Annotated in this window: 59 protein-coding genes (1 of these 59 running past the window's edge); 7 read left to right on the top strand and 52 right to left on the bottom strand. The window is 58.3% G+C overall.

The features are described 5' to 3' along the window. Positions 1 to 539 carry the 5' portion of a hypothetical protein gene (locus tag I2B62_RS01625; RefSeq protein ID WP_195267233.1) on the bottom strand. Its footprint begins 109 nt before the window's first position, so the window shows 539 of its 648 coding nt (coding positions 1-539); it begins with the start codon at positions 537 to 539; the stop codon falls past the left edge of the window. 248 nt (positions 540 to 787) lie between these two features. Here I2B62_RS01625 and I2B62_RS01620 point away from each other — a divergent pair, with 248 nt between their 5' ends. Together I2B62_RS01620 and I2B62_RS01615 are read left to right on the top strand one after the other, a co-directional pair. After that, on the top strand, positions 788 to 1171 hold the full coding sequence (locus I2B62_RS01620) for a DUF4258 domain-containing protein (protein ID WP_243259384.1): 384 nt from the start codon (positions 788 to 790) through the stop codon (positions 1169 to 1171). A gap of 2 nt (positions 1172 to 1173) precedes the next feature. Next, positions 1174 to 1407 carry a type II toxin-antitoxin system MqsA family antitoxin gene (locus I2B62_RS01615; RefSeq protein WP_195267232.1) on the top strand — a complete coding sequence of 78 codons (234 nt, stop codon included), beginning with the start codon at positions 1174 to 1176 and terminating at the stop codon, positions 1405 to 1407. 54 nt (positions 1408 to 1461) lie between these two features. On the opposite strand, the gene I2B62_RS01610 is transcribed toward I2B62_RS01615, so the two are convergent. The 33 genes from I2B62_RS01610 to I2B62_RS01450 form a co-directional block, all read right to left on the bottom strand. Further along, complete coding sequence (locus tag I2B62_RS01610; protein ID WP_195267231.1) at positions 1462 to 5736, bottom strand: PAS domain-containing protein; 4275 nt, start codon at positions 5734 to 5736, stop codon at positions 1462 to 1464. Between the two features lie 87 nt (positions 5737 to 5823). Beyond that, positions 5824 to 6771 carry a D-alanyl-D-alanine carboxypeptidase family protein gene (locus I2B62_RS01605; protein WP_195267230.1) on the bottom strand — a complete coding sequence of 316 codons (948 nt, stop codon included), beginning with the start codon at positions 6769 to 6771 and terminating at the stop codon, positions 5824 to 5826. 88 nt (positions 6772 to 6859) lie between these two features. After that, positions 6860 to 7981: a HAMP domain-containing sensor histidine kinase gene (locus I2B62_RS01600; RefSeq protein WP_195267229.1), complete on the bottom strand. Its 1122-nt coding sequence runs from the start codon at positions 7979 to 7981 to the stop codon at positions 6860 to 6862. Continuing rightward, positions 7974 to 8663: a VanR-ABDEGLN family response regulator transcription factor gene (vanR, locus tag I2B62_RS01595; protein ID WP_195267228.1), complete on the bottom strand. Its 690-nt coding sequence runs from the start codon at positions 8661 to 8663 to the stop codon at positions 7974 to 7976. The genes I2B62_RS01600 and vanR overlap by 8 nt, the downstream gene beginning before the upstream one ends. 122 nt (positions 8664 to 8785) lie before the next feature. Continuing rightward, positions 8786 to 9793 (bottom strand): C45 family peptidase, encoded by a 1008-nt coding sequence (locus I2B62_RS01590; protein WP_195267227.1) that lies wholly within the window; start codon positions 9791 to 9793, stop codon positions 8786 to 8788. Between the two features lie 159 nt (positions 9794 to 9952). Next, positions 9953 to 10747: an EFR1 family ferrodoxin gene (locus tag I2B62_RS01585; RefSeq protein WP_195267226.1), complete on the bottom strand. Its 795-nt coding sequence runs from the start codon at positions 10745 to 10747 to the stop codon at positions 9953 to 9955. A 64-nt stretch (positions 10748 to 10811) separates the two neighbouring features. Beyond that, positions 10812 to 11501 carry a DUF3781 domain-containing protein gene (locus I2B62_RS20760; protein ID WP_347707783.1) on the bottom strand — a complete coding sequence of 230 codons (690 nt, stop codon included), beginning with the start codon at positions 11499 to 11501 and terminating at the stop codon, positions 10812 to 10814. Further along, positions 11494 to 11985 carry a GNAT family N-acetyltransferase gene (locus I2B62_RS01575; protein WP_195267225.1) on the bottom strand — a complete coding sequence of 164 codons (492 nt, stop codon included), beginning with the start codon at positions 11983 to 11985 and terminating at the stop codon, positions 11494 to 11496. Before I2B62_RS01575 ends, I2B62_RS20760 begins: the two co-directional genes overlap by 8 nt. A gap of 157 nt (positions 11986 to 12142) precedes the next feature. Next, positions 12143 to 13009 (bottom strand): MerR family transcriptional regulator, encoded by an 867-nt coding sequence (locus tag I2B62_RS01570; protein WP_195267224.1) that lies wholly within the window; start codon positions 13007 to 13009, stop codon positions 12143 to 12145. A gap of 112 nt (positions 13010 to 13121) precedes the next feature. Continuing rightward, positions 13122 to 13856 carry an alpha/beta hydrolase gene (locus I2B62_RS01565; protein ID WP_195267223.1) on the bottom strand — a complete coding sequence of 245 codons (735 nt, stop codon included), beginning with the start codon at positions 13854 to 13856 and terminating at the stop codon, positions 13122 to 13124. Next, entirely contained in the window at positions 13838 to 14467 is a 630-nt protein-coding gene (locus I2B62_RS01560; RefSeq protein WP_195267222.1) for a DUF6434 domain-containing protein, read from the bottom strand. Before I2B62_RS01560 ends, I2B62_RS01565 begins: the two co-directional genes overlap by 19 nt. Beyond that, entirely contained in the window at positions 14460 to 14612 is a 153-nt protein-coding gene (locus tag I2B62_RS01555; RefSeq protein ID WP_195267221.1) for a hypothetical protein, read from the bottom strand. The genes I2B62_RS01560 and I2B62_RS01555 overlap by 8 nt, the downstream gene beginning before the upstream one ends. Further along, positions 14599 to 15714 (bottom strand): ethanolamine utilization protein EutH, encoded by a 1116-nt coding sequence (eutH, locus tag I2B62_RS01550; RefSeq protein WP_195267220.1) that lies wholly within the window; start codon positions 15712 to 15714, stop codon positions 14599 to 14601. The genes I2B62_RS01555 and eutH overlap by 14 nt, the downstream gene beginning before the upstream one ends. A gap of 108 nt (positions 15715 to 15822) precedes the next feature. Beyond that, on the bottom strand, positions 15823 to 15975 hold the full coding sequence (locus I2B62_RS01545; RefSeq protein ID WP_195267219.1) for a hypothetical protein: 153 nt from the start codon (positions 15973 to 15975) through the stop codon (positions 15823 to 15825). Continuing rightward, positions 15962 to 16531, bottom strand: coding sequence for a D-Ala-D-Ala carboxypeptidase family metallohydrolase (locus I2B62_RS01540; RefSeq protein ID WP_195267218.1), 570 nt, complete (start codon positions 16529 to 16531; stop codon positions 15962 to 15964). The genes I2B62_RS01545 and I2B62_RS01540 overlap by 14 nt, the downstream gene beginning before the upstream one ends. Before the next feature lie 374 nt (positions 16532 to 16905). Next, a complete protein-coding gene (locus tag I2B62_RS01535; RefSeq protein WP_195267217.1) occupies positions 16906 to 17139 on the bottom strand; it encodes a DUF2922 domain-containing protein in 234 nt (77 codons plus the stop codon). A gap of 44 nt (positions 17140 to 17183) precedes the next feature. Continuing rightward, entirely contained in the window at positions 17184 to 17417 is a 234-nt protein-coding gene (locus I2B62_RS01530; RefSeq protein WP_195267216.1) for a hypothetical protein, read from the bottom strand. Positions 17418 to 17457: 40 nt separating this feature from the next. Then, positions 17458 to 17721 (bottom strand): helix-turn-helix domain-containing protein, encoded by a 264-nt coding sequence (locus tag I2B62_RS01525; RefSeq protein ID WP_195267215.1) that lies wholly within the window; start codon positions 17719 to 17721, stop codon positions 17458 to 17460. Continuing rightward, complete coding sequence (locus I2B62_RS01520; RefSeq protein WP_195267214.1) at positions 17703 to 17924, bottom strand: hypothetical protein; 222 nt, start codon at positions 17922 to 17924, stop codon at positions 17703 to 17705. The genes I2B62_RS01525 and I2B62_RS01520 overlap by 19 nt, the downstream gene beginning before the upstream one ends. Next, a complete protein-coding gene (locus I2B62_RS01515; RefSeq protein ID WP_195267213.1) occupies positions 17912 to 18571 on the bottom strand; it encodes a hypothetical protein in 660 nt (219 codons plus the stop codon). Before I2B62_RS01515 ends, I2B62_RS01520 begins: the two co-directional genes overlap by 13 nt. Beyond that, a complete protein-coding gene (locus I2B62_RS01510; RefSeq protein ID WP_195267212.1) occupies positions 18555 to 19355 on the bottom strand; it encodes a phage regulatory protein/antirepressor Ant in 801 nt (266 codons plus the stop codon). Before I2B62_RS01510 ends, I2B62_RS01515 begins: the two co-directional genes overlap by 17 nt. Positions 19356 to 19451: 96 nt before the next feature. Further along, a complete protein-coding gene (locus I2B62_RS01505) occupies positions 19452 to 20018 on the bottom strand; it encodes a DUF6431 domain-containing protein (RefSeq protein WP_195267211.1) in 567 nt (188 codons plus the stop codon). A 125-nt stretch (positions 20019 to 20143) separates the two neighbouring features. Further along, positions 20144 to 20668 carry a hypothetical protein gene (locus tag I2B62_RS01500; RefSeq protein WP_195267210.1) on the bottom strand — a complete coding sequence of 175 codons (525 nt, stop codon included), beginning with the start codon at positions 20666 to 20668 and terminating at the stop codon, positions 20144 to 20146. Continuing rightward, a complete protein-coding gene (locus I2B62_RS01495) occupies positions 20658 to 21230 on the bottom strand; it encodes a hypothetical protein (RefSeq protein ID WP_195267209.1) in 573 nt (190 codons plus the stop codon). Before I2B62_RS01495 ends, I2B62_RS01500 begins: the two co-directional genes overlap by 11 nt. A 22-nt stretch (positions 21231 to 21252) precedes the next feature. After that, positions 21253 to 21837, bottom strand: a complete 585-nt coding sequence (locus tag I2B62_RS01490) for a hypothetical protein (protein WP_195267208.1) — start codon at positions 21835 to 21837, stop codon at positions 21253 to 21255. Between the two features lie 110 nt (positions 21838 to 21947). After that, on the bottom strand, positions 21948 to 22511 hold the full coding sequence (locus I2B62_RS01485) for a hypothetical protein (protein WP_195267207.1): 564 nt from the start codon (positions 22509 to 22511) through the stop codon (positions 21948 to 21950). A 13-nt stretch (positions 22512 to 22524) separates the two neighbouring features. Then, a complete protein-coding gene (locus I2B62_RS01480) occupies positions 22525 to 23148 on the bottom strand; it encodes a hypothetical protein (RefSeq protein WP_195267206.1) in 624 nt (207 codons plus the stop codon). A 2-nt stretch (positions 23149 to 23150) separates the two neighbouring features. Next, positions 23151 to 23450 (bottom strand): hypothetical protein, encoded by a 300-nt coding sequence (locus I2B62_RS01475; protein ID WP_195267205.1) that lies wholly within the window; start codon positions 23448 to 23450, stop codon positions 23151 to 23153. Then, positions 23450 to 23956 carry a hypothetical protein gene (locus tag I2B62_RS01470; protein WP_195267204.1) on the bottom strand — a complete coding sequence of 169 codons (507 nt, stop codon included), beginning with the start codon at positions 23954 to 23956 and terminating at the stop codon, positions 23450 to 23452. Before I2B62_RS01470 ends, I2B62_RS01475 begins: the two co-directional genes overlap by 1 nt. Before the next feature lie 35 nt (positions 23957 to 23991). Further along, a complete protein-coding gene (locus I2B62_RS01465; RefSeq protein ID WP_195267203.1) occupies positions 23992 to 24462 on the bottom strand; it encodes a hypothetical protein in 471 nt (156 codons plus the stop codon). Between the two features lie 167 nt (positions 24463 to 24629). Next, the gene (locus I2B62_RS01460) at positions 24630 to 25319 is read right to left on the bottom strand and encodes a response regulator transcription factor (protein ID WP_195267202.1); all 690 of its coding nucleotides are present in this window, start codon (positions 25317 to 25319) and stop codon (positions 24630 to 24632) included. Position 25320: 1 nt separating this feature from the next. Then, positions 25321 to 26676, bottom strand: coding sequence for a HAMP domain-containing sensor histidine kinase (locus I2B62_RS01455; RefSeq protein WP_195267201.1), 1356 nt, complete (start codon positions 26674 to 26676; stop codon positions 25321 to 25323). Positions 26677 to 26737: 61 nt separating this feature from the next. Next, positions 26738 to 29020, bottom strand: coding sequence for an ATP-binding protein (locus tag I2B62_RS01450; protein ID WP_195267200.1), 2283 nt, complete (start codon positions 29018 to 29020; stop codon positions 26738 to 26740). A gap of 215 nt (positions 29021 to 29235) precedes the next feature. Between I2B62_RS01450 and I2B62_RS01445 the strand changes: the two genes are divergently transcribed. Then, positions 29236 to 30714, top strand: a complete 1479-nt coding sequence (locus I2B62_RS01445) for a GntR family transcriptional regulator (RefSeq protein ID WP_195267199.1) — start codon at positions 29236 to 29238, stop codon at positions 30712 to 30714. A gap of 38 nt (positions 30715 to 30752) precedes the next feature. Here the strand turns inward: I2B62_RS01445 and I2B62_RS01440 are convergent, their stop codons facing one another. From I2B62_RS01440 to larC, 4 genes are all read right to left on the bottom strand, one after another. Next, on the bottom strand, positions 30753 to 31172 hold the full coding sequence (locus I2B62_RS01440; protein WP_195267198.1) for an SRPBCC family protein: 420 nt from the start codon (positions 31170 to 31172) through the stop codon (positions 30753 to 30755). A gap of 22 nt (positions 31173 to 31194) precedes the next feature. Then, on the bottom strand, positions 31195 to 31941 hold the full coding sequence (locus I2B62_RS01435; protein WP_195267197.1) for a GNAT family N-acetyltransferase: 747 nt from the start codon (positions 31939 to 31941) through the stop codon (positions 31195 to 31197). Positions 31942 to 32112: 171 nt separating this feature from the next. Further along, positions 32113 to 33894, bottom strand: a complete 1782-nt coding sequence (locus tag I2B62_RS01430; RefSeq protein WP_195267196.1) for a hypothetical protein — start codon at positions 33892 to 33894, stop codon at positions 32113 to 32115. A gap of 26 nt (positions 33895 to 33920) precedes the next feature. Continuing rightward, positions 33921 to 34421, bottom strand: coding sequence for a nickel insertion protein (gene larC, locus I2B62_RS01425; RefSeq protein ID WP_243259383.1), 501 nt, complete (start codon positions 34419 to 34421; stop codon positions 33921 to 33923). Between the two features lie 246 nt (positions 34422 to 34667). Between larC and I2B62_RS01420 the strand changes: the two genes are divergently transcribed. Beyond that, entirely contained in the window at positions 34668 to 34859 is a 192-nt protein-coding gene (locus I2B62_RS01420) for a hypothetical protein (RefSeq protein ID WP_195267194.1), read from the top strand. 400 nt (positions 34860 to 35259) lie between these two features. On the opposite strand, the gene rsgA is transcribed toward I2B62_RS01420, so the two are convergent. The 5 genes from rsgA to I2B62_RS01395 form a co-directional block, all read right to left on the bottom strand. After that, positions 35260 to 36345: a ribosome small subunit-dependent GTPase A gene (rsgA, locus tag I2B62_RS01415; RefSeq protein ID WP_195267193.1), complete on the bottom strand. Its 1086-nt coding sequence runs from the start codon at positions 36343 to 36345 to the stop codon at positions 35260 to 35262. 234 nt (positions 36346 to 36579) lie between these two features. Beyond that, positions 36580 to 37332, bottom strand: coding sequence for an EFR1 family ferrodoxin (locus I2B62_RS01410; protein WP_195267192.1), 753 nt, complete (start codon positions 37330 to 37332; stop codon positions 36580 to 36582). A gap of 30 nt (positions 37333 to 37362) precedes the next feature. After that, positions 37363 to 37722, bottom strand: coding sequence for a metalloregulator ArsR/SmtB family transcription factor (locus I2B62_RS01405; protein WP_195267191.1), 360 nt, complete (start codon positions 37720 to 37722; stop codon positions 37363 to 37365). An 11-nt stretch (positions 37723 to 37733) separates the two neighbouring features. Further along, positions 37734 to 38513: a nitroreductase family protein gene (locus I2B62_RS01400; RefSeq protein ID WP_347707782.1), complete on the bottom strand. Its 780-nt coding sequence runs from the start codon at positions 38511 to 38513 to the stop codon at positions 37734 to 37736. A 124-nt stretch (positions 38514 to 38637) separates the two neighbouring features. After that, positions 38638 to 39165: a PadR family transcriptional regulator gene (locus I2B62_RS01395; protein ID WP_195267190.1), complete on the bottom strand. Its 528-nt coding sequence runs from the start codon at positions 39163 to 39165 to the stop codon at positions 38638 to 38640. A gap of 123 nt (positions 39166 to 39288) precedes the next feature. Here I2B62_RS01395 and I2B62_RS01390 point away from each other — a divergent pair, with 123 nt between their 5' ends. Beyond that, a complete protein-coding gene (locus I2B62_RS01390; RefSeq protein ID WP_195267189.1) occupies positions 39289 to 40650 on the top strand; it encodes an MATE family efflux transporter in 1362 nt (453 codons plus the stop codon). 44 nt (positions 40651 to 40694) lie between these two features. Here I2B62_RS01390 and I2B62_RS01385 read toward each other — a convergent pair whose 3' ends face one another. Genes I2B62_RS01385 through glp form a run of 5 tightly spaced genes read right to left on the bottom strand, consistent with a single transcriptional unit; the run spans position 40695 to position 45763 of the window. Continuing rightward, positions 40695 to 41135: an MOSC domain-containing protein gene (locus tag I2B62_RS01385; protein WP_347707781.1), complete on the bottom strand. Its 441-nt coding sequence runs from the start codon at positions 41133 to 41135 to the stop codon at positions 40695 to 40697. Further along, positions 41132 to 41626 (bottom strand): cyclic pyranopterin monophosphate synthase MoaC, encoded by a 495-nt coding sequence (gene moaC / locus I2B62_RS01380; RefSeq protein ID WP_195267936.1) that lies wholly within the window; start codon positions 41624 to 41626, stop codon positions 41132 to 41134. Before moaC ends, I2B62_RS01385 begins: the two co-directional genes overlap by 4 nt. A 7-nt stretch (positions 41627 to 41633) precedes the next feature. Further along, the gene (gene moaA / locus I2B62_RS01375; protein WP_195267188.1) at positions 41634 to 42590 is read right to left on the bottom strand and encodes a GTP 3',8-cyclase MoaA; all 957 of its coding nucleotides are present in this window, start codon (positions 42588 to 42590) and stop codon (positions 41634 to 41636) included. Next, entirely contained in the window at positions 42587 to 44521 is a 1935-nt protein-coding gene (locus I2B62_RS01370) for a molybdopterin biosynthesis protein (RefSeq protein ID WP_195267187.1), read from the bottom strand. Before I2B62_RS01370 ends, moaA begins: the two co-directional genes overlap by 4 nt. An 18-nt stretch (positions 44522 to 44539) precedes the next feature. After that, on the bottom strand, positions 44540 to 45763 hold the full coding sequence (gene glp / locus I2B62_RS01365; protein WP_195267186.1) for a gephyrin-like molybdotransferase Glp: 1224 nt from the start codon (positions 45761 to 45763) through the stop codon (positions 44540 to 44542). Between the two features lie 272 nt (positions 45764 to 46035). Here glp and I2B62_RS01360 point away from each other — a divergent pair, with 272 nt between their 5' ends. Further along, positions 46036 to 47760, top strand: coding sequence for an amidohydrolase (locus tag I2B62_RS01360; RefSeq protein ID WP_195267185.1), 1725 nt, complete (start codon positions 46036 to 46038; stop codon positions 47758 to 47760). Between the two features lie 53 nt (positions 47761 to 47813). On the opposite strand, the gene I2B62_RS01355 is transcribed toward I2B62_RS01360, so the two are convergent. The 4 genes from I2B62_RS01355 to I2B62_RS01340 form a co-directional block, all read right to left on the bottom strand. Further along, entirely contained in the window at positions 47814 to 48605 is a 792-nt protein-coding gene (locus tag I2B62_RS01355; RefSeq protein WP_195267184.1) for a histidinol-phosphatase HisJ family protein, read from the bottom strand. Between the two features lie 13 nt (positions 48606 to 48618). Then, the gene (locus tag I2B62_RS01350; RefSeq protein WP_195267183.1) at positions 48619 to 50292 is read right to left on the bottom strand and encodes a type II toxin-antitoxin system RnlA family toxin; all 1674 of its coding nucleotides are present in this window, start codon (positions 50290 to 50292) and stop codon (positions 48619 to 48621) included. 184 nt (positions 50293 to 50476) lie between these two features. Next, complete coding sequence (locus I2B62_RS01345) at positions 50477 to 51985, bottom strand: FGGY-family carbohydrate kinase (RefSeq protein ID WP_195267182.1); 1509 nt, start codon at positions 51983 to 51985, stop codon at positions 50477 to 50479. Positions 51986 to 52357: 372 nt separating this feature from the next. Then, positions 52358 to 53326 carry a sugar-binding domain-containing protein gene (locus I2B62_RS01340; protein ID WP_195267181.1) on the bottom strand — a complete coding sequence of 323 codons (969 nt, stop codon included), beginning with the start codon at positions 53324 to 53326 and terminating at the stop codon, positions 52358 to 52360. Positions 53327 to 53573: 247 nt separating this feature from the next. Here I2B62_RS01340 and I2B62_RS01335 point away from each other — a divergent pair, with 247 nt between their 5' ends. Continuing rightward, entirely contained in the window at positions 53574 to 54614 is a 1041-nt protein-coding gene (locus tag I2B62_RS01335) for a glycerol-3-phosphate dehydrogenase (RefSeq protein WP_195267180.1), read from the top strand. The last annotated feature ends 323 nt before the right edge of the window (positions 54615 to 54937 follow it).

The following is a 54937-nucleotide window of genomic DNA, read 5'->3' as shown; positions in this document are numbered from 1 at the left end:
ATCATGCGCAGGTACTCGGTCAAAAAATTGGTGACCGTGCTCACACCGTTCTGCACCGCGCCGTTTTCCCGGAACTCACGGATGAATTTGTGGTTGGTCAGATGTTCGCTGTCCTTGTCCTCCACCTCGTTGTTCCTGCGCTCGATGTTGCAGATTTTCTGAAAAAACTGGTCGAAATGCTCGTTCAAATCCTCGGACTTGGTGCGGGAGCTTACCTTGAGCACCGCGTATTTCTGCCCGTTGTCATTGACAAACTCATAGCTGTACCGCACCTTTGGCCGGTACTTGTATTTCAGACTTTTGCCAAACTGGATGCTGGAGTTTTTGTTGATCTGGCTCACCGACAGGGTGTCGCTGAGGTTTTGATCCAGCTGCTCCAGTATTTTCTGCACCTGCTGTTCAGGTGTTTCCAGACCGATCTTCTCAGCCAATATGTCATTGATGAGCTGAGAGCGGTTGGTATTATTCTCATATGCCAGTTGATCGATCTTTTCAACGATCTCATCAAAAAGCATCAGACTATATACACTTTTTTTCATAGTTTCCACCTCGTCTATGCATTAATAATACACCCTAAGCAATATTTTGTCAAATGATTTATGTAAAACATATGACGTTTTATTGTATTTCTTAATCCGTTTTAAGGATTAAAAGGTTTCATTAATAAATATTACCCAAAAAATCGAAAAACGGACGAAAATTCATGGAATCTTGAAAAAGCTTAGAAACGTTCAGAAGAATGGGCGCCCCGGGATTTTTGAGGTTTATTAATTGAAGGAAACGTGATATGATAGGGATAGAAAATACGCACACATCAGAACATACAATAAAAAATACACATGGGATGTATAAAATGGAACTAACAATTAAAACGCTGAGAAAGCTTTGTAGCAATGATACTATTTTCATGACAAGACATGTTATTCAACGGTGTTATGAACGCGGCATTACGAAAAAAGATATCGTGTATGCTATCCATCATGGTGAAATCATTAAACAGTACGCTGACGATAAACCTTACCCCAGCTGTCTGGTTCTTGGATGTTGTCAAAATGAAAAATGGCTGCATGTTGTCGTCAGCTCTAATGGCGAAGGTCTTTTTTTCATCACCGCATATTATCCGAATCCTGAAGAATGGGAAGATGATCTTAAAACGCGAAAGGAGAAATAAGCATGAAGTGTTTTACCTGCGGCGGAACCATGGAACCCGCACAGACCACCTTTTTTTCACAATTAAAAAACTGCATCCTGATTGTAAAAAACGTCCCCTGCTCAAAATGCCGCCAATGCGGTGAGGAATACTTCGATGGCAATACGGTTGACCGCCTGGAGGCGTTAATGCAAACTGCAGAAAATCTGGCAAGTGAACTGTTGATTATCGAATACAACACTAACGCAGCAGCCTAAAAAGACCGGCACAAAAATGTGCCGGTCTTTCTTTTTAGCTCCACGCTTCACTTTTTACATCTTCAGGGCCTGACACAGCATGGCCTTCAGCACGTCCATGTCCACGGGCTTGGCGACGTGGGCGTTCATGCCTGCGTCCAGGGCGGACTGGATGTCCTCGGCAAAGGCGTTGGCGGTCATGGCGACAATGGGGATACTGCCGGCGTCGGGCCTTGGCAGGCCGCGGATAGCCCGGGTGGCCTCGAAGCCGTTCATCTCCGGCATCTGAATATCCATCAGAATCGCGTCGAAGGTGCCGGGCGCTTCATTTTTAAAGGCCTGCACCGCCTCCAGGCCATTGACGCTGATCCGGGAATCCGCGCCCAGCATTTTCAGCAGCTCGCTGAGGATCTCGGAGTTGATCTCATTGTCCTCGGCGATCAGGAAGCAGCGCCCCGCGAACAGGCTTTTATCTCCAGGGCCGGAGCCAGGAGCCTTTGGCTGCCCGGTGCTGGCTTCCGCCCGCTGGGCGGCTGCAAATTCCAGCTCTACCCGGAAAATAGTGCCGGTCCGCTCCTGGCTCTCGGCGGTGATCTCACCACCCATCAGGTCCACCAGCCCCTTGGTGATGCTGAGGCCCAGCCCGGTTCCCTCGATCCGCGTCACATTGCGGCCCCGGGTAAAGGGCTCAAAGACGTGCACGAGGAAATCCTCGGACATGCCCACGCCGGTATCGCCAACGCTGAAGCGGTAACGGACCGCGTCGGGCCGCTTGACCGGCGGAATTTCCTCCACCAGCAGCTGAACCCTGCCGCCCTCGGGCGTAAACTTGATGGCATTGCTGAGCAGATTGATCAGGATCTGGTTGATGCGCAGCGGGTCGCCGTAAAAGCAGGCGTGGTCGATATGCTGCATCTGGGTGCTGAAGGACAGGCCATTGTCCGCCGCCTGGGGCGCGATCATGGCGCTGAGCTGGCTCAGCAGGTCGGCGACCGCGATGGCGGAGTGGTTGAGGGTGATCTGTGACTGCTCGATCTTGCTCATGTCCAGAATATCGTTGATGAGGCTGAGCAGGTGTCGCGAGGCCACGGCGATTTTATCCAGGCAGTCCCTCACCCGTGCCCGGTCGTCCAGATTGGCGGCGGCCAGGGTGGTCATGCCCATGACCGCGTTCATGGGGGTGCGGATGTCATGGCTCATGGAGGACAGGAAGTCGCTCTTGGCCTGGTTGGCCTTTTCGGCCAGGGACAGCGCCTTTTCCAGCGCTGCCTTTGTCCGGCGCTCGGAGGCCAGCATATCGGTGACGTCTGCCCGCACCATACACACGGTTTTCTGGTTGCTGTCCCCCCACAGCACGTTGATCTGCTTGTACCGCAGGGTGCCGTTATGCGGGTAGGGCAGCACAAAATCATAGCCCTCGGGCTTTTTCTTCAGATGGCTGAGCATGGTTTCCAGCCGGAACTGCTCCTGGGCGGAATCCGGCCCTTCACCCGGCTCGTAAAACGCCGCAAGGCGTCCGGAGGATTCGGCGTAATTCTCCGCCACGTAGGCCGGCAGGTTTTCGAGCACGGTCTGGCGCGTGTACATGGTGGCCCGGCCGCTGTCGATGTCGATAAAGCCGATCATCTCAAAGGTATAGGCGATCACGTTCAGCAGGCCCTGCTGCTCTCTGATGGAATCGGTAATGTCGGTTCTGGCCAGGCAGACGCGGCCCAGGCGCATATCCAGGGCGGACACGGTCATGTTCTTAAAAAGCAGCTCGCCCTTTTCGCCGGTGACTGAATAGGAAAAGCTGTAGTCTTCCTTCTCCTTAAGCCGCTCCGGCAGTGACCGGACATCCAGCATTCGCGCGACCTGGTCCTTGTCCTTGGGCACGACCCGGTCTTTCAGCAGGCTGTCGATCCACTCCGAGTAGACGCCCTCCTGTGCCGGCACATCCTGGTAGCTGTCGCCCCGGGAGATGATCCGGTAACGGTTCTGGGTGAGGTCCACCTCGGCGACGAGGTCGTAGCTGGCCACGGCCAGCTTGCCCATCATGCGCTCGGAGATAGTCTGTCCTGTGATATCGGTCACGGTTAAAATGCCGGTCACATCCCCGGTATCCGGCGTTTCCACCAGGTTTACCTTGAACTTGACATAACGGCCCTGGGCTTCTTTTGGCAGCTTGATATAGCTTTTGAGCACCACCTCGGTCTCGTTCCGCTCAAAGGCGGCCAGCGAGGGGCCGTTGAGGTAGGCGTTCAGAAAGGCCTGCCGCTCCGCCGGGTCCACCACCAGCTGGGAAATACCGGTAAAAAAGGTCTCCCGGACGTTTCCGAAGGTCCCCAGCAGATCGGAGCCGGTGTGGTCGATGATTTCAATGATCTGGTTCTGGGTCACGTTGCAGTGGCCGATGATCAGGGCGTCGGGGTCGGGCCTGCGGTAATGCTGCATGATGAGGTCGTTGTACTGCCTGCGCAGCTGCTCCTGCTCCTCGCGCTCCCGGGTGATATCGTGGTAGCCCGCGTAAAGGCGTTTTTCGCCGCCGCTGCCCTGGATGAGCGACAGGGTGCTCTTGACCCACAGATAGCTGCCGTCGCCCTTTTTCAGGCGGTAGATCATCTCGCAGGCGTTTTCATCGTTCTGGATGTACTCGGCCATGCGCGCGCTGACTTTCGGGCGGTCGTCGGGATACACGGTGGCCAGGGCGTCCTCTCCGCAGAGCCGCCAGACCTGGTCCAGCGGCATGCCGGACAGCTCGGCAAAGCCGTCGGATATATATTCCGGGGTCATCCGGCCATCCTCGGCGCAGCGGATCACCGCCACTCCGCCGGGCAGGTTCCGGACCACGGTTTGGAAGTATTCCTCCATGCGCTGCTTTTCCTGCTGGGCCCGGGTCTCCTCGCTCACGTCCTGCACATATTTGACATAGGCGGTGATGCCGTTCCAGTCCGTCTCCTTAAAGCGGGTGCTGTAAAAGCGCCCCGGCTCGCCCACGTCCATGCTGTGGCTTTTGCCGTCGGGGGCGTGGGTTTTGAGGGTACAGAAGGCGCAGGGCGCATCGTTCCCGTACAGGGCCTTATAGCATTTCTGGCCCGCGCACCGCCGCTCCTCCTTAAAGAGCGCGCCGGACTCATTCACGTAGAGCAGGTCATAATTGGACTTGTCGATGACATAGACGCCGTCGGCGATCTCGTTGGCAATGCTCTGGAAAAGCCGGGTTTCGTCCGATATGCCGGTAAATACCGCATAAAATTCGGTCTGCTCTGCCAGAGGGCCCATCCGCTGGCCGCTTAAATGGATCCAGACCAGGCTGCCGTCCTTGTGGCGCATGCGGTAGGAAACATCCAGAACGCCGCCGCTCTGGACTGCGGCCCGGACGGCCCCGCGCACCCGTTTCTGGTCGGACGCGTAGATAATGTCAAAGACGTCGCGGCGCACCATCTTTTTGTATTCCTCACGGCTGTGGCCCGAAAGGGCCATGATGCCGTCGGAGTAGTAGATGGGGATAAAACGGTCGCCCTCCACCCGGTAGCTGGCCACACCGCCGGGAATGGCGTTGACAATGTGCTCCAGCTTTTCGTTGGCAGCGGTCAGCTCCTTTTCCAGGCGCACCGACTCGCTGACATCGCTGTAAACGCCGTACAAGAGCCTGGTGCCGTCCTCCCGCTCCTTGACTGAGCCGTCCAGGCGAATCCAGCGGTACTCGCCCAGGTCGTCATTAAACAGGCGGTAGACATGGTGCATCGTCCCGTTACACAGAATGGCCGCCTGGATTTTTTCCCGCAGAGCGCCCGCGTCCTCGGGGTGAACACCCAGAAAATCGGTGGACTGCTCAATATCCTTTTTGTGCGCTTCGGAATAGCCCATGATCGCATAAAAGGCCGGATTATGGAACACCGGCGAAATGCGGACGCCGTCAAACTGGTAAACGCACAGGCCGCAGGGAATGCTCGCAAAGGTTTCCTGCAGCTCGTCCCGGAGCGATCGGGAGCGCTCCTCCTCCCGCTCCCGGTCGGTGATGTCCACGATGTACTCGATCTGGGCGGCCCGTCCGGCCCAGTCGATGATTTTGCCGCTGAGCTCATAGACCCGCCCGCTTTGCGGATGCTTAAACTTCCTTACCAGAAGGGTCTCCCGGCTCATCTTCTCCGCGCTGCAGAAGGGACACGGACGGTCCTGGCCCGCGGCCTGATAGCAGGTCAGCCCCGGCTCGATCAGCCGCTCAGAAAAATGCGCTCTCGCCAGTCGGTTTGCGTAGAGCAGCTCCCAGTTGTCCAGCGCGCTGACATAAATGGCAACCGGCGCATTATCCAGCACGGACGCTGTCTGGTCCGCCCCCAGCGTGGACAAATAATCTTCCATCATCATAATTCCTCCTGCCCGGGGCTTCATGCAAGCGCCGGGGACTCACCTCACGAGTCTGCTGTAATGGATTAATTTTACCACAGAAACCGCTCAAACGCAATCGGCCAGCCCATAAAGACGCAGCGCGTCCTCCAGGTGGCGGGGCGCGGTTTCATGACTGCCTGGCGCGCCGGCAGTAACCGCGATGAATTCCTGCCCGTCCTTTTCGGCCAGGGAGGCCAGACACAGGCCCGCTTCCTCGGTGTAGCCGGTTTTGCCGCCGAGCAGGGTCACGCCCTCGGGGCAGTCCGCGGCGGCCATCAGGCCGTTCATGGTGCTGCTGAGGTACAGGCCCTCCGGGTGCTGGCTGGTGGGCCCGGTCTGGTAGCAGAAGGTGGTGAACAGCTCCCGGAAGTCCGGGTTCTCCAGGCCCTGCCGCAGCAGCAGCGCCATGTCGGACACGGTGCTGTAATGGCCCGGGTCGTGCAGGCCTGTGGCGTTAGTGAAATGGGTGTGCCCCATGCCCAGGGCCGCGGCCTTCTCGTTCATCAGTTCTGCGAAATTCTCCTCCGATCCGGCGATGGCGCAGGCCAGGCCCAGGGCCGCCTCGGCGCCCGAGGGCAGCATGCAGCCGTAGAGCAGGTCCCGCAGGGTGAGCTGCTCACCGGGTAAAAAGCCGGCCATGGAGGCCCCGGAGGTCCTCAGTTCATCAAAGACCTGTCCGGACAGGGTCACTGTGTGGTCCAGATCCTCAAACTGCTCGAGGATCACCAGAACAGTCATGAGCTTGGTCAGGGAGGCGGGGTAGATTCTTTCTCCGCTGTTCTTCTCATAAAGCACGCGGCCGTTCTCCAGCCGCATCAGCACCGCGTTCTGGCTGTACAGGCTCCCGCTGCCCATGGCGCTCACCGGGTGGGCTCGCCCGCCGGGGCCAAAGGCCTTAAAGGCAAACACGGCCATATAAAGGCTGAGACCGGCAATGACCGCCAACAGCGCAGGACGCCCCCGGGCCTTTTTCTTTCTTCTTCGCCTGATGATATTTCTTCGGTTGTCATACATAAAAAACAGCTCCTTTCTGTTGATTCCATTAAACCACAGAAAGAAGCCGCGTTTTTTAACCTTTGTTTAGTTTCCCATTAAGTTTTTCTTAACCCCGGAGCGGCAGTGTCACCGTGAAGGTGGTCAGGCCGTCGACGCTCTCGGCCCTTATGTCACCGCCGTGGGCCCCCACGATCTCCCGGGCGATGGCAAGCCCCAGACCGGCCCCGCCCGAAGCCGTGGAGCGGGCTGTGTCGAGGCGGTAGAATTTCTCGAAAATACTCTCCAGCTTGTGGGGCGGAATGGTGCGCCCCCTGTTCTTAAAGGTGACAACCGCGGTGTCCCCCACCTCCTTTGCCTCAATGGCAATGACCGTATCCGGATCGCTGTAAGCCACCGCGTTTTTGAGCACGTTGTTGAACACCCGGGCCAGCTTGTCCGCGTCGCCCTCCAGGTCGATGCTGCCATCTGTCTTAAGCTCGGCCCGCTTGTTCTGGGCTGTGAAAAGGGGGTAGAACTCATCCACCAGCTGCATGAGCATATAGGAGAGGTGGATCCGCTCCTTTTCCAGCACCACGGTCTGCAGGTTAAAGCGCGTGATGTCAAAAAACTCGTTGATGAGCTGCTCCAGGCGGCAGGCCTTGTCCAGGGTGATCCTGGTGTATTTTGCCCGCTGCTCAAGGGGCATGTCGGGCGCCTCCTCCAGAATATTCAGATAGCCGATGACCGAGGTCAGCGGGGTTTTGATGTCGTGGGCCAGGTAGACCACCAGGTCGTTTTTGCGCTGCTCGGCCTCCCTGGCGTCGCGGGTCCGTTTTTCCAGAGACTGGCGCACCTGGTTCAGCTTTTTCGCCATGACATCCAGCTCCTCGGGCAGCTCGATGTCCGTGTCCCGCTCCTCTGCCAGCGCGTCGATCCCGCGGCTGATCTCCTCAAAATACCGGGTGAAACGGGTCATGCCCCAGTAAAAAATCACGCAGAGCAGCAGCACGTAGCCTGCGGCCATCCACAGGGTCTTGTTGCTCTGGAAAATACCCCGGTAGAGCATCTCAGCCCGTTCCCCGCTGGTGAACTGGGCGAAAAGATAGACCACGTAGTCGGCAAAGCGGTCCTGGAGCACCCCGTCCACAAACAGGGCCATGAGCACCCAGCCCGCCAGCAGGGCGATGAGGGCGGTCAGCACCACCTGGACCAGTATTTTCCGCTTCAGCCTTTTGAAGGAATTATCCAATTTTATACCCCACGCCCCATACGGTTTTTATGTACCGGGGGTTTTCGGCCGAGTCGTGCATTTTCTCCCGGAGGTGGCGGATATGCACCATGACCGTGTTGTTGCCTGTAAAGTATTTCTCCCCCCACACCTCCTTAAACAGCTCCTCGGAGCTGATGACACGCCCCTTGTTTTTGCAGAGGGTCCACAGGATGGCGAACTCAATGGGCGTGAGCTCCACAGGCTTCTCGTCCAGGGTGCACACATGGGTCTCCCGGTTGAGCACCAGCCCCCGGTAGGCGGCCAGAGCCTCGTCCTCCTGCTGCCCGCCGCTGTAGCGCTGGCAGCGCCGCAGCTGGGCCTTGACCCGGGCCACCAGCTCCAGGGGCCGGAAGGGCTTGGTCACATAATCGTCCGCGCCGATGGCAAGACCGGTGATCTTGTCGATCTCCTCCTCCTTGGCGGTGAGCATGATGATGGGAAAGGTGTACTTTTCCCGGAGCCTGCGGCACAGGGTAAAGCCGTCCATATCCGGCATCATCACGTCCAGCACCGCCAGCTCCGGCGGATTTTCAAGCGCCGAGGCCAGGGCCTCCCGGGCGCTGTAAAACTTGCGCACACAGTAGCCCTCGTTGCCCAGGTAAAGCTCCACCAAATCCGCAATTTCTTTTTCATCGTCTACGACTAATACTTCTGTCTGCATTTTTTCTTTCCTTTTTAAGTGATAGGGTTGCTCTTTTATTTTATCTGAACGCTGGCGGAATGTCCTTTGCTTTTCCTTAGGAACCCCTTAAGATTTTCTTAAAATTGAAGCCGCCTCCCGCCTTAAAAGCTGAACCGCCGGTCCTCCCGGAATTTTTTTCTGCCCGGGTTGCCCTCGGTCCGGTAGATGGCCGCCCGCTTCAGATCATAGACCACGGACCACACTGTGTCCTTTCCGGTTTTCCGGTCGTACTGGCAGATAAACCCGTCGCGGCCGGACAGCAGCGCCATGGCACCTGCCAGATCCATTCTCGCGGCCTTTTTGTCCAGGGCCCGGGTGAGCGTCTGGTACCGGGGCTCCGCCTCCCAGTTATCCAGGCTGGTGTCGCAAAAGCCCGACATGGCCCGGCTGTGAAAAAGGTTGGTGGCGCACACATAGGGCCTTTCGGCCATGGGGCGCAGCACCTCCATACGGTCGCAGTTGACCTCCAGCACCGAGATGTCCCCGCTGCGGTCGGCCACGGTAAAGGTCTGGGCCGAGCTGACAGGCAGCTCCCGGAGCGCCCCGATCACCTCACTGGTGCTCTGGCATTTCTCCAGAAAATACCGCAGCAGCACGCCCGCGTTCAGCCCCGGCCGGATGGCGTGGGGATAAACAGCCGTGAGCCCCACAGCCAGGCCCTGATCGTTGACACCGTCCTCCATTTGTATGAAGGCCGTGGAATTGCCCGTAAAGTCAAAGGCTCCGCCCCCGAAGCGGTAGATGGCGTTGGTGTTGGATTTTTCCAGCGCGACCAGAAAATCGCTGTTTCGGCCAAAGAGAACCTGATCGCCGCTGGCCACGGCAAAGCAGGAGCAGTGGCAGGCCGGAGGCATGGCGTACATACTGAATAAAAAAGCGTGCAGCGGCGCCACAGCGCAGCCCTGGCCGTCGGCCAGCCCCTGAATCTCCTCCAGAAGCTCTGGAAAATACTGGCGGCAGATCGGGACGCAGGCCGCCGCAAAGCGCAGGCGCTCCTGGGTGATGGGAAAGTCGATGGTGTCTAAAAGGACGCGGCCGTGCTTTCTGAGCATGGCCCCCCAGCGAAACCCCATGTCATAATGGTTTCCTTTGAATCGGTTGTGATACATGTTTTTGCTCTCCTGTTCTATTTTAGTCTGGAGAGCTACCGGTAACTCTGGTTTAATGGTAATGGAATAAAAATTTATTGTCAACAGGTTTATTTATAAAGATTTTTATCATGTATCCAAGGGCTGCCGCGGCCGTTTGTCCGGGTGGTTTTCGCGTCCTCAGAGCCCTCCGCCTCGGTTGTCTGAGGCGGTATCCCGGTATTTTTCAAGATAACCCTGCTCGACCACCCTTTTCCCCAGCAGGGTGATGGCCTGGGCCGGGCACCGGCTGATGCAGCGGTAGCACATCGTGCAGGTATCCGCCGCGACAGCCCCCCGGCTGTCCAGCCGCAGGTTTCCCGTGGGGCACAGCCCAACGCATTTTCCGCAGCCGGCGCACTTATCCCCGTCGATTTTCAGCCTGTCCGAATACTTTTTCGTTTTGTTGTAAAAATACAGCCGCTGGCCAAGCAGCCCCGCCAGATGGTAAAACGGCCCTAATCCCTCCTGGGGCGGGTTTCCCTTTTTATATGCCTGAACCGCCCTTTTTATTTTCAGCTCAGCTTCCGCGATCAGCCTGCGGTTGGCCTGTAAGGATCTTTTCAGTGCCTTTTCATCACAGATGCTGTCCGGCATCTTAAGGTGCAGGCCGCCGGTCACAACAGCGCCGTGCTTTCGCAGCAGGCGGGCCAAAACACCTGCGCCGTCCCCGCTGAACAAACCCATTGTGGCCAGCACAAACACTTTTTTACCCCGCCAGAGCCCTTGATTCCGGGCCACGAAATCGCTCAGGATTTTAGGGATATTGCTGAACTGCACCGGGTAACCGATCACGAGGACAGCCTGCTCCCGGATTTTATCCGCCACGCTTTCCGCCTCAATCGAAAAAGCCGGCGCGTCCCCGCCGTATGCCTCCAGAAACTGCTCGACACAATGCTTAGAGTTTCCGGTTCCGCTAAAATAAATGCCTGTCATAATTCCTCCTGGTCCTTCTTTTCCTGAGAATACACGGGCGTCCGCCGCCCGGCTGTTCACGGCGCTACACTGGCTTTATCAGCTGGTTTTCATAAAGGGCCTCAAAGGTGTTGGCTGCGCCGCCGTGCTCCACGATTTTGCCGCCGGCCACCCGGTCGATATCCACGCCGGTGATGGACAGCCTTTTGTGGCTCGGCTTCATCCCAAGCCACTCGCCCTCGTGGGTTCCCTCCATGACAAACTCGGAGATCACATAGTCCCCGTCCTCGTACTGCCGGATGATGCGCATCGTGTAATCCGGGTAGGTTTTGCGGATATCGGCGAGGTGCCCGCGCATGCCCTCCAGACCCAGCGGGAGGATAGTCCCGCCTGCCTTCAGGGTGCAGTCCTCAGCGATATAATCCGAAAGCTGCCCGAGCTGGTTTTGCGAGACGACCGTCTCGTAGAAGTATTTTACAATCGCCTTTTTATCCCTGCTTTCCGCTTTCCTGCCCCTGCGCCGCCCGGGCTCCGCCTTCTTTATGGGGTGGGCGGTGATGAGCGTGTAGCTGCGGGCGTTGACGGTGATTTCGCAGCCCGAGGTCCGGACATACCAGTTTTTACCCCTGTGGGCCATCTCGGCATCCGGATCCAGGATGGCGGCCCTGCACCAGGCCACCACGTCCCCGGTCTCGATGGACAGGTTCCTCCTTATGCGCGCTGCGCCCAGCTCGGTGGTGTGCAGCCTGTCAATATTGGTGATCAAATCATTCATGCCTTTGCCCTCCCAGTGTCTTTACCATCTTGTATTCGTCCCCGTTTTCGGCCACAGCCCTGAAGCCCAGGCGCTCGTACAGCTTCAGCGCCCGGTTGGCTTTCTGGACCGACAGGGAGACCTGCGCGAAGCCTCTTTCCTCCAGGGCCGACAGCATGGCCCGCATCAGGCCGGTGCCGATTCCCAGGCCCCGGTAGGCTTTAAAAAGCGCGATGGCCAGAGAGGGCGTGTCATCGTCGATGTGTCCGTAATCCTCCATAATCCGGGCCCAGACCGCGCCGGCAATCCGCCCGTCCACCTCGGCCACCAGGCCAAGATCTGCCGCCTGCCGGCCAAAATCACGCACGTAGACCTGCAGCTCCGGCGTGTCCACCACCGCTCTCGGCGGGGCCCCGGCCCCCGGCGGGATGAAGACCGCCTCGTATAAAAAATCCTTCAGCCTTGGGATTTCCGCCTCCCGGATTTCCCGTATGATTATATTCATGGTACGTTCGCTCCTTACTCAACATTTTAGCACAATCCGCCCGCCCCGTCCATTGATCCCGGGCCGCTGCCGGCCTTTAATGAAAAAGAGCACGGCGCAATTTTGCGCTGTGCTCACAGGGTGGTGCACCCTGGCTTTACTTAAAGGGGTTTTCCTGTCATTCTTTACCAAAATAACACTGAAACGCCCGCCCCACAAACGCGGACGTCCCGTCGCCCTTCTGCCCGTCGATAGCTTTGATGAGGGCGTCGTTGTGGAGGTACCCGTCGATCATCATGTCCCAGTAGTGCTCACCCCTGTCGATGTTCAGGTTCACCGACTCGCCCAGGGTGATGAGCTGACCGACAATGGCCTGCACCCCGGGTGACGCCGGGTCCTTTTCCCTGCTGCTGTACAGGGCCTCCATGAGGGCCGCGTTTTTTTCGACGGTGCCGTCCTGCTTCATGGCCTCTATTTTTTCCATGTTCTCGGAAAAATGGCGGAGGCTGTCCTTCATGGCCGCGGTATATTTTTCCACGCTGCCGTACTGCCGGACCGCCAGCCCGGCGGCATGGGCCTCGTCCGCTTTCACCTTTTTCATGAGCTGCTCAAAGGCCTCCAGACTGCCCCAGTGCTCGATCACCAGCGCGCTATTCCCGGTCTTAAAATCCTCCAGGGCCTGCAGGTACTCGCTCAGGTCAAAGGCCTCAAAGTCCGGGCAGGCTTGACCCTTTTCCAGGCTGTCTAAAAGCGCGAGCAGCCGGTCCAGCCGGTTCCGCTTGACCTGCAGCAGCTCTCGCTGCTTTTTGAAGGCCCGGTTTCTGTCAAAGCCCGGATCCTCCATGATTTTCCGGATCTCCTTTAAGGGGAAATCCAGCTCCTTAAAAAACAGAATCTGCTGCAGGGTTTTTAAGGCCTCATCGTCATAGAGCCGGTAGCCCGCCCCGGTGACCTCGGTGGGCTTAAGCACGCCGATTTCATCATAATACTGCAACGTCCTCACGCTGACGCCGGTCAGCGCCGCCACTTGTTTTACCGTTCTCATTAAAATCAACTCCTGTCTCATGATGGTAAAGAGCCCGCCGCAGATGAACCGGCCGTTATTCCCTTTGCGCGTTCCCTTTAAGGCTATCTTACACTATCACGCGGCGTGAGGGTCAAGGGGCTGCCGGCCGTTTTTTATCCCGGCCCAGCCCGGTCTGCTTGAGCCAGGTGTCAAAGGCCCGCAGCTGCTCTGGCGTATGGAAGTAATGCTCGCCGTCCGGCACGACCGTGAGGCCGCTGGAAAAACGGGCGGCAAAGGCTTCGACGGTGCCGCGCTCACAGGTGCCGTCTTTTTCGCCGTACAGGATCTCGGTGGGTATGGGCCACACGCTGACCGGGTGCTGCCGCGCCTCGGTATAGTCGTCCCAGTACAGGGTCTGGCCGATGGGCGTGGCCACGGCCTGCTCCCGCCGGAGCTGCTCCCCGGTCACGCCGGACCAGGCCATCATGTTCTCGATCATACGCTGCATGTCCACCAGCGGCGACAGAAACCAGGCCCGCTCCAGGGGCTCACCGGAATAGGCCATAAGGCTGTAATAGACGCCGAGGCTGTTGGCGAACAGGCTGACGAACCGCCACTGGCTCCGGGCCCAGGCCATGACCGTGGCCAGCTCGGCCACACATTCCCGCGGCCGGCAGGGGGTGTCCTCATGGCGCCGATCCCCGTGCCCGGGCAGATCAAAGCTCAAAACCTGATACCCGGCGGCCACGGCGTTTTCGGCCAGTATGCGGATGGGCTCGTCGGCTTTGTGGGACTGGCTGCCGTGGACGGCGATGATGCCCCGGTCCTCCGGCCTGCCCCAGAGCATGGCGGGGATGCTTTCGATTTTCAGGTGTTCTGCCCGCATGCTGGGTGCTCCTCTCTGTTTTCGGCCTCCTGCCCGCCTGACAGGGCGTCGAGGTCGGCCCGCTCGTAGCGGTTGTGGCCGGGGCGGCTTTTTTTATGCTTCCAGCAGGCAATGGCCTGCTCCAGGGTTTTGCCCGCGTTGTCCGCGAAAAAATCCCGGATATAGGTGTTGTACTCAAACTGCCGGTCAATGGTGGTTTTTCCCTTTTTCTTTTCCGCCTGAAGCGTTTTGTAGGCAGCGATGGCCTCCCGGTAGGTTTTGCCCGTGTTGGCTTTCAGCCATTTCTGAAAAGCCACGTTAAAGGAAAAGCTTTTGCCGAGCTTTTCCTTAAAAAAGGTCCGGTGCTTCTCGGAGCAGACAAAATCCGGCTCGATGCTCATCTCCTCGGTGATCTCGCCCATCTGGGGCTTTTTGCGGCGGCTTCTGGCCAGAGGGGCCGCCACGCTGCCCGTGTCCAGAAAGCCGGCGATGCGCTCGGTCAGCTCCAGCTTTCCGCCGGAGACAGGCAGGCCGTTCTGCCTGCAAAAGGCCACAAGCTCCTCCTTCAGGTAATAATAGCGGCGAAAAACCGCGCTGTCCAGGTTTTTATCCAGATTCGGGCGCTCACGCATACCGCACCTCCAGCGCTTCCCGAACCTCGTCAAAGGATTTGACCGGGGGCTGGCCGCTCTGGGGCACAGGGCTGCCGGCGCGGGCATAGCCCAGGCGCCTGAAGTCCTGCACGGCGGGATGTATGCTTAGCTTATTTTGATTCATATTTTCCTCCTTTTGGGCTGAGCCCTTTTCTGGCAACGAAAATCGCCAGGGCCACAGCCAGTACCCCCGCGGTAAGCTTTCCGCAGATCAGCGGCATCACCATTGCCTTGTCAACGCCTGCCGTAAAGCCCAGATGATCGCCTAAAACAAAAGCGCCACTGACCATAAAGGCAAAATTCGCGGTCTTTCCCACTGGGTCCATCTCGTGGATATAGCCCAGCATGGGGATGCTGTTCGCAAGACTGGCCACCAGACCGCCGGCGGCTTTCTCATTGATCCCCAGCCTCCTTCCCACCATGCCCAGCGGCCGGCTGAACACCTTCAGAATAATGGTGACCATCGGGTACGCCCCGGCAAGGACAATGACAATCGAGCCGACAATACCTATTCCCTCAGAGACAGGGGCCATTCCCGGGATGAGGACAAGGCCTGTCAGCGCCTCGACAACAGCGGCAATGATTCCAAGGGTCCCGAGCGCGATCATCAGCCTTCCGAAAACCCCAAAACCCCGGATCATCCTGCCCGGGATAAAGACTAACCCCACAGCGATCAGGGCTGCCACAATGATAATGGGGACGAGGTTGTGCAAAATCATCGGCACCTCAAAGCCCGCTGCCAGTCCGCCGGCAAGGCAGCCAAAGGGAATGGTGATAATCCCGCAGAGCACCCCGGTGGCGAGCCAGTGGTGATCCGCCTGATCCACCATCGAGAGGGACACCGGGATCGAGAACGCGATGGTGGTGCCCATCATACTGCTGAGCAGAATCCCTGAGAACTGTCCGGCCTCTCTGGTCAGCGCCATCTCCTGGGCGATGGGATAGCCGCCCATGCTGCCTGCCAGCAGCGTGGGCGCAAACATGGACGGATCGGCGCCCAGCCCGGTGTAAACCGGCACCACCACTGGCGCGAGCAGCTTTGCCAGAACAGGCGCCAGGCAGTAAAACCCGACCATGCCCAGGGCCAGCGGCGCAAAAGAATGAAAACCCTCCTCAAACTGCGCGCCGAGCTTTAGTTTGTTGCCAAAAATACGGTCGACTCCCCCAATCGCCATAAAAACCACCATCACATCAATGATGATCTGGTTGACACTCGTATGATCCATCGCTTTCTCCCCCACGCTTTAACGCCCTAGAATACACAACGCCGTCCCCATTTTCCAGACGGCCGCTCTCCCACGCTTTTCACAGCGCGCAAAAATCTTGTTTTCCCTTTATTTTAGCACAGTCCGGCGGTTTCGTCCATTTCGCAAAAAAGACCGGCGCGTTTTTACGCCGGTCTTGTCACCATCGTCGGTGCGGTCGGTCTGGAGCACGCCTGCCGCGTGGCCGCTTCGGTTTTTTTCAGGCTGATCAGATTTCCACATGGATATAGCCGCTCCCGTAATAGGGCAGGATGTTCATGCCCAGGGCCTCTGCCATCTGGGCCAGATCGCCCACGGCCACGCCGGGGCAGTACAGGTCCGCCGCGTCGCCCCGCAGATGAAAGGACCAGTCCACCCCGCCCACCTCGGCGTTGCGCGCGACGCACCGCACGCCCGAGGTGATGATGACCGGCCCCCCGCAGGCACAGCGCAGGGCCTCGATTTTATCCAGCAGCGCGGGGTTCATCTCACAGGGCCAGCCATCGCAGCTGCCATTACAGTCGCAGCGGTATTCGTCCCTGGCGAAATGGGCCGTAGCCATGACGGGCTCCTGCGGGCTGTCCGTTTCCGGTGGGCTCTGCCCCTCGGCGGGCAGCTCCCCGGCGCCGGGTTCTGGCGCGCCGGGGTTTTCCGGCGTCACCGCCTCCCAGCCGCCTTTATCCGGCGGGCCCTTGCTTTCCACGCCGCGCATAAGGACAAGCTGCCCGGCGAAAAAATAACAGCCGACGCCCACACAGCAGGCCAGAATCAACAGCACCGTATATTTTCTGATTTTCATAAAGCACCTCCTTTCGGTTATTGTTAATGCCAAAAAACTCAAGAGACGAAGCCTTTTACCTAAGGAAGAAAAAAGTGTCCTGCGGGCACTGTCCTTACACTTGTAACTTTACTCACTAAAGCTGGCATTCTATCTCTCTAATGTCCGGCTGTTCTGCTGAATCATCACGATTTTTGGTCGTTTATACAGCGCCTGGACCTTTTTTTCTTATCTGGATAAAAGGCGCAGCCTCGGGCTTGGCCGGTTTCCTGACACCCTGAAGCGTCTGCGGCCACATCCCATCACCTCCGGCAAAAGCCGCCTCTTTCTTCCGCTTCAGCGCTTACTGCCAGGCTTTATCGAAATTATAAAGGGAGCTTTCGCTCCCTTTTAGCCTAATCTTCCAGTTCTTCCTTACGCACGGTTTTATCAATGAATTCGTAGCCCGCGAGCCTGGTGTAGCTGAAGCCGTCGGGCTTAAAGATGTTCTGGGCAATGACGATGCCGGCCGCGGCCAGGATCTGCTCCTTGGTGACATCGGGTAAATAGTCTGGCAGGCTGATGGTGTCGGTATCGCCGTTCTCCATCATAAACTCCAGATCCAGTGTCTTGGTGTTGACGGTTTCCATGGGGGTTCCTCCTTTCTTTTACTGGGTTATTTATCGCTTCCGCGTCAGGCGGTCTCGACGTTATCGTAGTACATGACGTTGGTGACGTCCTGGACAATGGGTTCTATGAGGGTGCCGAGGGCTTTGGCGGTTTTGACCACCGCCTCGGTGGTGGCGACGGTCTCGTCTAGGTTGAGGCCGCCAAGGGTTTTGAGCTTTTTCTTGCTTTTTCCCTCGACTTCGCCGTAGTTTAAGCTCAGCTTAAGCTCGTGCTTGGTTTTGATGCGTTCATAGGCCATGGGGTGTACCTCCTTTCGATTTCCTGACTTTAGTTTACCATCACAGGTGCTCCCGGTATATGGACAGTGTAAAGTGACCACTCTGGTCCGATTGGTCAGCCGGGGCCGGGGGCGGCTCTCCCAGAAAAGCGGTCAGCTGCGCCCTGCTGTAGGCGCTCACGGGCTGGCCCCGCTCTGCCCGGAACACGGTCTTGTGGCTGAGGCCGGCCGCGTCGGCCAGGCCCTGCTGGGTGAGCCCTCTGGCGCGTCGGCTTTCCCGCAGCCATCGGCCAAAGGCAGCGTCCATCACGTTTCCGCCACCCACTGCTGGCGCAGCACCAGGCCCGGGTGGTTATCCTCAGTCTCGTCCAGGGCTTCGGCGAAGCGGGCCTCGGCCTCCTCCAGGGTGTGGGCCCGGATGCTCAGGCGCAGGGTTCCCTCGGCCAGGCACTCGTAAACCGTGTAGCCCGGATCCTCGTAAAAACGCTCGTTGTACAGGTCGGTGTAGCGGTCTTTTAATAGGCCCATGCTTTTTCCTCCTCGGCTTTTTTATCCCGCAGGGCCATGCCGGCCCAGAAGCGCTGGACCGGATCGGGATATTCGGCCTCGAGCTGCTGCTTTTCTTCCTCGGTGAGCTGGGGCGGAATGTTGAAGCCGTTGGGGTTGGCCGCCTCATCCCCCGGTAATGCTTTTATATTTATATATTTATTATTTATATCAAAATCAGAAGAAAAGCGGTTTGGTTCCCGGGGTGGTTCCAAAATAAACCGGGCCGGATTTCCCGGGGTTTCCCCACGGGGTTTCCAGACCGTGCAGGCTCCGGAAGAAGCCGTGGAAGCCAGGTGAACCTGGGCCAACTCGGTGTCAAAGGGCACCAGGGCGTAACGGGCGGGCTGTCCGCCGGAAGCCTTCTGGTATTCCACCCTGGAATTCCGGATCAGCTCCTGCCGCAGGTCCCAGAGGCGTTTCGAGGACATTCCGTCCATGAAGCCGCACAGGTCCCGGCTGTCTACCTCGAACCACACGGGCCAGCACCAGCTGCCGTCCTCGTCCTGTACGGCGGCGGCGTTGTTGCAGGTAAAGAGGTACACCCAGAGGCCCAGATATTCCAAGACCTTGTGGCGGCGGCAGCGCAGCCAGGCCATAAAGCTTAAAAACTCAGTCACGAAGTTCATGCTGGCCACGCTCCAATACCGGGTAAATGCTGTTTTCGGCCAGCAGCTCGTACAGAAACCGCTTGCCCTTCTGGGTCCACTGCAGGCTCTCCACCACCATGACGCTGCCGTCCTTTTTGCGGATGGTATCGGACCGGGTGGCGGCAAAGCCTTCGTCCTGCCAGGGCTCGTACAGGTACCACCGGCTGCCTTTTTTGTACTGGACGCCCAGGCTGCAGAGCAGACGGTTCATAAACTCGGCGGTCATGCCGTAGTCCTTGGCAATGCCGCTGATGGGCACCAGGGCCCTGCTGGCGAGCACGGTTTTGGCGTAGTCGGCCTCGCGCTTCAGCCCGGCGACGATACGCTCGGCCTCCAGCAGCGCGGCGGCCAGCAGGGTCTGGTCTGCCGGCAGGTGGGCTGGCGGACAGCGCAGGGCCTGCTCCATGCGGTTAAAGGCCTGAATGTACTTAAGCTTCCAGCTCAGGGCGCGCGGGCCTGTAAAGCCCATGACCAGAAGGGCGAAGCCGTCCCGGGTGATGAGGTACTCCTTGCGGCACCGGCCGCCCGCGTCCAGGTAGGAGGACTCGGTAAAGAGACCGGCGCAATTTTGCGCTCTGGTCTCACGCAGCAGCACCGTGATCCGCCGCAGCACGCTTTTGTGCTCTCTCAAAAAGTCTCCGGCTACCTGCCGGCTGCTGACCACGGGGCGGTTCTCCCAGAGGGTCACGGGGATTTCGGGGCCGCTGTCCGGGCTTTGGACCGCAGGGGCCTGAGGGCTTTTTAATTCTGTGTTGGTGTTCATGTTATTCTCCTTATAATAAATTTGTATCATCCTTTTGTGATGATGCCTTTATTTTATTGCAGCCAGGAGCCTTTGTCCTCTCAAAGTCGATGCAAATCATCTTTTTTGATTGAGCAGCTGCTGGATTAGCCGGCCCAGCCAGCCGGGCTGGCTGCCGTAGGCCTCGCGCAGGCAGTCCAGCGCTTTGCCGGGCAGGGCCTCCAGAGCCTCCTGCGCCTCCTGAACCAGACAGAAATCCGGCGGGTCCTCCCCGCCGCACACTTGCTCCAGCCATTTTGGGGCCGCCTCGGTGAGCCACTGGTACAGGCGGCTCTGGGTGTTGGGCGGGCAGGGCATGTCGGCGCTGCCCTGGGCCACGGCCTCGTGGGCCTTGGCGCTGTAGCGGCGGTAGGGCAGAACCGCGTTGGGCAGGTTGCGCACCGGGTGGTCGTGGTAGTAGCAGTCCTTGTTGTCGCAGACCACCCGCCGCGGGGTCAGGCGCATGGGCTCCCCCGCGGCGCCGGTCATGCTGCGGCCAAAGGTATCCCGGTGGCTCATGGGCGCGCCGCAGCACGGGCAGCTTGGCATGCCGTGGTACTCAATTCTGTAGCGCTGGGGCACACTCAGGTCCAGCTCACTGTTTTCCTGTTCATCCAGGGTCAGGGTTGCGTTTGATAAAATCATGTTCTCCTCCTCTTGATACTGTGTTATTTTTTTGACAAATAAAAAAAGAACTGAGACTTGCTGGTCTTCAGTTCTTTTCTCCGGGTGACACCCACTGTCCCGGCTTGGTATGCTGTTGTCGCCCCTCAGGGCGTATTTTCGATCCAGACATGGTACTGGATCACGCCCTTGTACTGCCCGGCCACAGCGTCTGCAAAGGCGTAGGGCGCGAAGCCCAGGCTTACGGGCACGGGCTGCCCGAGGGCCATGACGGTCTGGCTCTGCCGGGCGCTGCCGGGGCTGCCGATAAAGGGCGCGGCCCGCAGGGTGCTGCCGGCCCGCACGGTGCTGGCAAGGGTCATCTCCTGGGGCAGGCCCAGGGCCAGCTGGTGGCCGTCCAGCAGATGCACCTCGGTGAGCTGCACGTCACCCACGGCGTACTCACGGCCGCCGGAAGCGGGCGCGATGGTCAGCGCCCCGGGGATCACCACCACAAAGTGTTCGTCGATGTGCATGTCCACGGCCACGCTGCCCTCGGCCTTCATGGTGGAGGGGTCGGGCGTGACCACCTGGGCGGCAGCAGCGGGCCCGGCGGCCAGCAGCAGGCAGAGGGACAGCAGCAGTGTGTTCAGTTTTGTTTTCATGGCTTTGCTCCTGCGTTTAATCCACATATTCCAGCCCAATCTCGAATTGGACGACGCCCTGGTACAGACCTGCCGTTGGAGGCTTTCCGAGCTTGAGATAGCCAGCCTGCTGCCCTCCGTTTTTCAGCTCCGCAAAAGTGCTGTTTGGATACACCTGTTCATCCCCCGACCCTGTTATCTTCTTAAAGACATAATACTCGACAGACTCATCGGTTGTTGCTCCAGATAACACCTTAGTCAATTTGAAATTTGGATCGCCAGACTCGCCATTGATTTTGAAACGGACCTGGTAGTGCTCATTGACATACGCCTGTTTTGACGCATCATTGTTGTACGGTGTCATCCCTGTGACTTCAACATTCAGGTCCACCATTACATTCTCGTCCGCAATACTGGGGCTCCCAAAATCCAGTTTATCAGGGATGCGGATTTTATATTCCGGCAGAACAAAGTGGGCCAATACGCTGGTATTAGAAGCGGGTGTGGGCGCCGGTGACGGCGCTGGGTCTGGCGTCCCGGCTGACACCGGGGCGGCGGACAGGAGCAGCAGGCCCAGGCACAGCAGGGCTGCGGTTATTTTCTTTTTCATCTTATAATGCCTCCTCGTGTGTTCACGGTCCGTTTTGGGTAATTTCCGATGTAAAGAGCAGGATGCCCTTGTACTGGTCCATCGATTGGCCCCTTGCAGGCTCGTATGTCTTGAGCTTTATATCCCGTTGAATGTCTTTTGACAAGTCTTTTGTCCCGACCTGGGCAATGACGTCCCCGGACTGTACTTTACCCCCAGTGGCATCGCAGACCCAGTAGCTGAGCGAGGACTTTCCATCCGGGCTTTTCAGTTCAAATTTACCGTCAGGCTGCGGATGACCTTCTTTATCGCCGGGAGCGACGCTCACCTTGATGGTATACCCGTCTGGATTCGGGTCAATGGCTTTAAACACAATCGCATCCGTTACCTCGACATCCGAGTCTTGATTGGTGATCTCAGAATTCTCAACGTTTTTACCGGTCCAGTACCTGGTTCCAAAGTCGATCTTCTCTGGGTAGGTGATCGAATAACTGGGCATCACATAATTCACGGAGACCGGCACAGTGGGCTTGGCTGGGCCTGATTCCCCGGCCAGAACGGGCCGGACCGGGGCGGCCAGCAGAGCGGCCAGGAGCAGGGCGGCGGTGTGCTTCATTTTTATTTTCATTTTTAATTTCTGCCTCGCTTTCTGTTCTTGATGCTTCAATACAGGCCGCCGCCAAGGGGCTCCCCCCGGGGCCAAAAAGGCCGGGCGCCCTTTGACAGCCAGAGCGGCTGTTATTGCGTGTCCTGGCATTTCAGACTCACACTAAAATTGAGTACGCCTTTATATACACCATCCTTATCCTGATCTGGCGGTGACAGTACGATCTTACCCGTTTGCTCCTCATCCTTCGCCAGGGTCGCAAAAGAACCGTTAACGGGCACCTCCTCCGGATTTGTCCCGACAAACTTATAGACCTTGTATTCGGCTACCAAGTTTCCTCCCTCCGGCGTACCTTGTAACAGGACAAACGCATGATGTGTACCACCGCCATAAATATCGAAATTAACCCGGTAGTGGCTCTCGACCCACGCCTGTTCGGCAGGATCATCGTTGACGGCCTTTATTTCCTGGACAGAAACCTTCAGTTCCTTCTCCAGGTCGCCGTCCGCTCGAACCTGATCGCCAAAATCCAGATCTTTGGGGACAGTGACCAGATAGCTGGGAAGCATATAGCTGAGGGATACGTCGGCGGTCTCCTCTCCGGTTGTGGGTACGGCTGACTCTGCCGCCGCCTGGGAGGCCGGCAGAACCAGCAGACCCAGACACAGCAGGGCCGCGGTTATTTTCTTTTTCATCTTATAACGCCTCCTATGGTGTGCTTGGATTTCTACGGACCAGCTCTGAGCTAAAGACCAGCGTGCCCTTGTACTGGCCCAGCTCTCTGCCCCTGGCAGGCTCGTACGCGCCCAGCATTATCTTCTGGGTCACTTCAGTGTTTTCAGGGTTTGTGTTCAGACCAAAGGAACCCCCGGATATTACTTCGAGCCCCGGCTTGCCTGCCTCACCTTCCAGGTAGATCCGGTACCGGAGAGGTGTCTGTTCGGTCTCGTTTTTCAGCCAGAATTCACCTGCCTTATCCTGCGTGGGCTTCGGGTCGCGGGCTTCGACGGTCACATTGACAGAATACAGGCTCTTACGATCGGGCGGGCTCACCTCGCCGAGTATAATCGCAGCCTCTGTCCAGTGGACAGGCTGCACATTCTTTGTACCATCGTCAACACCGTTACCGGTCCAGTACATATTGCCAAAATCAATGCGTGCAGGTATGGTTATGGTATAACTGCGCGTTATATAATTCACTTTGAGCCCTGCACTGGGCACGGGTATGCTTACCTGTTGTTGACTGTCCCCGGCCAGAACGGGCCGGACCGGGGCGGCCAGCAGGGCGGCCAGGAGCAGGGCGGCGGTGATGTGCTTTGTTTTTATTTTCATTTTCAATTTCTGCCTCGCTTTCTGTTCTTGCTGCTCATATGCAGGGCCACGGCTCCGGTCCCCAGCGCCAGGGCGCCAGCGGCCCCCCAGACCATGCCGGCCATGCCGGTGGGCGGGTTCTGGCCCTTCTGCCCGGAGGGAGGGTTCTTTCCGTCCCGGGCGGCCCGGTCGGCGTCGATGAGCTCCTGGGACACACCGACGGTCAGGTCGCTGCCGTAGGTGGCGGCGTCCTGGGCGCAGACCACCGGGGCGGACAGGCCCAGCCACAGGGTGACGGCCAGGAGCAGGCTCAGTTTTTTCATCACGGTACCTCCACAAGTTCAAAGCTCAGGCGCAGGGTATCCTTTGCCTGGCGGCTCACGTATTTTCCCGCTCCGGCCTGGCGGGCGGCCGCGCTGTCAAAGGCGGCGTACAGGCCGCAGGGCTCGCCGGCTGTCAGCAGGGTCTGGCGGGTGCGCGCGGTCTGTCCGGCGGGCGCCAGGGCGGCCTGGTAGCTCAGGGTGCTGCCGGGCCCGGCTGTGCCTTCCCGGTACAGGCGCAGGGCCGGCTGCACAATGCTGACCTGCAGGGCCCTGCCCTCGGGCAGAACGATTTGGTCGGCCAGGATATCGCCCAGTTCGTACTCCAGGCGGCCGTCGTAGCTCAGGCTGGCCCGCTCGGGTATGACCACGCGGTAGGTGGCTTTCGGGATAAAATTGACCGAGACCGGAACGCTGCGGTCCGGGCTCTCCGCCCGGCACACGCTGCCGCCGGCCGCGGCCAGCAGCACGCCAAGGAGCAGGACGGCTGTGAATTTTCTGCGTTTCATAACGTTTCCTTTCCGCCGCGGTGCGGCAAATCCGGTCACTCAACGATGAGCTGGGTTTTGACTGCCGCGCCGTTCATGGGGCTGTCATCCTCCAGACCCTTTGTGTTGTAGACAATGGTGGCGTTGTAGCTGCCGGGCGCGGGCACCTTATCCAGCTTTGGGTTCCGGATGCCGGTGCCCGGCTTAAAGAGGCCGGACTGGTAGATGGTCTCCCCGGTGTCCTCGAGCACCAGATCGATCTGGAAGGTGCAGGGGTTGCCCTCGGGGTTCTCAAACTGAACGGCCAGCACCCCGGTGCTGCTGCTGGCTGTGAGCAAAGGGTAGCCCGGCACCTGGATGCCGTCTGGGGCCTGCTGTCCCTCGGGCGTGGGTGTGAGAGCCACCACGCCTGGTTCCATGCCCGGCTCCCTGCCGCCCGCGAAGCGCCAGGCGATAAAGCCGATGGCGGCCAGCAGCAGCAGCGCCAAAACGATGATGAGTCCATTTTTTGCTTTTGATTTTTCCATGCTGTTTCTCCCTGTTGTGCTTATTGTGACTGACGGCGGCGCACCAATAAAAAAAGAAAGCCGGATTTCAGCTTCCTGTTTTTGGGACACGCCTGCACCTGTGTTCATTATACTATAATCCACGCCCCGAAACTGCAAAGGTTACCAATTTGTAACCTTTGGCTGGTTTATTCCTCGGGCCCGAACTGGTAGCCCTGGCCGCGGACTGCGGTGATGGTATAGCCGCTGCCCCGCAGCTTGCTGCGCAGGCGGGAGACTGTGGTCTTGACGGCGCCGCCGCTGCCGGCAGGGGGCAGCTTCCAGACGGCCTCGTACAGCGCGTCCGCGGACACGCTCTGCTCCCCGCTGCGGATCAGAAACAGCAGCAGGGCGAACTCTCTGGGCTGGAGCAGCATGTCCTGTTCAAAGAGAAACCCCCGCTGGGCCACGGTGTCCAGCACCAGGGGGCCCCGCACTACCTCGGTGGCGGACAGGGCCGCCGACCGCCGGATGATCATGGCGTCGATGCGGGCCAGCAGCTCGTCAATGCGGTAGGGCTTGGTCATATAGTCGTCGGCCCCGCCGGTCAGGCCCCGGACCATGCTCTCGTAGTCCTGGCTGCTGGTCAGCATGAGCACCGGAGCCGGAGTGGCCCTGCGCAGCTCGGGGATAAAGGCCAGGCCATCGCCATCGGGCAGCCGGATGTCCAGCACGGCCGCGTCCACCTGGGGCTTCCGGGCCAGCAGACTGTGGGCTTCGGCCAGGCTCCGGGCGGTGAGCACCCGGTAGCCCTTGCGCTGCAGCACGGACTGGTTAAGGGCCAGCACGTGTTCGTTGTCCTCAACCATGAGTACAGTGTGTGAATGTTTGTCGGTCATTTTATCCTCTCCTCTCCATGACAGGCAGTGTCAGGCGCACAGTGGTTCCCTTCCCCGGCGCGCTCACCACAGCGATCTGGCCGCCGTGGGCTTTGACGATCTGGTCGGCGATGTACAGGCCCAGGCCGTGGCTGTCGGGCCCGCCGCCCTTGGCGTAACGTTTAAAGAGCCTTGACATGGCCTCGGGGCTTATGCCCTCGCCGGTGTCGGCCACGGCCACCTCCACCTGTCCGTGCCGCTCCTGGGCGGACAGGGTGATCTGGCCGTTCCGGGTGTGCTTGGCCGCGTTGGTCAGCAGGTTCAGCACTACCTGCAGCAGCCGCTCCCGGTCGCCGTCCACTGGCGGCAGGTCCTGGGGCAGGCTCAGGCGCAGGGTGTTGCCGCCGCCGTCCAGCACGGGAAAGTGCACTTTGGCGGCGTTCTCCAGCACCGGGACCAGGTCCACGGCCTGCCGGTTCAGGGTAAAGCTGCCGTTTTCCATCGCCGCGGCGTCCAGCAGCTGGCGCACCAGGCGTTCCATGCGCCCGGCCTCGCTGTCCACCCGGCGCATGTTATCCCGCACGGCGGCCCGGTCGATGTCGGGATCGTCCATCATCTCCCCGGTGAGCTGGGCAAAGCCGGACACCACGGTCACAGGCACCTGGAGCTCGTGGGAGAGGTCGTGCAGAAAGTTCTGCTTCATGGCGGACACCTCCCGCTCCCGGGTCAGCTCGGCCTCTCTGCGGGCCTGCTCCCTCACGTGGCCCAGCGCAATGACCAGTATGGAACAGGTGGCAAGGCTGCTGATGCCCAGCAGGGTACGGATGGCCACATAACTCACGCTCTGGGCGTCCAGCATGCCGGGCGTGGCCACGGAAATCAGAAAGCAGGACAGCAGCGGCGGCACCCAGATGATGTTCCAGATCCGGGTGTTGTCGATGTCCATCACCGGCTCCAGCACCCGGCGGAAAAACAGAAAGATAAAGGGATAGGTGACCAGATCAAAGACCAGGGTGGCCATGATCATGGCCGGATAGCCTCCGCCGGTGCGCACCATGACAAACTGGGCGATGCCGATGCACACGGCCATAAAGGTATAGCAGATCAGGTACACAAAGAAATGCTTGACGAACCGGTCCCTTATAAAAAAGCAGGATGAGATAAAAAAGATGACAAAGGTAATGCCGCGGTAAAGCCACACGGTGCGCGGGCCCGAGTAGCCAAAGACCAGAAGCGCGGCCACCACCCCGCCCCACACCAGGGCCACAAACAGGCCGATCACCCAGGCGGGCACGCGCAGCCGGCTGCGGAACGGATAGTACCGCAGAAAAAGCGGGCCGAAAAAGGTCAGAAAATTGGCAAACAGCTCGATCCACATAACCGATCTCCTCTCGTTCTTCAATAGGATAAATCTATTATAGGTGTTTTTTGCCTTTATTTCAAGTCTGGGGGACGTCGGGTGTGCGGACCGCCTGTGTCGGGCCCTTGGTCAGTGTTTCCAGCAGGGCGATGAGCTTCTCCCGCTGGATGGGCTTGGACAGGTAGTGGTCCATGCCGGCCTCCATCACGGCCCGCCGGTCCCGGGCGTAGGCGTTGGCGGTCATGGCCACAATGGGAATACTGGCCGCGTCGCCCTTATCGCATCTGCGGATACAGCGGGTGGCCTCCAGGCCGTCCATGACCGGCATCATAATGTCCATCAGAATCACGTCAAAGCTGTTTTCGGGCTGCTGCCTGAAAAGATCCAGGGCCTCCCTGCCGTTGCCGGCCGAAGTCACCACGGCGCCGCACTCCTCCAGGATATATTGGGCGATCTCCAGGTTCAGGGCATTGTCCTCCACCAGCAGAATCCGCACCTGGTCCAGGCCGCTGCAATTTGTTTCCTCCGGCTCGGCCTCCTTTGTCTCGGGCGCTTCGCCGACAGGCAGCCTGAGGCTGACGGTAAAGGTGCTGCCATGGCCCTGGGCGCTCTGGACCTCGATCTCCCCGTCCATCAGATCCACCAGCTGCCGGACAATGGACATGCCGAGCCCGGTGCCATGGTACTGGCTGCGGGCCTTGCCGTCCTCCTGGGCAAAGGGCTCGAAGATTTTCTTCTGGAAAGCCTCGCTCATGCCGATGCCGTTGTCACGGATGGCCAGGTACAGCCCCACGGTCCCGTTGTGCCTGGCCATCTGCCGGGCGGTAAAGACGATCACGCCGCCCTCGGGCGTGAACTTGATGGCGTTGCTGAGCAGGTTGATGATGATCTGGCGCAGGTGCAGGGCGTCCCCGCGCAGGTAGGGGCTGTGGATGTCGGTAAACTTTTTTTCCAGACGGAGCTTCTTTTCAAAGCACTGTCCGGAAACCACGCTGCAGCAGCCCTCCAGCACATCCTTCAAATGAAACACCTCGTCCTCGAGCTCAATTTTGCCGCTCTCGATGCGGGACATGTCCAGCACGTTGTTGACCAGCCGCAGCAGATGCTGCGTGGAGGCCGCGATCTTGCCCAGGCAGTCGGACACCCGGGCCGGATCCTGCATATTGCGCCTGGCAATGTCCGTCATGCCCATGATGCCGTTGATGGGCGTGCGGATATCGTGAGACATGTGGGAAAGAAAAACGGTTTTGGCCTGGCTGGCCTCCTCGGCGGTTCTGACAGCCTGCTCCAGCAGAAGATTACTCTGCTCCTGCTGGCGCATGAACTTCTGGCTGGCCCGGCACCGCACCCCCATATACATGACAATGGACACGCTGGCGATGGCCACAGCTGCAATGGTGCCCATGCCCAGCAGCGTTTTTCTCATAAACTGCTGCATATCGGCGCTCACCACGTCCTCGGGCACAAAGCTCAGCAGGACCCAGCCATTGCTGTTCAGCGGCGCGCTGGTGGCATAGTACCGCTTTCCGGCCGCGTCGGCAAACACCAGGCTGTAGCTCTCACCCGCGGCCACGGCGTCCTGCAGGGCACTGTAGGAGCTGCCGTAGAGAAACCGGTAGTCCCTTAAAGGCGCAAGCACATTGCGGCTGTTGTCCATCGCCCCGCTGGCCTCCTGGCCGTGGTAGACCCGGGCGCCGTCGGCGCGAACAATGTAGTTTTCGCCCTGTCCCGAAAACACCGGCACCTGAAAGGTCTGGTCGAACAAAGCCATGTCCCGGGCCACTGCCACGTGGGTGAGGGTGACGCCGCTGCCGCCTACCACCACGGGCCGGGCCAGACGCAGCACAAACACCATCTCGTCGGTGGTGCTGGGTGTGGACTGCAGGGTGGTGATGACCACCTGCCGGTCTGAGCCCGCGCCGGTCTGGGCGGTCAGCTCACCGGGCAGGGCCTCCTGCCGCCCCGCGCTGTTATAGTAATGCCCCTGGTCGTCAAAGACCAGCAGGGAGAGCCCCTCCTCCTCCTGGGAGAAAGCGTGCTCCTCCTGGCCCAAAAAGCCAGTAAGCCCCTCGAAGGAGGCCAGCGGCATGCTCTGAAGCTGGGTGGAAAAAATGGCCGCCAGGTCCCACTGGGCTGTGGAGATGGTGTCCGTGGTGGTGGTGATCTGTTCGGAGATCTCCTTGAGATAAGCCGCGCGCTCCCGGTAAATCTCCCGCTCCAGAGATCGGTAAAACAAAATGGTCAGCAGGGCTAAAACCGCCACCGCCAACAGAATCCATACAATCAGCAGGGGTGTTCCCCGCTTTACCGCTGCCGCCGGTCCGCTGCTTTCCCTGGCCTTTATCCGGACACTTTTTTTCATTATTACTCTACCTCCCTGCCGGCAGCGCGCCTTTTCCGGTGGCGGCCATCAGCCTTGTTCATATACCATTTTTATTATCAGTATATCAGGAAAAACAAAAAATAACAATGCTGATTCTTCGTTTCTTTAAAAACATTGGCTTTCCCGGCGATCAGTGCTATACTGGAACCAGTCAGCCGCCACGGCCCAAAGGGCTGGGGAAAAGGAGGAAACACATGGAAAATAACATGGATCTGCGGCAGGTTGTCTACCGCGTCCTTTTAACACAGATACAGTTCGGCACCTTTGCCTGCGGCGAGCGCCTGCCCACCATTGAGGAGGCCGCCAAATGGTTTTCAGTCTCACTGGATACAATCCGCCCTGCCTACAACCGCCTCAGGCGCGAGGGTGTCATTACCCTGTCCCAAAAGCTGGGCGCGGTGGTCTGCGCCCACTATGACGCGCAGGCCTCCGAGGCCGCGGTTCAGGAATTGTTCGCCCAACGCGCCGCTGCCATGAGCGACCTGGGCCACGTCATGCCCGCGCTGTTTCTCCACGCCCAGTGGTGCGCCCTCAGGCAGGCCACGCCTGAGCGGCTGGACAGCCTGGAGGCCTCTGCCCGGCAGTGCGAGGTCCCGCCGCCCTTCAAGATCATCCACCAGCTGCAGCAGATCTACGCCACCCTTCAAAACGATCTACTCCTGCGCCTTGTGTGGCGGAGCTATATGTTTTTCCACGCCCCTTTTCTGAGCGTGCCGGAGATTGTCGATTCCTTTAACCGGCAGGAAAACCCTTTCCTTGAGATCATCGCCCTCTGCCGCCAGAAGGACTGGGCCGGACTGTGGCGCGCCCTCGCCGCTTTCCAGAACCGCCTGAGCGCTTCGCTGGACCAGTTCTGCGCAGACCGAATCACAGCCCGGCCCGGGCCAGAGCCGGAGGTTTTCTGCTGGAGCGCCTACCAGAAAACCTCCCAGGTGTGCTACACGCTGGCCCGGTCGCTGCTCAGCCAGATCTGCCGCGGAGAATGCGCGCCCGGCAGCTTTCTGCCCTCGCAGGGCCGTCTGGCAGAGACCCATGGCGTGTCGCTGAGCACCGTGCGCCGTACTCTGAGCCTGCTGTGCGGCGTGGGCGTCACACGCTCGATCAACGGCGTGGGCACACAGGTGCTGCCTCTGGAGGAGAGCGCCCAAAACTGCGATTTCTCAAACCCGGCGGTGCGCAAACGCCTGGTGGAGTTCACCCAGGCTCTGCAGCTGCTGGCCTTTTCCTGCGGCCCGGCGGCCCGGATGACACTGGACGCGCTGGACGACGGCGGCGTCCGGGAATGGTCCGCCCAGCTCGAGCAGGTGCGCTCTCTGGGGCGGCCGGAGCTGGCGCCCTATGTCTGCCTGTCCTTCATCGCCCAACACGTTCCCAGCCCGATCCTGCAGGGCGTTTACCGGGAGCTGGACAGTCTCCTGCTCTGGGGCTGCCCGCTGCGCAGCCTGTACGGCGGCCGGGAGCCCCTGGACAACCGCTTCGGACCATGCCTCGACACCCTGACCGCCTGCCTCTCAGGCCGCGACGCCCAGGGCCTGGCCGCTGAACTGGAAGCCCTGCTGTCCGGCAAGGTTCAGTTCGCCGTGGAACAGCTCGTCCGGCTGGGCTTTGATCGAAGCCAGCTGGTGACGGTGCCCGAGCCCCGCCCGGTATGGCAGGCCCGGGGCAGGGCGTAAAAAAGCCGCTGTCCCTTCCCGGGGCAGCGGCTGGCCGCTTAATTGGCTTCTTCCTCTTTGGTCTGGCGGCCCAGCTCCCGGGCCAGGTCGGCTACGTACAGGTCCTGCTGTTTTTTCAGGTACGAGCCCATAAAAGGCCGCATGAAAAACTTTTTGGGGGCGGCCTCCTCGGTAAAGGTAAAGACGGTCTGGCCGTCTTCTTCGCTGAAGGTGCCCATCCACTGCCCCTTCATGTTGGTGTTTTCCATCTCGAAGGCGTACCGCCTGTTGGGCTCAAAGGCCGTGATGGTAAAGGTGGTGGGATAGCCGTCCTTCGTGTACTCCACAAACCGCCGCCCGTCCAGAATCTCGATTCTGCTCAGGTCGCTGCGCCACGCGCTGTTCTCATTGTTGACCACAATCCCCCAGAGGGTCTCAGCCCCGCAGAGAAAGCGGATTTCTTTTGTTGCTTTTGCCATTTCTTTTTTCTCCTTTTCGTGTTTACCGGTTCAGCAGTTTTTTGAGCGCGCCCGTATTGAGCAGCTGCACGCCCGCGTACTGGCCTTTATAAAAAACCGCCCAGTTGTTAAAGACAGCCGGAAGGGTTTTGGCCTTTTCCAGGGTGTCCACTGCCACCAGCTCCAGCGGAATGTCATTATCCTCGCAGTAGTCCCGGACCTGCTCGATGCAGTTGGGAATAAAGGGGCACTGCAGGCTGTAATAGATGGTCAGCTCCGGGCTGTCCGCCTCCTGCCGCCTTGCGTTCTCCGCAAAGCGCGGCAGCGTGCCATCAAAGGACAGGGCCATGAGCTCATAGTCGCCCACACGGTCCGCCACCTCAAAGCCCTGGCGCTCCAGAAACTTTTTGTCGGACAGGTAGGGCTTTTTCTTCTTCGCGCTCATGATGCACACCCCCGAACAGCCCTGGCTTCTGGCGTCCTGGATACAGTAATCCAGCAGTGCCCTGCCGTGGCCTTTGCCCTTAAAGGAGCCCGATACCCACAGGCAGTAAATGTAGAGATAACGCTCCCCCTCCACGGGCACCCAGGCGGTTTCCAGCGGGGCGTACTCGATAAAGACCTTGCCCTGGGCGTCCAGCTTTCTGAAAACATGGCCCTCGGGCAGCCGCTCCCGCAGCCACTGCTTTTTGGCCGCCACCCCGCACTGGTGCTTTTTATCCGAAATGGCGCAGCACAGGTGCTGGTCGTCCAGATTTTCGACAGTTAAATTGATGTATGCTTCACACATTGGTTCCTCCCTCCCGCGCCATTTGGCACTCTTTTACTATTATACCAAAAAAACCTGACAATGTCTGTCAGGTTTTTGGATTTTGGTGCCAGATACCGGTAAAGCCCGCGAACCACTGGAATCGGGATTCGCCGGCCGGCATTCATTTTTCAAAAGGACATCCTGCTCCGGCTATGCCTGGTACTCCACAATGCTTAAGGCCAGCGCGGCCACCTTCTGCGCGGCGAACTTGCCGCCTGGAATGGCGCGGGTAAGGTGCGCGGCCTTTTCCACGATGTCACCGGCTTCGTCCGGCGTGTATTTCTTCATGGCTGCCGCCACCGCCGCAGGCACGGTCACGTTGAGGATACTACAGGCGCACAGGGCCAGCTCATCCATCACGGCTGCGCCCAGAGGCACTGCCCAGGCCACATCGTTCCGTTCGCCCCTGACCACCTTGGGGATAATGTCATGGACAAAGCCGTCCATTTCCGCCACGTTTTCGCCCACGGTCACCGTGAGGTCCACCAACGGGTCAAAGGACCAGTATTTCCGGGCCAGCTTGGAGGTTCTCCGGGCCGCGGGCTCAATCCGGCGCACCTTGACGGTCACGGCCTCGCCCACCATGCCAGAGAGCAGAACACCCGCGTTCTTTTCGACCTCCGCGATGCGGTCGTCGTCAAATTTAGACACGATGGCTTCCAGGCTGGTACCGGCCTCAAGCTGCCCGTAAGCGTACGCTGCCCGGCGGTGGATCGCCCAGGCCCGTGCCGGCTCGGTGGCGTCGATGAGCATATCGGTCACTGGTCCGCGCCAGAGCTCGTTCGCCTTGCGGCAGACCGTGTTGATGCTCAGCTGGGCCACCTCGGGATCGAGGGAGCAGGCGCTGCGTTCGGCCACGATTTCCTGTCCGGTTTTGGCTGCGTCGCCGCTATTTTTGATCAGGGCCTTCATGCCGATAACCGCGTAGGCGCCCACATGGCCCAGCGGCGCGTTGACCGGACCGCCGGAAAAGCCGGCAATGCCTTCCTGGAAGCAGGAGAAGATTTCGTCAAAGGCCATCATGCCGATAACCGACGGCGCGCCGATATCCTTGAGGATCAGGCCCACGTCGCCCACCAGCTTGGCGGTATCAACTGCTTCGCCGGTCACCTTGAAATGGAGTTCTTCCGGCAGGCCTGCGGTGGCTGCCGCAGATTTGCCCACCAGATAGGCGGAGCTTGTCCGTCCGTAGACGCCCTCGCCCTCAGGCACCTCGGCGTCGGGATGGATAATCTCCAGAATGGCGGCAGCGCCCAGCACCGCAGCGGTGAAGGGATGGGGAACCATCACCGCGCCTGCCATGGCGTCCAGCATGGCCTGCGTGCCGATGCGCGCGCCATTGACGGCCAGTTCAGGCCAGACATAGTCCTCGCCCAGGGCGCTGTGGCCGTAGAGCGGGCCGCCGCCCACGTTCACGGGCACATTACGGCCGTCCAGTGTGGAGAGCGTCCCCTCCAGCATGGCCTTGTTAATGGCCAGCACAGCCGGGAAAGCCGAGATTTTATTGTTCATTTTGGCAGTGGGGATGGCGGCCACGCCGCTGCGGTCCACACCGGCCAGCATGCGCGCGGTGGCGCCGAGCTTCCGGTTGCCGGCCGGGATCCCCACCTGGGCGGCAGAGCCAGCCAGATACATGATACAGGCCGTGATCAGCGCCGCGTTGGCCCCGTCCGCGCCGGATTTCTTGGCCACATTGACGGCCTTTTCCAGAATATCGTCCACGGGCAGCCGTCTGGCGTCTGCAAACTCGATGGAGAGCTGCTCCCCTTTTAAAAGCTCCCGGGTGATCACATTGGCCACCGTGTGGATAGCCATATTGACCATGCCGTGGCCGCCGGCCAGCGCCTCGATCCGGTCATTGGTCAGATTTGAAATATTGGATACCGAAGCCATTTCTACCGCAGAGATCACTCTGCTTTTTACATCATTCATGATATTCCCTCCTGAAAATCCTTGAATTAAAGATGGTGTACACTGTTTTCTTCGTCCCGCAGGACCGAAAAGGCAATGTGGTAGGCCGCGTCGTAGGTGACGGGCTTCTGCCACTTTTCATAGACAGCCTCCCGCAGCGCCATGACACTGTCGTGCTCCGGCCGCAGGCTGCCGCTCTCAAACCGCTTGCCCTCCACGCTGAAGCTTAGCCGTTCTCCCCCGTGCTCGATGACCACGGGGCGCTTCAGCTTGTCGTTATACTGGTAGCGGTGCTCGGTGCTGAGCTTATGCCAGCCGCCGCTGGTCAGCTCTCCGGCAATGACCGCCTCAACCGCGTCTCCGGAAGCGGGGCAGCAGTCGATAAAAAACACGTAGGACGGCCTGTTTTTTTTGGTGATGGCGGACACCACCTGGACATTTGCGGCCCCCGCGCCGTAAAGGCGGTCGATGGCCTGGCCCACACATTCGCCTGTCAGGTGGTCAACCTGAACCATAAAGACAAGCCCGTTTTTTGAATGAATCTCCATAACGCCTCCTTCCTCTGATATCCTTGATACTCTTTTTCTATTGAACAGCGTTTTTATTAAAATAAGTCGTTTGCAAAACCGCGAATAATGGAATAGGCGCAAAATTTGGCGCAGAACAAAGACGATTTCCGCATTGAATAAAACAAGCAATCGAAAGAATTGATGCCATACACGTACAAGCTCGAAAAGAAGAATGTGTTTCATCGCGCATGGTTCTGACGCCTTTAGCGGCAAGTGGCGGCCCGTATGATTAGCGTGTTGTCCCTCCCGGACGCCGATCCTGCGGTTCCCCCAGGGGCCGGGTATTCCCGGACCAGTAAGGAAAGGCCTGTCCTGCGGATTCTCCAGAGCATCTGCGCAGGCAAGGACCAGCACCACCAGGGGCCCCGGGCAGGAGCTGCCCTGAAGCCTTGTCCTTCAAAACCATCGTCAATGTAAACATTTTCTTAACTTCATTTTATCATATATTTCACTGAATGCAAGTCTTTCGCCCTCAAGGCATCATCACTAAATTTTTTATTAAGCTTTCGGGACAAAACAACGCAAAAAAACCGGCACATTCCTGTGCCGGTTTCAGCGTTTCAAAAATCTAAGAGACGAAGTCTTTTACCTAAGGAAGAAAAAGTCGTCCTGCGGGCACTACCCGCTCACTTGTTTCCTTTTTACTAAAGTCTATACGATATCTCCCTAATGTCCGGCTGTACTTATAAAACAGCTCGATTCCTGGCCGTTAATAAAAGTGCCTGGACACTTTTTCTTATCTGGATAAAAGACGCAGTCTCGGCCTATGCCACTGCTTTGACAGCCTGATCCGGCACATTCCTGTGCCGGTTTCATGCTAACGGTATTTTCTTTTGTCCTTATCTTTCAGAACACGCCGGGCATTTTTCATGCCGCCCACGCTGCCAAACATGCGCTCCAGCTTCTTTGCCTCGATCTCGCGCGCGTTCAGGCCCTCGTAGCCCGCTTCCTTTTTCAGCTTGTGGTAGCTCGCCAGCCTCTGCGGATCCAGCGCGCCGTCCTCCACAGCCTTCTGCACCGCGCAGCCCGGCTCAGCGGTGTGGGTGCAGTCCCGGAACTTACACGCCCGGGCCAGGGCTTCGATATCCGAAAAGGCCTTGTCCAGGTCGGCGCTCTCCACGCCCAGCTCACGCATGCCCGGGGTGTCGATGACCATGGCGCCGCCCGCCAGCAGGATCAGCTCCCGCCGGGTGGTGGTGTGCCGGCCCCTGTCGTCGTTTCGCAGGCCGTTTGTCGCCAGGTTTTCCTCCCCGGTCAGACGGTTGATGAGCGTGGATTTTCCCACACCGGACGACCCGATAAAGGCCACTGTGCGCCCGGGCTTCATATAAGGCAGAACCGGCTCAACGCCCGCGCCGTCAAGGGCTGTGGTCAAAAGCACGTCGGCCCCGACAGCCACAGACTGCACCTCGGCCAGACACGCCGCCGGGTTCTCACACAGGTCCGACTTGGTCAGAACCACCACTGGCGCCGCGCCGCTGTCCCAGCCAATGGCCAGGTAGCGCTCCAGCCGCCTCAAATTAAAATCATGATTCATGGCCATGCAGATAAAAACCGTGTCGATGTTGCTGGCGACCACCTGCCCGTCCTGAGCCGTGCCCGCCGCCTTACGGATAAAGGCGCTCTTTCTCGGCAGCACCTGGTGGATAATGGCGTTGCCGCCTCCGCCGCTCTGCCGGTCCAGCATGACAAAATCGCCCACTGCCGGAAAGTCCGAGCTCCCTGCCGCCCCATACCGGAGCCTGCCGGAAACCTCGGCCATCAGCGTGTCCTCCTCCGTCATGACCCGGTAAGCATCCTTATACTGTGATACCACCCGCCCGGCGTAGAGCCCGCTGTATTGACCTGCTGCCGCCAAAAACTGGTCGGTCATTCCCATCTGCTTCAATGTTATATTTTTCAATGTATTTTCCTCCTTAAAGTTATATTGTATTAACCTATGGGAGGCTTTCCGCCGCATTAACCTGCGCAAACCTCCCGGCCTGCTGCAAGATCCGCTGTACTGTATTTAAACATAAATCACTGTCTCCTTTTCAATTTATTATTTCGGCTTCATTTTAACATATTCCAGCCCAAAGGCAAAGGCCCGGAAAGCTTGTCTTAAGCTTAACCGGGCCAATGGCGCTGAAAACTAAATCTACAGGGTCTTTGGGCAGATGTACCGGGGCTTTCCCCGGCTCTGTTTTCCGTATTCGATGGCCTCTTTGGGGCAACGGCAGATACAGGCCATGCAGTGGGTGCAGTGCCCGCCCCAGCGGGGCCTGCCGTTTTCCAGCCTAATATTGTTCAGGGGGCAGACCTGCTCGCACTTCCCGCAGCCAATACAGGTGTCCTCCGCCCTGAATTTGCCGGCATGCACCAGCGCGGGATAATAGACCGCGTTGACCAGGCCGCTCCGGCATTTGTCTTTAAAGCGGACCCGGGACTCCGGCAGATCCTTATTCTGTCCGATACGGCGGGCGATCCCGGTAATCACCGGCTCGGCCCGGTCGATGAGGGCCAGAGCCTCCGCTCTGCCGGGCACATCGTAAAGGGCCACATAGTTCTCCGGCATGATGACGGCCGCACAGCCCCGGAATCGCAGGCCCTTTTCGGCGCACAAGCTTCTCAGATAAGCGCCCGCGTTGCCGATGCTTCCTCCGCAGGTCAGCACAAAATAGATATCCCGGGCGCCGTCAAGGGCTGTTTTTGCGAGCCAGCCGCTCAGCACCCGGGGCACACGCCACCCATAGGTCGGCGCGACCACCACCCAGGGCCGCTCAGAACGCAGGGTGCTGGTATCCTGGCGCCTGATGCGGTCAAACAGGTCAAGGGTCTCATCCTCTATTTCCCGGCCGATTCTCCCGGCCGCGTACGCACTGTTTCCAGTGCCTGAAAAATATAAAATCATTTTAACTGCTCCTTTCAAAAGCCCGGCCGGCTAACCGTCCTGCCGGCCTTCGCCGATGTGCATAACGCCGTCGTATATCTGGTTCACCAGCTCTGCCATGGCCCGCCACTGGGTCCCGTCCGCGCTGATGTAATAATAATTCCGGGTGCCCTCCCGGCGCATGTTCACAATGCCCGCTCCTCTCAGAATCTGCAGGTGATGGGACACCGAGGGCCTGGTCAGGTGCGTTTTCTGCGCAATCTCCCCAACCCGGATACCGGACAGGTCACTTTGCAGCAGCACCAGCAGGATCAGCTGCCTGGTCTCATCGCCGATGGCGGTAAAGGCGTCGCGGCACTCCTGAAAGCCCTGCGTGATCTCAGCGATCCGCGCTTCGCATGTTTTTTCCATAATATGCTCCTCTACAGGTACCGGACATCCAGAGGCTCCCGCTGGGCCGACCGCTGATAGCTTACCTTTGGGTAGCCTAGCACCAGGGTGGTCACAGCCTTCTTACCCTTTGGGATCCCCAGCGCTTTCCGGATTTTGCGCGACGCGCCGGCGGCCGTGGTAAAATAGCCGCTGAACAAAACGCCCAGCCCGTGGGCCTCGGCGGCAAACTCCATATTCTGGGCCGCCAGGGCGCCGTCGATGGGGGCTTTGGCGGCAATGACAACCGCGATGGGCGCGTGAAAAAAGAAAAAGTGGTCGTCGATGGGGACACGCCTTGCCAGGAGATTAAACAGCCCGGCCAGGGGCCTGATCCTGCGGAACAGGTTCACTGCCATCTGCTCTGTTTTTGATTTTTCCCGGTCCAGTACAATCAGGGAAACGTCCTGCATATTCTTTGCTGTGTGGGTTATTCTCCCGGCCTCCAGCACCTGTGCCAGCACGGCCTCTGGGATTTCCCGGTTCTGGAACTGCCGGACGCTCCGCCGCTGCCGGATCACCTCCAGCACGGCCTCCGGGTCCAGCCGGACCCCCTGGCTGGGGGACGGTTCCTCCTCATAGCCGCTTATGGAAACAGCGGCCTTTGGGCAGACGGCCACGCAGTGTCCGCACAAAATACAGTCCTGCGCCAATATTCCGGCCTTTTTGTCCTTCAGCGTGATATTGCGGGCAACACAGTCCTTTACACACAGGCCGCAGCCAATACATTTTTCATGGTCAATGCTGATGCTATGCTTGTTAATACTTGACACCTTCTTTCGTTAACATTCTTTAACCATTATAACAGCCCCGGAGCAATCCCGCCACATTGGTAAAGAAAGTCGTTACCATTAAAAAAACCGGCTTTAAGCTGCGCCAGTCTCAGTGTGCGGCTGCTCAGGCCCTGTGGTCCTTTACCGAGGCCACCCAGGTCTCGATGGCCCCGGCCAGGATGAGCTGCTGCTGCAGAACAGCCTTCCCGGTTTCAGGGATTTCCGGACTGTCCGCTTTCTGTGCCATGTTTTCTTCCAGATACGCTTTCAGGATTTTTACATTCGCTTCGATTTTCTCCAGGCACTGCTTCTGGCTTTCCGGATCCAGACTGTCCAGGTTGACGATGACCGCGTTAAAATCCAGAAAAATATGGATGGGCTTGCCGGCGATCTCCAGCATGAGCTTCTCAAATTCCCGCCCGCCCGCATCGGTCAGGGAATAGACAGCCTTCTCGGCCATTTTCCCCTCCTTCACGACACTGCTTTTAATATACCCTTTTTCCTCGAGCTTTATAACCTTTTTATAAATTGAGGGGGTGCTGATCTTCACCCAGCGGGATATGTTCCGGTATTCCACCAGCTTCTGGATATCATAGGCGCTCAGGGCCTCCTTTTTCAGCATTCCGAGTACGATCAAATCAATGGTTGCCATAATAACCTCCTTTTGCTTCTTGACAGATACTATAATTTATAGTATTATGAGTTCCTCAGTCGATTTGCTATATTTTATAGTATTATATTTTACAACAAATGTCAAGTAAAAGGAGACTTAAACATGAAGGAACACAACACAAAAATGGCTTTGCTGGGCAGCGCCCCTATACCGAAAGCGCTGCTGGCCCTGGGGCTGCCGACCATGATCGGCATGCTCATCAACGCCCTGTACAATCTGGCCGACACCTATTTTGTCGGCGGTCTGGGCACCGACCAGATGGGTGCGGTCACGGTGGCCTTTCCCCTCGGGCAGGTGGTCGTGGGGCTGGGCCTGCTGTTCGGAAACGGCGCGGCCGCTTATATTTCCAGGCTGCTGGGGCGCGGGGATAACAAAACCGCGAACCAAGTGGCCAGCACGGCCCTGTACAGCAGTATGCTCACCGGGGCCGTGGTTATTCTCTGCTCCGTTGTTTTTCTGGAGCCCATTTTAAGGCAGCTCGGCGCCCTTGACAGCGTCATGCCCTACGCCCTGGCCTACAGCCGCATTTACATTATCTGCTCCATCTTCAATGTATTCAACGTCGCCATGAACAACATTGTGTCCAGCGAGGGCGCAGCCAAAACAGCCATGTGCGCGCTGATGGCGGGCGCTGTGCTGAACGTGGCGCTGGACCCGGTTTTCATCTATACCCTTGGCCTCGGCGTCACCGGCGCGGCCGTGGCCACAGCCCTCTCGCAGATGGTGTCCACCCTGGTTTACCTCTGTTATATTCTCAGGAAAAAAAGCGTGTTCAGCTTCAGCGTCAAAGCGTGCCGGTTTTCCAGAGAAATTTTGTCCGAAATTCTGAAGATCGGGGTTCCCACGCTGGTATTCCAGCTGCTGACCAGCCTTTCGATCGGCATGGTCAACGACGCGGCCAAGGCGTACGGGGCTTCCGCGCTGGCGGCCATGGGGCCGGTTACCAAGCTTATGTCCATGGGCACTCTGGTGGTGTTCGGGTTCCTAAAGGGCTTCCAGCCCATCGCGGGCTACAGCTATGGGGCCGGCAAACTGGACCGCCTCCGGCAGGCCATTAAAACCGCGGTTCTCTGGTCCACCCTGTTTTGTGTGGTCTTTGGTCTGGTGGCAGCGGTTTTCGCGGCACCGATCCTGTCCCTGTTCACCAGAGACGACATGGTCATGGTGCAGATCGGGGCGGCCGCGCTAAGGGCGAACGGCCTGTCCTTTATGCTCTTTGGCTTTTATACGGTTTACTCTTTCTTGTTTCTGGTCATGGGCAGGGCCCGGGAGGGCTTTATCCTGGGCGCCTGCCGGCAGGGCCTCTGCTTCGTCCCGGTGATTCTGGTACTCCCGTCCCTCTGGGGCCTGAACGGCATACTGTACGCCCAGCCCATTGCGGACGTGCTCTCCGCCGCAGTCACCGTCCTGATGGCAGCCCGCCTCCACCGGGAGCTGTCACTGGCCGGCCGCCAGATTTCCTAACTTAAAAAGAGCACGGCGCAATTTTGCGCTGTGCTCTCATCCTGCTACCCCTCTAACACCTCGATGGTGTCGCCGGGCTTTACCACGCCGCCTTTCAGGATAATGGTGAAAATGCCCTCTCTGGGCATGACGCAGTCGCCCACTTTTTTCGCGATCTCACAGCCCTTGTGGCATTCCTTGCCAATCTGGGTGACCTCCTGGAGCGTCTCCCCGATTTTCAGCCGGGTACCGACTGGCAGCTCGTAAACCGTGATGCCCTCGGTGGTGATGTTCTCAGCAAAATTGCCGGGCTCCAGGCCGCCCGCGCCCATGGCCACCATTTTGTCAATGCTCTCCTGGCCCAGCAGGCTGACCTGGCGGTGCCAGTCGCCGCCGTGGGCGTCGCCCTCCAGCCCGAACTTCTCAATAAACACGCCCTCACCGATGGGGGTTTTCATCACGCCTTTTTTTTCGCTCCGGTTAATGGCGATTACTTTTCCTTTCACTGCAAATCCTCCTCTTTCCGCTCAAAAGTCCCGGAATGGCCTCCGGTTTTCTTGATGAGCTTAATGTCTCCGATGACCATTTCACGGTCGACGGCCTTGCACATGTCATAAATGGTCAGGGCCGCCACCGATACGGCGGTCAGGGCCTCGATCTCGATCCCGGTCTTGCCGGTGGTTTTAAGCTCGGCCTCGATGCGGATACAGCTGTTTTCCACATCGGGCTCAAAGCGCAGGTCGCTGCCGGTGATGGGGATATTGTGGCACATGGGGATCAGCTCCGAGGTGCGTTTGCACCCCATGATGCCCCCGATCTGGGCCACGGACAGCACATCCCCTTTTTTCATCTGGTTGCTCAAAATCTTCTCAAGGGTTTCGGGCTTCATATAAACCGCGCCCCGGGCCAGGGCCATGCGGGCCGTGTCTTTTTTGTGGGTCACATCCACCATGCGGCCGCGGCCCTCGGCGTTAAAATGGGTAAATTCGTCTGAGATGGCCATACTATCCTCCTATTTCATTCATATTGCGTTTTTTAATGGTTTCACACTCGTCGATATGGTGGCGCTCCGGCTTGGCCGAAACCGCCATTTCAAGGATCTCCCGGTAGCTTCTGCCCGCCTGCCGCAGGGCCGCCACGTCCAGCTCCTCGTCGGAGTGGAGGCAGGGCTTGAGCTTGCCGTCGGCCGTGAGCCGGATGCGGTTGCAGTCGGAGCAGAAGCGGTGGCTGATGGGGTTGATCAGCCCCACGCTGCCGGGCGCGCCGGGCAGGGCGAAACGCCTGGCGGGCGCGCCGGGCACAGCCTCCAGAGGCGCCAGCTCCGGTACCCGCTCGAGCACAGCGTCGCCGGGCATATACTGGTGGGCAGCGTAGTCGGCGCCCTCGCCCAGGGGCATCAGCTCGATAAAACGGACCTCCACCGGGTACTTCCGGGTATAATCCACAAAGGTTTTGATCTCGTCATCGTTAAAGCCCCGGATCAGAACGGTATTGATTTTCAGCGGGGCAAGCCCCGCCTCCACAGCCGCGCCGATGCCAGCCAGAGCGTCCTCCAGCCGCCCACACCGGGTGATCCGGGCGTACTTTTCCGGATCAAGGGTGTCCAGGCTGATGTTGACGCGCCTGAGCCCCGCGGCCTTGAGCTCCCGGGCCATTTGGGGCAGCAGAATGCCGTTGGTGGTCATGGCGAAATCCCGGATGCCGGGAATGGCGCCGATTTTCTTCACCAGCTCCAGCACCCCGGCGCGCACCAGGGGCTCGCCCCCGGTCAGGCGGAGCTTGTCGATGCCCATGTCCACGCCGGCCCGCACCAGGGCCTCGATCTCCTCAAAGGAAAGGTTGGTGGCGTGTCGGCGCTTGGACACGCCCTGCTCGGGCATGCAGTAGACACAGCGCAGGTTGCACAGGTCGGTGATGGATATTCTCAGGTAATTGACTTTTCGTCCAAAGTGGTCTCTCAAATCAGCACCACTTTTCCGGGCGTGTCAAAGCCGTAGCCCCCGAGTTCGGTGAGGGCGGCTCTCAGCTCATCTCCCCGCAGGGCTTCCAAAAAGGCCTGGACCTTTTCGTCCTCCAGATTTTCCCGGGCCACGATAAAATCGTATTCCTCATCGCCAACCGGGATAAAGTCCAGCCCCATCATGTTGGCGGCGGACAGCACGCCCATGCCCACGTCGCAGGAGCCGGACTGCACCGCGCTGGCCACCATCATGTGGGTGCTCAGCTCGCGGTCGTAGCCCACGATCTGCTCCGGATCAATGCCCTTCTGTTTTAAAAGGTAGTCGAAAAGCACCCGGGTGCCTGCCCCGCGCTGGCGGTTGACAAAGGTTACGCCGTCCCTCAGCAGGTCCTCGATGCTCTCGATATGCTTGGGGTTGCCCTTTGGGATCATAAAGCCCTGGACACGCTTCACGCCCTTTATGAGCGCGACCTTTCCCTCTCCCAGGTATTTCCTGATAACCGGGACATTGTAGGTGCCGGTCTGCTCGTCCAGCAGATGGGTGGGGGTCAGGTGGCACTCGCCCTTCTTAAAGGCCATGATGCCGCCCAGGCTGCCCACATGGGCTGAGGACAGGTTCACCAGCTTTTTGTTTTTATGAAGAATGTTGGCCATGATGTCGATCATGACATCGTGGCTGCCGATGGTGACCAGGGTATTCTCGATTTCCTCCACCGGGCGCAGCAGCTCGATCTCGACAGTCTGCCCGGCCTCGTAGCCCTCGACGTTTTTGGGCACCCGCAGGATGCCGTCGGCGTTGACCAGGGACATGGTCACACCCGCGCCCCGGTCGAGGGGTGTCGCCACAAAACGGCCCCCTACCTTGCCGCACTTCATGCGCACAAATTCCAGATATTTGAGGGTGGACATGAGCCGCTTGGACAGGGTGGCCTCTATGACCGGGCGTCTCACGCTGAGCTGGTGGGTCATGCCCAGAATTACAGGCTTCACGAAGTTTTCAAACACAAAGTAGGCCGATACCGGATAGCCCGGAATACCAATGACAGGCTTGCCCTCGATAAAGCCCAGAATGGCCGGCTTGCCCGGCTTGATGGCAACCCCGTGAATGGCGACCTGGCCCAGCTCCTCGACCAGGGCTCTGGTGTAGTCCTCGGTGCCGGCCGAGGAGCCGGCCGAGATGAGCACCAGGTCGTTTTCGGCCACTGCCTTCTGGATTGCGGCCCTGATGACCTCATAATCGTCGGGCACCGGGGCGTAGCGGGTGGGCTCGCCGCCGTATTCTTTCACCAGGGCCTCAAACATGCGGGTGTTGGAGTCAATGATCTTGCCCTTTTCCATGGGCGAGCCCGCCTCCACGATCTCGGTGCCCGTGGGAATAATGCCTGCCCGGGGCCGGCTGAGCACCGCTACACTGAGAATCCCGCCGGCCAGCAGGGCGCCGATGTCCATGGCCCGCAGCTTATGGTAAGCAGGCACGATGAGCTCTCCGGCCACAATGTCCTCGCCGATGGGCCGCACATGCTGCCACAAAGAAACCGGCTTCGCGATACGCACATGGGTGTCGTCCACGGTTACCACGTCCTCGATCATCACCACGGCGTCGTAGGGCTCCTCAATCACGTCGCCGGTGTCCACAAACTCAAAATCCTCGTGCAGGGCCAGCACCTTAGGGCTGCGTTCGTCCACGCCCACGATCTCCAGCGCTCTGACACAGATCCCGTCCATGGCGGAGGCGTTGTAGTAGGGCGAGGATATTTTCGCAAAGACCGGCTCTGCGGTCACCATGCCCAGGCTGGCCGTCACCGGCACGGTTTCCCCGGCTGCGCCGGTCCTTCCCGCCTCGGTCATTTTCAAATATTTCGAGACAGCGTCCTCCAGATCCTCATTTTTGAGGTACAGGTTACGCTGGCTGATATCCACTATTTTTGCCATTGTTCTCTCCTTCTTTCCTTAAAACAGCATGACCTTAACGGTATCGCCGGAATTTTTGCCCTCTTCGTTTTCGGTCATCTCGATATAACCGTCCGAGTAGGCCAGCAGGGTGATCATGCCGGACTTGCCGTAGGTCGGCTTTACCAGAACCCCGCCGCCGTCGGATGCCACCGCCACCGTCTGGAAGGTCCTGCGCCCGGGGGCTGCGTGGACATTCTCGGTCAGGGTTCCCACAATGTACTGGTTTTTATACAAATCGGTCCGGTGGAAAATATTCATCAGCTTTTTCATGACCACCATGTACACCATGATGGCCGAGGCGGGCTGTCCGGGCAGGCCAATGACCGGCTTGCCCAGGGCCCTGCCCATAATGGTGGGCTTGCCCGGCTTGATGGACAGGCCGTGGAGGAACACCTCACCCAGCTTTTCCAGCACCGCCAGCGTGTAATCCCGCTCACCCACCGAGCTGCCGCCGGACAGCACCACAGCGTCGCTGCTCTTCAGCCCCCGGGTGATGGCCGTCTCGATGGCGGCCGGATCGTCGGCCGCGTAGGCCATCTCGGTTACCTCCGCGCCCAGCTTTTGCGTCAGCGCCGCGATGGCCGGGGTGTTGATGTCCACGATCTCGCCCAGCCCCGGAGTCTGCCCGGGGCGCACGATCTCATCGCCGGTTGAGATAATGGTGATCTTTGGCTTTTTGTAGACCAGCGCCTCCACTGCCCCCACCGAGGACAGCACCCCTACATCCTGGGGCCTGACAGTGTGCCCGGCCTCAAAGACCGGCTCGCCGGCCTTTATGTCATCGCCGGTCAGCATCATGTTTTCCAGAGAGCCGGCCCCCTTGTAGATGGCCAGCTCATCGCCGCCAAATTTCTCGGTGTACTCGATCATGACCATGGCCTCGGTGCCTGCGGGCACCATGCCGCCGGTGGGCACATAGATCGTCTCGCCGGGGCCCAGGACAAGCTTTGTCTCCCGGCCCATCTCCGCGGCTCCGGTCAGCTTTAAAAAGGCCGGGATGGCCTCGCTGGCGCCCTGGACGTCCTTTAATTTTACCGCGTAGCCGTCCACCACGGACCGGTCAAAGTGTGGGACGTTTACACCTGAGACAACAGGTCCTGCGAGCACTCTGCCCAGGGCCTGCCCAAGGGAAACGCTCTCGGTGCCGAGCCGGTAATCTGAGAAATATTTCTCCATCAGTGTTTTCATTTCATCGGTTGTTTTGACTTCAAATAACTCCATTTTTATATAATCTACACTTTCTATATTTCATACTTTCTATTGTAGCTGAATTTACATAAAATGACAAGGCTGACAAAAATTTATCAGGATTGCGCCGTCCAGCGCGCTGGTGGCCCCGCTCTTGCAAAGACTGGCTTTCCTCTCTTTACAAACCTTGACCTTTTCTTAATCCCGGGATTTTTCTGTTTTGCTTTGCGCCCTCCGGTGTATATTTTATTTCATGATAAGTGCATACGGCTAAACTATACTCAAATGCTCAGGAGGAACAAGAAATGCAGAAGTTATCGCGTAAAATCCGGGCCGCTGCGGTCGGCCTGCTGGCTTCCTCGGTCATCTTTCTGGCCGGCTGCTCCAACGCAGTTGTAAACCAGGGCGGCGAGGTGTATTACAACGCCAAAGTTTTCACCTCGGACGATGAAAAACCCGAGGCCAGCGCCCTGGTGGTAAAGGATGGCAAAATCACCTTTGTAGGCAGCAGCACCGAAGCCCTCAAATTCGCCGGGAGGGGTGCAGCATCCCACGATATGGAGGGCCGGCTCATTCTGCCCGGCCTCATCGACAGCCACGCCCACTACCTGGCCATCAACACCTGGACCAGCGACGTGCTGCCCCTTCAGATCGACCTGGCCCTGACCCATGACCAGATTCTGGAGGCGGTCCGGGATTACGCCGCCCAGTACCCCGCCGAGGTGGCGCCAGTGATCTCGGGCTCGGGCTACGGCACCGACGCCAGGCCCCTGGCCTCCGAGCTGGACAAGGTAGTGTCCGACAGGCCCGTGGTGCTCACCAACAGCGGCGGCCACGGCGGCTGGGCCAACACAAAGGCTCTGGAAATGGCTGGCATAACCGCCGCCACGCCTGATCCCTCGCCGGGTATCAGCTATTTTGTAAGGGACGAAAGCGGCAATCCCACCGGCGAGTTCAAGGAGGCCTCCACCATGTCCATCATGCTCCAGGGCCTTGGTTTAACCTCGGGAAAGGAAATCGAGACCCGTTTCCCGGTCTTTACCCAGACGGTCCTCAGCCCCTACGGCTACACCGCCTACTATGACGCGGGCCTGCTCGTGGCCGACGAGGAGGAATCCATCGACGCCCTCAGCAAATCCGGGGCCGACATCCGTGTCTTTACCTCCTTTGTCTACAGAGACCCTGTCCCCGTCGACGCGTTTGTGTCCAAAATGACCGCGGTGCGGGACAAATACACCTCGGACACTGTGCGCCCCACCACCCTCAAGCTCTTTAAGGACGGCACCCTGGAGGATTACTCCTCCCTCATGTTTGAGGACTTCAGCGATCACAACGGCGAGGGGATCGAGATCCTGGACAACAGCCACATGCTGGCCATCGCCCAGGCCGCGGCCGGCAAGGGCTTTAATATCCACACCCACGCCATCGGCGACAAGGCCATTGACGAAACCCTCGACCTCTACCAGGATTTAGGGGATATTGAGGGCACCAAGACCATGGCCCACGTGCAGATCCTGCCTGAAGACGGTATCCGGCGCTTTGCCGAGCAGACCGATGTTTTTTACCAGACCACCCCGGTCTGGGCCCTGGGCGATGAATTTACAAAATCCGCCCTGGGTCAGACACGCTACGGCCGCCAGATGCCCCTGAACACCGTCTCCCAGAACGGCACGCTGCTGACCTTTGGCAGCGACGCCCCGGTGAGCAACGGCCTGGCCGGCATCAACCCCTTTGCAGAAATGTACCATGCCGTTAAGCGCGGCGAATCCGACGACTATGATCCGCCAAAGAGCGAGGGCATCGACATCGCCACGGCTATCAGGGCCTACACCATCAACGGAGCCAGGCAGGTCGGCGCCGGGGATGAGATCGGCAGTATCACAGCCGGAAAAAGCGCGGATTTCATCGTGCTGGACCGGGACCTCTTAAGCATCCCCACCGATGAGATCAAGGACACCACTGTGCTCCAGACCTTTTTCAGGGGCGATGAGGTCTACAACGCCCAAAACCCGCCAGACACAGCCGAATAAACAAAAAAGTGTAAGGAGCCGCACGACGTGCTGGTTCCTTACACCTTTTTTGTTTAATCTCCGATGGGCATCAGCCTGGGACGCCGCTTCTCAAAAGCAGCGGTGGCCTCGAAGCCGCAGTCTTTTAACAGCGCGGCGGCCTCGGGCAGGCCATCGCCCACCCGGGTCGCGCTGTGGGCGTCGGAGCCGAGGGTGATGATCTCGCCGCCAAGCTCCCGGAAACGCCTTACGATCCAGGGGTTTGGCAGAAACTGCCGGCAGTTTTTACGCAGGCTCGAGGTATTGACCTCAATGCCCCGGCGGACCACCGCCCTCAGGACCGCGTCGATCTTATCCGCGTAGGCATCGAGCCGGTAGATACCCTGCTCGTCCCAGGCGTAGCGGTTCACCAGGTCGAGGTGGCCGATCACATCGTAATCGCCCTGCTCGGCCAGGCCCAGCACCTCGTCATAATAGGCGTCGAAGGCGTAGTCCGCCCCGTGCTGCCGGATGGTCTGGCGGATGGTGATATCCCCGATGTTGTGGACCGAGCCAATGATAAAATCATAATCAGCCTGGTCCAGAAACCTGGCCAGGGTATCCCTGCGGTACTGCCCCTCTCCGATCTCAAGGCCAAAGGACACAGCCGGACCCGGCCCGGCGCTGCCGCTGAGGTACTCGGCCCGGGCTTCCCGGTAGGGGTAAAGGCCAAAGCTTTTGTCCTTTGGGTTAACGCTGAAATGATCGGTGATGCACACCGCGTCAAGCCCCCTGGCCGCCGCCATTTTACGGATGGCCCCGATGGTCTCCTCCGAGTCGAAGGAGAAACGGGTGTGGACATGGTAATCGGCAAGATAACCCGCCATAAGCGCTCCCTCCTCAGATGGTGATGGTCATCTCTTCCAGATGAAACTGGAAGCTGGCCGCCTCCAGGTTCTGTAAGGCGCTGATGCAGATGTCCTCGGCCGCCTCACGGCTGCCGATCACCATGACATTGTCCAGATTGGCGTGGAACAGCGCGTTGCGGTAGCTCCCGAAATTCTCAAAAATGGACTGGAGCATCTCGCCCTTCATGGAGTCGTTGATCATCTGCAGGTACTGGTGCTTCTGCCGCCCGACGGTTTTAAAAATCTTGCCCACAGGCTGGTTGGCCAGGTCAATGCCGCTCAGGTCCGCCAGATATTTGAGGTACAGCTCAATCCCGCGGTATACCGAAAAGACCATGGGGCTGTAGTCGGTCAGCTCGATGCTGGCGTCGTTCAGCAGTACAAAGGACGGTGAAATCAGGTTGATGAACTGGTCCGCCTGGTCCTTTAATATCCGGATGGTATAGGGGATCTTTTTCCGGATCACCTCGTTGATGGATTCCTTTTCCACCCTGCGGTCACCGGTATTGTTCTCGAAAATATCCTCCAGCCTGATAATGCAGTCCCGCAGCAGCTCGGTATTCAGGCCCTTCATTTCACAGACGCCGGTATTGTTGTTGCGCTTGAAAAATACAGACTGGCCCTCGGATACCATCTTAAAGCCGTTTTCCAGAGACTCGTTGGCCGCGCCGTCCAGCCAGCTGTTCTTACAGATATAGTCCCAGGTGGCGGTTTTCATGGGGAAGCGGAGCTCAAAGGATAAGGGCTCAGGTGATTCGGCCTTTACGCAGTCGATGGCTTCCACCAGGTAGCTGTTGATGTTGCTGGTCAGGGTGACGGCCTGCTTTCTTTTTCCCGGTCCTGTGTTCTCTATTTTGAGGCTGACGCTGTTGTTGCTTTTATCCGTGATCTCCTTCAGCTTTTTGGTCGAGCTGAGGCTCAGCTTTTCGCCCACCACCACAATCCGGTTAACCCTGAAGCTGATGTCCTGCACCGTCCAGTGGGGCTCGCTTTTTTCAAGGCGCAGGGGCTCCTCGGCCACCAGCAGAGCTGTGAGCGCTGCCACCGCCGGCTGTTTTTTCTTTTCCCACTTGTGGCTTTCGGTTTTCACCGCCGCCTTTTTAGCCGCCTCTTTTTTGGGGGCTTCCTTAGCCGTTTCTTTTTTAGCCGCTTCCTTTTTAACCGCTTCCTTCTTGGCCGTTTCCTTTTTGGCCGCCTCCTTTTTGGCGGTGCCGCTCTCAATGGGGTCCCCCCACTGGCGGTCAAACAAAGGCGCCAGATCGGTATCAAACAGATCGTTGCTGGCGTAGACCGTGGCGATGCGCTTTTTGTTAAAATAAGAAATGGTGAACTTGCGCTTGTTCACATAAAAAACCCGGTGATACTTTTTATTGTATTTTGGATTATTGGTAAAATCCGGCCGTTTCATCAGGGTTTCGATCAGCTCCTCGTACCCCTTCTCACTCATGGAGAAGGAATAGGTACAGGATATGCGGTGTGCGGAAACCGACAGGACCTCCAGATCCCGGTCAATGGCCTGTGAAGGGGCCCCGGAGATAAAGCAGTTGTTTTTCCCCGCCGCCTTGGTAAATTTAGCCTTGGAGGCCAGCACCATATTGTCCGGTATGTCATACGCCGCAATGGTGAGGTTTTCCAAAGCCTTCAGATCGCAAAGTTTTACTTTCATAGCAACCCTCCTTTTCTCTATTGTTATGAATACGCTTTTTTCTCTTTATTAATCATATCACAGAGGGGGGTAAATGTATATGGGCTTATACTAAAAAAGAGACCGGCACATTTTTGCGCCGGTCTCTCTGCCCCTAAAAACCTGAGAGACAAAGCCTTTCCCCTGACAGAAAACCAGACTCAGACTACCCCCTTGCCATGGTTCCCTTCAGCTGATTGTAGATTTCCACATATTTTTCAAAGATGCCCTCATACACCGCGTGTGTTTCCGGGTTCGGCTCGACCACGTAGGCCTCCTTGACCATGCCGCGGGTGGCATCCTCAAAGTTCGTGTAGGCCTTAGAGCCCACAGAGGCCACAATGGCGCAGCCCAGGGCGCTCGCCCCCGCGTCCTCAGTCACCACGATGGGCTTTCCGGTCACGTCAGAGATGATCTGCATCCAGACCTTATCCTTGGTGACGCCGCCGCAGCCCACAATGGTATTGACCGGGCTGCCGTTTTTCTCAAAGCTGTCGATGATGTTCTTGGTGCCAAAGGCCACGGATTCCAGCAGCGCCCTGTAAATATGCGCCTTGGTGTGGCTGAGGGTCAGGCCGTAGATAACCCCCTTGGCGTTGGCGTCCTTGTAGGGGGTGCGGTTCCCCTGGAAGAAATCCAGAGCCACCAGCCCGTCGGCCCCGGGGGCGATGCCCTCGATCTGCCCGTTCATATAGGCGTAGGGGTTGTCCAGCTTGTCCACGCCAAACTCACGCATGTACCATTTTACAATGGAGCCGGCCGAAGTCTGTCCCCCCTCCAGAAGCCAGGCGTCCGGGATGATGGGCGCGTCGTAGGGCCCCCAGAGGCCGTCCAGTTGAAGCTTCTGCTCAGAAAAGCAGAGCTGGACAAAGCTGGTGCCCATGATCATGGCCATCTTGCCAGCCCGGTCTACCCCCAGGCCCAGCATGCCGATATGCGCGTCGATGCCGCCCTGCACCACCAGCATATCCGGGTTCAGGTCATATTTCTCCGCGAAGTCCTTATGGATGGTGCCCAGCACATCGCCCACGCGGGTCACGTCCAGAATCATCTTATCCCGATAATCCTCAAGGCCGACCTGGTTAAAGAAATCGTCAGACCAGCCGCCCTCGCAGGCCACATAGTGGGCCTTGCAGGCTGCCTGGCAGACCGAGTTGGTAAATTTGCCGCAGAGCTTGTGGTTGATATAATCCAGCTGCTCGATGATTTTATAGCTCTTCTGGTAAACCTCCGGCTGGTTGTTTTTAATCCAGAGCATTTTGGGGACCGTCCACTCCACAGAATCCTCGCCGCCGCAGTAGTCCAGAATCGGGTGGTGGGTCGCGTTGACAAGCTCGGTCTCCTTCACGGCGCGGTTGTCCATCCACATGATGGCATTGGTTAAGGCCTCGCCGTGCTCATCCACCGGGATAATGGTAGGCGAGGTGGCGCACACGCTGATGGCCGAGATGCTGTAGCGCAGGCCGATGGACAGCTTTTCCGTCACATTGGCCACCGCGGTGTTCAGGCAGCTCCACCAGTCCGCGGGCCGCTGCTCAGCCCAGCCCGCATGGGGATACAGGGTTTCGTAAGCCTGCTCGTCCGATACCACCACGTTGCCGCTCGTATCGGCGACCACCACACGCACACTCTGTGTGCCCAAATCAATGCCCATAAAATAATTCGCTTGCTTCATATCAATTTCCCCCTTAGAAATTTGAAATTTATTTTCGGATTATCGAAAAAACTGAGAGACGAAGCCTTTTACCTAAGGAAGAAAAAAGCGTCCTGCGGGAACCAGAGAACCCAAATTTGTAATTTGGTGTGAATCGGTTTCGCAGATGTGATCGGTTTGTTTCGTATGAAATACGAATCAAAACAAACCGTGGATCATCTGTGTTCCTTTGACGTGTCTGGGTCCCTTTTCGGTTGCTACCGCTTCGCAGTAGCACTGAGAGCGCCAGTCGCTCTTGCTCCCGGCTTGCGTTTACCCCAGCGCCTGGACCTTTTTTCTTATCTGGATAAAAGGCGCAGTCTCGGTCTGTGCCACTTTTTTGACACACCTGATTTATTTTTTCGAGTCCTCTGAATTTTCATCAATCTCCAGAACTTTTCTCGCCAGCGGCTCATCGAGATAGAGCACGTCGGCATATCCGCCGCGCAGCGCGCCCAGAACCGCCTCAGCCTTTTCCAGCCCCACTGCCACCATCAGCTTGTTCGGTATTTTTTTGATGTGCGCAAGAGAAGTGCCCACCACTCTGCCGTCCAAGCCGGCGTCGGCCACATTGCCGTGTATGTCAATATAATGTGAGCAGACATCGCCCACCGCGCCCTTGGTCTTAAAGCTCATGTACTCCCGCGGGCTGAAGCAGCCCAGCTCATAGAGCACAGAATGCTCGGTGATGTTGCCCACCGAAAAGACCGCGGTCCGGCAGCGCTCTGCCAGCTGCAGCACCGAGCTGATCTGGGAATCGCCCATGATCGCCCCGGCAATGTGCGCGGTATCCACAATGGCCGGTGCGGGCAGCAGGTAACCGTCGCCGCCGATGGCGTTTTTAAAGGCCTTGACAATATCCGTCGCGCCCGACTCATACAGGGCCCTTGAAGCCCCGCCGTTGAGCTGGATGGTCAGGGTATTGCTTCTGCTCATTTTAGGCAGGTGCCTGATCAGGACATTTAAGGTCCTTCCCCAGGCCACGCCCACCACGCTGTCGTCCTCAATGTACTTGGGCAGGTCCGCCGCCATGGCGCTGCAGACATCCTGCACCAGCACCTCCCGGTTTTCCACAATATCCGCCGCGATCACGACCTTCCGGAGCCCGAAACGGCCTGTAAATTCCGCCTCCAGATCGGCCAGCGCGTAATGCGGCTGGCGTATCCGCACCTCCACAAACCCTTCGTCCATGGCGTTTTTCAGCAGACGGCTGACCGTGGACTTTGAAATGTTTTCCTTGGCGCCGATATCCTGCTGGCTCATTTTGAGCTCATAGTACATTTTAGCGACGCGCAGGATCTGATTAACCTTGCTCTGTTCCATAATGCTGTCATCCCTTCTTGATGGTAGAGAAAAATTTCAATATCTGAGATTATTTTCATTGTAATGGTTTTTCATTTTTTTGTCAAGCATATTTTGTGAAAAAATCAGTGTGTTTCAGATTTATGGGATTATTTTCAGTATTTGAAATTTTTCTCAAATTTTGCTTGACAATTCAAAAAAAAGGGAGTATTCTATAATCAACAACGAAATACCACGAGAAACAAGAGAACCAAAGGAGATTAAAACTATGAGCATTCTTACCTATGTCGGCGCAGGCCAGATGGCATCTGCATTAACTTATCCAGTTATTGAAAACGGACACGAAGTACGGTTGGTGGGCACCCCGCTTGACAGAGAAGTCATTGATGAGCTTCGCAAATCAAACTTCCATATTAATTTAAAGCGCACTCTGCCAGACACGGTTAAATACTATCAGGTAGAAGAAGTGGAAGAAGCCCTCAAAGGCGCAGATGTTGTATTATGCGGCGTCAGCAGCTTCGGCGTAGACTGGTTTGCAGAAAATATCCTCCCCATTATCCCGGACGGCGTTCCCATGATCGCGGTGACCAAGGGCATGATCGACCAGGAGGACGGCTCCATGATCACCTACCCGCACTACTGGGAATCCAGACTTCCCGAAGGCAAAAAGCTTTCCATCAACGGCATTGGCGGCCCCTGCACCAGCTACGAGCTGGCCGACAAGGACAACTCCGCCGTGGCCTTCTGCGGCCGTGACATCGAAATCCTGCGCAAAATCAAGGCCATGTTCACAGCACCCTACTACCATGTAAGCCTCTCAACCGATGTGATCGGCGTCGAGTGCGCCGTCGCCCTCAAAAACGCTTACGCCCTGGGCGTTTCCCTGGCTGTCGGCATCGCGGAAAAGAACGAAGGCATCGGCGTCCAGCACTATAACTCCCAGGCCGCCCTGTTCGGACAGAGCGTGAAGGAAATGAAACACCTGCTGCGCCTGGTAAACGGCGGCGAGGAAAACATCATCTACGGCGCGGGCGACCTTTATGTCACCATCTTCGGCGGCAGAACCCGCAAAATCGGCACCCTGCTGGGCCGCGGACTGTCCTTCGACAACGCCATGAACGAACTGGCAGGCGTCACACTGGAATCCATTGTCATCGCCACCCGCACCGCCAAGGCCGTCCGCAGACTGGCCGAAAACGGCAAGGTCGACCTGGCCGATTTCCCGCTGCTCATGCACGTGGACGACATCATCAGCAACGGCGCAGAAGTGGATATCCCCTGGAAAGCCTTTGAAACCGAAAAATTCTAAAGAACCCCTTCTCTCCTAAATATAACCCCTCAAAAAGACCGGCGCCGTTTTGCGCCGGTTTTTGTATATCTCAAACTCTCAAGAGACGGAGCTTTTTACCTAAGGAAGGAAAAAGCGGCCTGCGGGAACCAGAGAACCCAAATTTGTAATTTGGTGTGAATCGGTTTCGCAGATGTGATCGGTTTGTTTCGTATGAAATACGAATCAAAACAAACCGTGGATCATCTGTGTTCCTTTGACGTGTCTGGGTCCCTTTTCGGTTGCTACCGCTTCGCAGTAGCACTGAGAGCGCCAGTCGCTCTTGCTCCCGGCTTGCGCCTGGA

Source organism: Eubacterium sp. 1001713B170207_170306_E7, assembly GCF_015547515.1.
GTDB lineage: Bacteria > Bacillota > Clostridia > Eubacteriales > Eubacteriaceae > Eubacterium.
This window is presented reverse-complemented; position numbering and strand designations above follow the sequence as displayed.

What these genes read in the sequence shown, in the direction of transcription:
- I2B62_RS01620 (WP_243259384.1), top strand. Translation starts at nt 788, where the DNA reads ATGATAGGGATAGAAAATACGCACACATCAGAACATACAATAAAAAAT.
- I2B62_RS01615 (WP_195267232.1), top strand. Translation starts at nt 1,174, where the DNA reads ATGAAGTGTTTTACCTGCGGCGGAACCATGGAACCCGCACAGACCACC.
- I2B62_RS01610 (WP_195267231.1), bottom strand. Translation starts at nt 5,736, where the DNA reads ATGATGATGGAAGATTATTTGTCCACGCTGGGGGCGGACCAGACAGCG.
- I2B62_RS01605 (WP_195267230.1), bottom strand. Translation starts at nt 6,771, where the DNA reads ATGTATGACAACCGAAGAAATATCATCAGGCGAAGAAGAAAGAAAAAG.
- vanR (WP_195267228.1), bottom strand. Translation starts at nt 8,663, where the DNA reads ATGCAGACAGAAGTATTAGTCGTAGACGATGAAAAAGAAATTGCGGAT.
- I2B62_RS01590 (WP_195267227.1), bottom strand. Translation starts at nt 9,793, where the DNA reads ATGTATCACAACCGATTCAAAGGAAACCATTATGACATGGGGTTTCGC.
- I2B62_RS01585 (WP_195267226.1), bottom strand. Translation starts at nt 10,747, where the DNA reads ATGACAGGCATTTATTTTAGCGGAACCGGAAACTCTAAGCATTGTGTC.
- I2B62_RS20760 (WP_347707783.1), bottom strand. Translation starts at nt 11,501, where the DNA reads ATGAATGATTTGATCACCAATATTGACAGGCTGCACACCACCGAGCTG.
- I2B62_RS01575 (WP_195267225.1), bottom strand. Translation starts at nt 11,985, where the DNA reads ATGAATATAATCATACGGGAAATCCGGGAGGCGGAAATCCCAAGGCTG.
- I2B62_RS01570 (WP_195267224.1), bottom strand. Translation starts at nt 13,009, where the DNA reads ATGAGAACGGTAAAACAAGTGGCGGCGCTGACCGGCGTCAGCGTGAGG.
- I2B62_RS01565 (WP_195267223.1), bottom strand. Translation starts at nt 13,856, where the DNA reads ATGCGGGCAGAACACCTGAAAATCGAAAGCATCCCCGCCATGCTCTGG.
- I2B62_RS01560 (WP_195267222.1), bottom strand. Translation starts at nt 14,467, where the DNA reads ATGCGTGAGCGCCCGAATCTGGATAAAAACCTGGACAGCGCGGTTTTT.
- I2B62_RS01555 (WP_195267221.1), bottom strand. Translation starts at nt 14,612, where the DNA reads ATGAATCAAAATAAGCTAAGCATACATCCCGCCGTGCAGGACTTCAGG.
- eutH (WP_195267220.1), bottom strand. Translation starts at nt 15,714, where the DNA reads ATGGATCATACGAGTGTCAACCAGATCATCATTGATGTGATGGTGGTT.
- I2B62_RS01545 (WP_195267219.1), bottom strand. Translation starts at nt 15,975, where the DNA reads ATGTGGAAATCTGATCAGCCTGAAAAAAACCGAAGCGGCCACGCGGCA.
- I2B62_RS01540 (WP_195267218.1), bottom strand. Translation starts at nt 16,531, where the DNA reads ATGAAAATCAGAAAATATACGGTGCTGTTGATTCTGGCCTGCTGTGTG.
- I2B62_RS01535 (WP_195267217.1), bottom strand. Translation starts at nt 17,139, where the DNA reads ATGGAAACCGTCAACACCAAGACACTGGATCTGGAGTTTATGATGGAG.
- I2B62_RS01530 (WP_195267216.1), bottom strand. Translation starts at nt 17,417, where the DNA reads ATGGCCTATGAACGCATCAAAACCAAGCACGAGCTTAAGCTGAGCTTA.
- I2B62_RS01520 (WP_195267214.1), bottom strand. Translation starts at nt 17,924, where the DNA reads ATGGGCCTATTAAAAGACCGCTACACCGACCTGTACAACGAGCGTTTT.
- I2B62_RS01515 (WP_195267213.1), bottom strand. Translation starts at nt 18,571, where the DNA reads ATGAACTTCGTGACTGAGTTTTTAAGCTTTATGGCCTGGCTGCGCTGC.
- I2B62_RS01510 (WP_195267212.1), bottom strand. Translation starts at nt 19,355, where the DNA reads ATGAACACCAACACAGAATTAAAAAGCCCTCAGGCCCCTGCGGTCCAA.
- I2B62_RS01505 (WP_195267211.1), bottom strand. Translation starts at nt 20,018, where the DNA reads ATGATTTTATCAAACGCAACCCTGACCCTGGATGAACAGGAAAACAGT.
- I2B62_RS01500 (WP_195267210.1), bottom strand. Translation starts at nt 20,668, where the DNA reads ATGTGGATTAAACGCAGGAGCAAAGCCATGAAAACAAAACTGAACACA.
- I2B62_RS01495 (WP_195267209.1), bottom strand. Translation starts at nt 21,230, where the DNA reads ATGAAAAAGAAAATAACCGCAGCCCTGCTGTGCCTGGGCCTGCTGCTC.
- I2B62_RS01490 (WP_195267208.1), bottom strand. Translation starts at nt 21,837, where the DNA reads ATGAAAATAAAAATGAAGCACACCGCCGCCCTGCTCCTGGCCGCTCTG.
- I2B62_RS01485 (WP_195267207.1), bottom strand. Translation starts at nt 22,511, where the DNA reads ATGAAAAAGAAAATAACCGCGGCCCTGCTGTGTCTGGGTCTGCTGGTT.
- I2B62_RS01480 (WP_195267206.1), bottom strand. Translation starts at nt 23,148, where the DNA reads ATGAAAATAAAAACAAAGCACATCACCGCCGCCCTGCTCCTGGCCGCC.
- I2B62_RS01475 (WP_195267205.1), bottom strand. Translation starts at nt 23,450, where the DNA reads ATGAAAAAACTGAGCCTGCTCCTGGCCGTCACCCTGTGGCTGGGCCTG.
- I2B62_RS01470 (WP_195267204.1), bottom strand. Translation starts at nt 23,956, where the DNA reads ATGAAACGCAGAAAATTCACAGCCGTCCTGCTCCTTGGCGTGCTGCTG.
- I2B62_RS01465 (WP_195267203.1), bottom strand. Translation starts at nt 24,462, where the DNA reads ATGGAAAAATCAAAAGCAAAAAATGGACTCATCATCGTTTTGGCGCTG.
- I2B62_RS01460 (WP_195267202.1), bottom strand. Translation starts at nt 25,319, where the DNA reads ATGACCGACAAACATTCACACACTGTACTCATGGTTGAGGACAACGAA.
- I2B62_RS01455 (WP_195267201.1), bottom strand. Translation starts at nt 26,676, where the DNA reads ATGTGGATCGAGCTGTTTGCCAATTTTCTGACCTTTTTCGGCCCGCTT.
- I2B62_RS01450 (WP_195267200.1), bottom strand. Translation starts at nt 29,020, where the DNA reads ATGAAAAAAAGTGTCCGGATAAAGGCCAGGGAAAGCAGCGGACCGGCG.
- I2B62_RS01445 (WP_195267199.1), top strand. Translation starts at nt 29,236, where the DNA reads ATGGAAAATAACATGGATCTGCGGCAGGTTGTCTACCGCGTCCTTTTA.
- I2B62_RS01440 (WP_195267198.1), bottom strand. Translation starts at nt 31,172, where the DNA reads ATGGCAAAAGCAACAAAAGAAATCCGCTTTCTCTGCGGGGCTGAGACC.
- I2B62_RS01435 (WP_195267197.1), bottom strand. Translation starts at nt 31,941, where the DNA reads ATGTGTGAAGCATACATCAATTTAACTGTCGAAAATCTGGACGACCAG.
- I2B62_RS01430 (WP_195267196.1), bottom strand. Translation starts at nt 33,894, where the DNA reads ATGAATGATGTAAAAAGCAGAGTGATCTCTGCGGTAGAAATGGCTTCG.
- larC (WP_243259383.1), bottom strand. Translation starts at nt 34,421, where the DNA reads ATGGAGATTCATTCAAAAAACGGGCTTGTCTTTATGGTTCAGGTTGAC.
- I2B62_RS01420 (WP_195267194.1), top strand. Translation starts at nt 34,668, where the DNA reads ATGATTAGCGTGTTGTCCCTCCCGGACGCCGATCCTGCGGTTCCCCCA.
- I2B62_RS01410 (WP_195267192.1), bottom strand. Translation starts at nt 37,332, where the DNA reads ATGATTTTATATTTTTCAGGCACTGGAAACAGTGCGTACGCGGCCGGG.
- I2B62_RS01405 (WP_195267191.1), bottom strand. Translation starts at nt 37,722, where the DNA reads ATGGAAAAAACATGCGAAGCGCGGATCGCTGAGATCACGCAGGGCTTT.
- I2B62_RS01395 (WP_195267190.1), bottom strand. Translation starts at nt 39,165, where the DNA reads ATGGCAACCATTGATTTGATCGTACTCGGAATGCTGAAAAAGGAGGCC.
- I2B62_RS01390 (WP_195267189.1), top strand. Translation starts at nt 39,289, where the DNA reads ATGAAGGAACACAACACAAAAATGGCTTTGCTGGGCAGCGCCCCTATA.
- I2B62_RS01370 (WP_195267187.1), bottom strand. Translation starts at nt 44,521, where the DNA reads ATGGCAAAAATAGTGGATATCAGCCAGCGTAACCTGTACCTCAAAAAT.
- glp (WP_195267186.1), bottom strand. Translation starts at nt 45,763, where the DNA reads ATGGAGTTATTTGAAGTCAAAACAACCGATGAAATGAAAACACTGATG.
- I2B62_RS01360 (WP_195267185.1), top strand. Translation starts at nt 46,036, where the DNA reads ATGCAGAAGTTATCGCGTAAAATCCGGGCCGCTGCGGTCGGCCTGCTG.
- I2B62_RS01355 (WP_195267184.1), bottom strand. Translation starts at nt 48,605, where the DNA reads ATGGCGGGTTATCTTGCCGATTACCATGTCCACACCCGTTTCTCCTTC.
- I2B62_RS01350 (WP_195267183.1), bottom strand. Translation starts at nt 50,292, where the DNA reads ATGAAAGTAAAACTTTGCGATCTGAAGGCTTTGGAAAACCTCACCATT.
- I2B62_RS01345 (WP_195267182.1), bottom strand. Translation starts at nt 51,985, where the DNA reads ATGAAGCAAGCGAATTATTTTATGGGCATTGATTTGGGCACACAGAGT.
- I2B62_RS01340 (WP_195267181.1), bottom strand. Translation starts at nt 53,326, where the DNA reads ATGGAACAGAGCAAGGTTAATCAGATCCTGCGCGTCGCTAAAATGTAC.
- I2B62_RS01335 (WP_195267180.1), top strand. Translation starts at nt 53,574, where the DNA reads ATGAGCATTCTTACCTATGTCGGCGCAGGCCAGATGGCATCTGCATTA.